This window comes from Shimia thalassica, from assembly GCF_001458215.1.
GTDB classification, from domain to species: Bacteria; Pseudomonadota; Alphaproteobacteria; order Rhodobacterales; family Rhodobacteraceae; genus Shimia; species Shimia thalassica.
This window is the reverse complement of record NZ_CYTW01000004.1, coordinates 173,015-230,685: the sequence shown is the minus strand read 5'-3', so window position 1 is coordinate 230,685 and position 57,671 is coordinate 173,015. Positions and strand designations below refer to the sequence as shown.

The following is a 57,671-nucleotide window of genomic DNA, read 5'->3' as shown; positions in this document are numbered from 1 at the left end:
TCGGGATCATAAAGCACAGTGCCCCCCACGCCGGTGATGATTTGATAAGCCCACCAATCATGAATGACCAACTTGCGGGCTTCTCGACAGGATACCTGTAGCAAATCAATCGCGGCGCGATTGATCGTCATCGTATTGCCGCCAGCGATGTTTTGAACCAAGGCGTGCTTGAAGCTTGGATCTTGGCGCAATTGGGAAAGCTTCTTGTCGTTGAGGTTTTTGTCACAAACCCATGTGCGACCACAAAAGAGAATAGGGGTGTCAGGCTCCGAAGCGCGTTCAATAGCCCGCAAGCTGCGCTCGGTCTTGTCGTCAAGCCACACATCATCCTGATCGGAAAAGGCGGCAAAATCTATCCAGTCCGGAACTTCGCAGACCAAGTGAAGGAAGTTACGCGCCGCCCCTTTGCAAGGCCCCTCGAGCAAGGAGATCTCCATGTCCGGATGCGTCGACATAAAGGCCTTCACAAGGTCCTGTGTCTTATCTTTTGAGCCATCATCGCTGATCAAAACAAGATCTGGCTTTATGCTTTGGCTGGCGATGCTGTCGAGTTGCTCCTGCAGATTTGTCGCGCCATTGTACGTCGCGAGCAAGATGGCTGTTCTCGGTGTGCCACAAGAAGCAGGAGTGGGTATTTGCATTCGATTTCCGCTATGGATTGCGCGCCTTAACTCTAGGCGGTTTTGGTTCAATACCCTTGTCTCTGCATAATCCTCAAGAACTGAATGTGTTGCTGTGAGTTTAATATTCCCGAATTTTCCAATCCAACCGCCAATAATGCGCGAATGCTTCGTGGTATTTACCGAACTTAGGCGGAATTCCACCAGTCCTGAACATGGCCTGGCAATGAGGTGATTAATAAATGGGCGAAATTCAACAGGTGCCAATGCTATGTCATTGAGTAGCATAGCAATGATCCCAACCGTCGAATAAGATGACCTCTAATATGATCGCTTTTGTGGGTTTGTTCGGTGTAGTGCCGAAATCGAACACCAAAACAATTTATGTGCGAAGAAAGGTTCACTTGCATGCATGAATATGCGAAGGAAAAAGCATTGGGCAAACGCCGTATTCTCAACGTGAGTAAGGACTAAAAATGAAAAAGGGTAATATCCTGATCTCTTCTGCCCGCTCAGGCACAAACTATTTTCTTTCCGTATTTGCCAAGTGCTTCACAGACGCTTTCGTTGTGAAAGAAATTTTTCGGCCCGCGGGCGATAGCTTCCCTCAGCTAGAAGAGCTTCTAGGTCTCAATAAAGATCAGGTCGTAGAGCTGGTTGGGTCCAACCCATTAGGCCTCTGGCAGCAGATAACTCAAAAATGTAGCGAACAAGAACGTGTCGCTTTGGCTAAGATTTTCTATTACCACGTTGATAGCGACAATGCCCTTTGGAGCCATTTTCACGACAATAACCGAGTGATCCATCTCATTCGCCGTAATCCGTTTGACGTTTTCCTGTCTCACAAAGTTGCGTCTCAAACAGGTAAGTGGCAGCAATTCGGCTCAAAAGGCGAGCCGGTGGAAGTCCAGCCTTTGGTAATCGATGCCGAAGAATTGCAGGCGTTCATCAGCAAGCAGTCCGCCTTTATTGACGCGACGCGCGCTCGTTTTGGGGATGCCGACTATCACGAAGTTTTCTATGAAGATCTGGCAGTTTCTGTCGACGAATGTGTAGCAGCAATTTCTAGCATCATGGACACGCCAGCTCCGAAAAGCGCAATCTCGATTGGGCTGAAAAAGCAAAAAGACAAGACCAACGCCGATCTCGTTTCCAACTACGATGACGTTGCCATTTTTGATAAAAATCAATTCTAATGGGGTCGCTTGAATGACTTTAAACTACCATATGGAAAGCAGCCATGTGGCTGAATATGACCTTTACACTTTGCCGGGTGTAGACTTTACCTTGCGTGGACCTCAGTGGCCCTTGCATGCGTCTACGCCAAGTATCAGTTTTCTTGGAGCGGCGCAGACATTCGGAGCTTTTTGCAAATACCCGTTTCCCAATCTTTTGGGCGAAATGTTGTCTGCTCGCGTACTGAATTTCGGTCGTGGCGGAGCCGGTCCTGGGTTCTACTCAAAGCAGCAAGCCGTTTTAGACTATGTTAATTCAACTGATTGTTGTGTAGTTCAGGTTATGTCTGCACGGTCATCTGTTGAGAACGCATACATGTCGACGGTGGAAGGGCTGACAAAAGTCGAGATGCTACAGGGGTCCAAAAAGGGGCAGATTATTCTTGGGCACGCCGCTTACAAAGACTTGGCCAATGAGCTGCCTCGTGAAGAGTTCCACGCTTTGGTTGCTGAGACTAGAGAAACCTTCATTAAGCAATTTGAGTTGCTTGCGTCTCAAATCACCGTGCCAAAAATTTTGGTTTATGTTGGACGTAACGCGCCGCTAAAAGACTTGGCGGTAGATGAGAAATGGCAAAACAATGAGTTGATCGGCCTTCATCCGCATATGATTTCAGAAAGCGTTGTCGCTCGTGTATCAGAGTTTTTTGATCAAACCATTCTGAGCTATGGCGCTCTTGGTTTTGACCAAAAAATGATGAACCGCTTCACTGGTGAAAACGTTTCAATCAAACGTTCGGAAACATACACTGTTACACGCCACAACGCATACATTTCTCCATATTTGCAGACGAAAACAGCGCTAAGTCTATATCGACCCATCAATGAGGTGCTGGCCAAACGCCGCTGACCTTAACTGGAGAGTTTTTCTTTTGACACGATTGATCATTCACGCTGGTACACACAAAACCGGGACAACATCTCTTCAAAGGTCAATGGCGGCCAATACGGAAATGATGGCTGCCAAAGGTGTATATTACCCTGTTTGTTGGGAGTATTTTTACAAAAACAGGCCGGAAGAGCAAAGCGTCAATGCTCATTTTGCACTTGCTCGCTGTATTGCTCAACAGAAAGACAATCAAAAGAAAAATCTCGACAAGTTTTTTACACATCTTAACAAAGTTGGCCGGGATTTTGATACTGTCATAATAAGTGCCGAATCCATCTATCGCCATTTTGATGAAACCGCTTCGGGAGATTTGCCTCTTCTTGAACGAAGAAGACTCTTCCTTGCGCGATTGGCAGAGTATTTTGCCGAATTTGACGCCGAAATCGCTTTACTGTTTAGGCGGCCAGATTTGTTTGCCGAGTCTCTTTATGGAGAAGTGATAGCCAATTCGGTCAGGTTTCAGACGTTTGATACGACTGTTCGAAACCAAAAGCAGATGTACAATTATCAGCTGCAGATTGATTTGTTTTCAAACTTTTTTCCTGTTTCGGCACTAAGTTTCGAGCAGGCTTGCAAAGAGGGATTGCTGTCTTACTTTTTTAGTCAGCTCGAAGTCCCAGTGTCATTGGATGAGCCTTCTGGTAACTTGAGAGCATCTCTAAACAAGCAAGCAGTTATGTGGCTTCAGCGGTCCAAAATGGATGCTGAAAGCATGCAAGATATTGAACGCAAAAGAAGATGGCTTTTTGCATTGCAAGATACGTCTGCCTATTTGTTTGGTGGTACAAAAAAGTTCTCTTTTTGGCAAAGCTCGGAACAACGAGATAGTTTCTTGAGAAATAGTCTTTCGACGCTGAAAAGCTTGGATTTTGAATTGCCGACGTCCGAAATCGGTGAAAGTTGCTTTTGGAATGATGAGTTACATGCGAAGGCCGAAGCAGCGTACAAAGGCTGGGTGAATGACAACTTGGGGTGGATTGAAGCAAGAGAGCTAAACAACATTGCTCCGTTCGACGATTTCCCCACACTTAGCTAAAGCGGCGCCAACAAAAATTTGATACGGTTGGCTCTCAGTCTAAATCTTTCCGCATGCGGGTTTTTGTCTGATTGTTTCTTGAATTGATCGGTGGAATCTCTTCCTGCCGACATAAAGTTGTCCCAGTTTCGTGTGTAAACACTGTTCCCAAAGTTGGACAATCAGATATTGCTAGGGTTCGCAGAAAAGTTAAGAATTATCGAATAGCCTAATTCTCAAAGTGTAATCTCAATTAACTTGTGCAACGCTTGAGGAAATTTGGGGTCAATATTCCGATCAGAAACTATGACTGGGCCAAAATAAAGGGCCAGCGGAATACAGGTGATAAATCAACAGTACTACGGCAAACTGAAACCACATACTGCAAACTTTTGACCGCCCAACAAAGGCGGCCAAAAGCAGAAAGATATTGTTAGTCTTCTATCTTAACCATAGGTTGGATAAAGAGAAATCCATCTGGACGTGGTCCGATCGACATTGAGCCGTGCGGCTGCCAGCCTTCGAGTATCGCTTCATTGATCAGGTCAACAAACTCTTCAGATTTACCGGTTCTTACAATCTTATATTCTGAAATGGTCAAACTTCTTCTCCGTTGGTGAGGTTAATTTTCTACACATTTGAACAAATTCTAGTACGCGACAACAGAAAAATTCAATAGAGGTTCAGAATAAGACATCCGAGAGGACTAAAAATTTCGGCTAGAGGTTCACGAAATCCTAGAAAGCTATCAAATTATAGGCAGTGAACAGGTCGTTATTCATACTCATTGAGGAGCATCCATGGATTGAATCCGCAGTTTTCAGTTTCTGAATAAGGGTGTTCTTTCAACTGATTCATCCGAGATGTCAGCCTCCGCACTTTGCGCACCATTTGAACAAAACTTGTCGAGTTCGTTTCTGGTTCGCGCACAAGATAGGTTGCGGACACACCTTTCGTTGCTTAGCCGGTCTGCTCAAAAATTGAACACTGCAGTAGTTCGACCTTTTCACTAAATCCGCCCAGGCCATCAATAAGAAATTCTTCGCTTAAGCCACACTATTTTTTGGGAACCAACTTTGACCTTCGGAGGTGAGTTTGTTCTAAGTGCTCAAAGTTCGGATCTATTTACCAAGTGCCCATTGTGCTGCGGCTACTTCTCCGTAGGTACCGACAGGTGAAATTTCTTACAGGGAAAATTATTCCACGATTGGAAGTCTGTTTTTCAAAGCAAAGTGCACGCTTGTCAAAATTGTGAAATTAGACGACTCATGCACCAAAGAGCGCCTCTTATTGAGTGAAACTGACCCATATCAGGAAGCAAAAGAGAACAATGTCCAAAGTTGTATTGCATATCGGCACCCACAAAACAGCGACCACAACAATTCAGGACACGTTTCACCAGAACGCGGGCTTGTTGGCTGAGCATGGTTTGGTTTACCCGCGGTTGGGGAATGTGACCGGGCATCATGGTCTTGTGATGGATTGGGGTTGGCTGCCGGAAGTTTATCGTCTTCCAAGTGGAAGTTTAGGGTCGTTGCAGCAACTCAATGACATGTATTCAGACCAAGATGTCACGCTGTTTTTGAGCAGTGAAGAATTCTCCAGAGGTGATCCCGCTGCACTTGTGGATTTTCAGGCCGTTCGTGAGGCCCTGTCTGGTTTTGATGAGATCGAGGTGCTCTGTACACTGCGTATTCAATGGCAGTTTTTGCAATCGGTGTATCTCGAAACATCGAAGATCAAGAACCCCCCGCGCCCCTCTGAATTTGCGCGGCAGGCCATGAAATCCGGTATCTGCGATGGGCTGTGGGTGGACTACACACGGCTTCTGGACCATCTGGAACAATCGTTTTCACCGGATGAGATCACATTTCTGGACTATGAAACGTGCCGCAGCGCCAAAGGGGGCATTATCGGGGCCTTTCTGGCGCATTTGAACGTGCCAATCGAGGTTGAGGATCTGGCGCCGGTCAATGGGGGGGCATCGAATGTCTCGCCTTTGTCGCTGGCAAGTTTTGCCGCAAATGTCCTTTCGGAACCGCATGTTGCGCCGGGGTGGCTTGTCACTTTGACCGGAGATGCCATCCGCAATCATTATGGCCAAGAAATCAAGCCATGTGTTTTCAGCAGCGAAGAATACAAGCGCCTGGAAACGCATTTTGAAACATTGAACGAGTCTTTGAGCCAAAGGCGAAATGGACATCAGGCCAGTTTCTCTCTGACAGCATCAGCAGAAAGCAGACCTGATGTGTTCCGAAACCACCTGAATTGGGATTTCTGGTTGCGCGCCGGCCGACGCCTTACAGCGGAGCTGGTTCAACTAAAGTAAGCGCGATTTCGAAGGTGTCGATTGAAGGCCTTGGCGGTCTCGCGTTGTGTGGACCTAGCTTACGATTGTATCGCGGCACGATGCGCGCTTAGCTCGAATATCAATGGGCACTGAAACTCCTGTTTCAGCCTCTCGAAGTACATACCAATCGGTGCTCTCCAAATAAGCGCGCGCTTCTGCGTTGGTTTGCATTTGCTTTTGTTGACTGGCCAAGGATTGGGTTTCTTCCTCGGAAATCAACAAGCTCATATCAATGTTCGACATTCGGAGTCTCCTCAATCGCGTCATAAGGGGGCAAAGGAACTTCGCCGTCCTGGGTGATAATTGTTGCTGGTGAAAGTGTTTCAGCCGGCGCAGAAGCGCCGTGCGGCAAAAGCAGCGTCAGACAAAGCTCTCCGTTTTGGCGCAGAACATCCGACACAATCCACTCAGTTTGAATAGCGTGACAGGGAAGTGTTGCGCCTTCCGGGATTTGTGAAAAATCGAAAGGTTCTTCGTTAATGAACAGCGTATCACCTTCTTGTGCCAAGTGGAGTTGCGCGTCACACCGTTGTGGGGAAAGTCGAATTTTCATGAGGTACCTCTCTTAAAACCAACGCCCAATCCAAAGCTTGTCGTTGTCAATTTTGGTGATCGTTCCAACGAAAGCCGCTGCGGGAATTGCGATTGCGGCATTGTCGTTTGTGCAAATCTGGGTGCCATCCGCCCAGCGAGTGTATGTGCCATTTGTGTTGCTGCCATTCTCGATGACGGCACCGGTTGGCAGGCCAGCATTTTCGGATGTGACACCGACAATATTGCCCGAATGACAAACTTCGACCCAATCAAACCAATCAAGGTTTTTTCGCCGAAAATAGAGCCTGTCAGCGCTGCATGAGCCGAGCAATTGAATTGTTCGATTGGTTGTGACGGGAAGGTTAAGACCTACAAACGCGGCACCCGTCGATGGAGAGTTGGTCGGAACGTCGCCTACTGATGCATTTCCAAAGAAGTGGACAACGTTTTCGGTCGTGTCGAGATCATCCGATGAGGACACGAGTATCGGCCGTCGCCCCAACCCAAATGCACCCGGTTTTAGCAGTTTTAGAGGATCTGCATCTAGACTGTCTGCCTGAACCGAATTGCCCTCGATGGGTACATCGACAGTCAGTTCCGTTGCGCTCAATCGCATCGTGATGTCTGTTGCTGGCGTCCACGAGATATGGTCTTGCGTGGCATCAATCTCCATGGACTGTCGCCAACTAGTACCGTCGGGACTGACCTTGATTGAGAAGTTGTGACTGCCACTTAGGCCCATTTCCGCATGGCCAACCCAGTTCGATTGGAACAGAAGTGCCGCTGTGTCGGATTGTTGGGCCTTGTTGATTTTGACCTGATGCCCCGCTCCGTCGTTCGTGAATAAGGTGCTGTCGCCCTGAACCGAAAGAGGATTTGTGGGGTCAACCGGTGTGCCCACGCCGAGCTGACCGATTTCTATCGATTCAACACTGTCTGGCAAGGGGCCGATGCTTACCCAGGAATCGTTCGACCAGACACGCAACTCCTGTTCTTCTTGTCCCCAGGTCCGCCAGCCGCTTTGAGGCGGCTGGAATCTCCAGTTGGTGCCGCTCCACACCGCAATTTCCAGGGCATGCCCTGCCCAAACGCCTTCTGGATCAAGGCCCAAAGCATAGGAATCACCCACCTCTGGCAAGGGCGGAGGTGCATTTTCCGAAAACCGAATGACGCTTGCCTGAGTCAAGGCATCGAGATGCAGCAGGGCCTCATTATGCGTGACGTGCTTTTGTGCTTGCGATGGCAGCAATAAAGGAAGCTGTAGACGTGGCGACGTATCTGGCATGGCGCCCTCCTGAATTATTTGAGATGCCACACTCATATTTCATCAGGTCTCAAGGTGTGGTTAGACCAACGTTCGGTCGGGGTCGGCCAAGGTGGCGAGATCTTAGAAACGCGACTTAACGTTGCCGGTGCTGCAGAAGGTCACATTATTGGATTGAGTGTCCCTGACGAAATTCGGTAAGGTGAAGCACAGAAATAGAACAAATTCAGGCTGGGCGTTTCATTGCCAACGATTGACGATCCATTGATATGGCACCCCGATTCTTCTGTACCTTCGGATTTTCATGGATTTGTTCCGTTCTATTTCTGGCTTATTGAAAAGTGCCGTCCCGAAACCTCTGTTCATCTTGGTCTGAAAACGGGGTTGGCATTTGCTGCGGCTTGTCAGGCGTCAAAGAAGCAAGAGATTGGTCAAAAATGTCTCGGGTTTTCCCAAAGTCCTCTTGAGATGGTCGAAGGTTTCAGCGCCGAAAACGGTTTTGAAAATGCTCAACTCTCGGTCGCGTCCCCCAAAGAGGCACTCGCAACGATTTCTGATCAATCGGTTGATCTGATCTGCATGAACCTAAGCGATTTGTCCGATATTGGCAGTAGCTTGCATCGCGAGTTTTCACGCGTGTTATCTCCGCGGGCGGTTGTTGTTTTTTATGGTACCGAGCAGAGCTTTCTTAATCCCGAAATTGCAGGAATGGTTGCGTCGCACCCCTGCCTGAAACTCAAACAAGTCACCGTGTTGCGCGCTTTCGCGTGGGGGAAAGAGGCAAATTCCGATTTTATTGCGTTGACCCGACCCAAAGCCGACCTTGGACATGAAGCAATGGAATTGATTGAAGGGTTTGACCAACCGGCGACAGAAGGTTTGCTGGGCGGTGTTGAACTGCCGGCATTCGAAATTCCCGTTCCCAGACACGATGATGCGCAAACGCGCAATGAAAGCAAAGACCTGCATATGGCCCATATGGCAGGCAGGCTGCGTCGACAGGATCAGGAATTGCGCTCGGTTGCCCAACACGTAACCGCTCTTACCGAAGAGCGTGATCGCCTGTTGGTTTCGCAAGAAACTCGGTTCAAAGAACTCGTAATTCTCACACGGTTGCTCGAAGAGATGCGTCTGGTTCAGGACGACCTTGAGCAAGCAGAATCAGATATGGCAACGCTCAAAACACAAAACGATGCAGCGACGGCAAAGGTTGAAAAAGCGGACCTTCGGATCAACGAGCTGCTCGGGTTTATCGCTGATCAAGAAAATACAATAACCCAGCTTGGCATGGAAAATGACCAGCTTCGGATGTTGGCCGACTCATCACAACGCAAGGTTTTGCAAGAACCCGACGAGTGAAATTTTCCCGGTTGGCGGGCGCAAAAAGCGACGGTAAATTCGAAGACTGCGCTGATTTCGCCCCACAGAAGCGGTGTTTCAGCGCTGTTATTTGCCTCAAAAAATGGTATCAAATCGGCAGCTTCGATCACATACAAAGAACCTTATAACACCATGGCACAAATTTCCTCAGACACACCTCAAGCGACCCAGCCCACGCAGTCCGACGAAACTTCGGTATCGCAACCCAGAAGCCCTGCCGAGTTGCAGGTTATGGTGCGTCGCGAGATCGTTTCGCTGAATGCCGCCGTCCAAGAACGTCTGAACGAGATTGAGCGGCTTGCACGTTTGTTGGGGCAGGGTGGGGAAACAGCCTCAAAATCCGACGCCCAAATCGCGGAAGAGGTCGAGGCCAAATTGGCGGCGCAAAAGCGTCGTCACGCCATGCAACTCAACCTTTTGCACAAAATTTATGCGGGGCAGCCTAACAAGGCCGAAGCCATGGGGGTTGCCGCCGCAGATCAACTTGAAACCGTGCGGAATTCGGACGGGTTCGATGCCAAATGGTATCTCGACACATACGCAGACGTCGCGGCAACGGACATGACGCCGGCCGAACATTATGTCTCTGTTGGAGCCTTTGAGGGCCGCGATCCGGGACCTGATTTCGATACGCTGGGCTATTATTCGGCCAATCCGGATGTTGCAGAGGCCGGATGGCCTGCTCTGCTGCACTATGTGCTTTTTGGAAAAGATGAAAACCGGCCAATTGGGTGACGCATCCTGTGAACTCACCATCAGAGTCCTTTGATCCACGCGACGATTTCGATCCAGTTTGGTACCTGCGCGCCTATCCGGATATTCGTGCAGCCGGGGTAGATCCATGGGTCCACTATAGCCAGTCAGGAAAGCGGGAAGGGCGTCGCGGAACGGCGGTTCACGCCATTGAGCTCGAGCATCTTCTATGGCGTGGATTTGAAGGTTTCGCCGAGCCGGAGCTTCTCAAGCTGTTAAAATCGGATGATCCGGTTGAATCTGCAACCGCAGCTTGGGTTCTTGGCCGCTGGGAAGCGGATAAGGAAAATTGGCCGCGCGTCGATCAATTGATGCGTGATTTCCTAAGAAGTGTAGAAGGCAGAAAGGTCATCCGCCACCCCGGGCCGATCCTTTTGGGCATTCATGCGAACCTGAAATGCGGCAACCTGAAAAACGCCCAAAGCGTTTTGCGCGCTGGGATTGGAAGTTTTGGCCACAAAGCGGACTTTGATCTTTGCCAGATGTTGATCCGCAAGGCATCGGGGGCTGACGACAGCAAAATCTCGGAATTGTTGTCCGAAGTCTTCCTGTCGGAAGGATTAACCGGTGTCGTTCTCGATAGTCATTCGCAGGGTGTATTGTTTGATCGGCTCACAGTTGCCGACCCTGCTCCGGTCCCTCTCAATGATCCCGCGCAGCCTTTGGTCAGCGTCATTGTGCCGGTGTTCAATGGTGCATCGGTCTTGAAAAAGGCTCTGTCAGGGTTGGTAGGGCAGACATGGGGGGCGCTGGAAATACTTGTTGTGGACGACGGGTCCACTGATGATACATTGGCTGTTGCCAATGCATGCGCCCAAAAAGACGATCGGATTCGCGTTATTGCATTGGGCACAAACCAAGGGGCATATGCCGCTCGCAATGTCGGCTTTGCAGAGGCGTCTGGCGCGTTTGTGACGGTTCATGACGCTGACGACTGGTCCCACCCCTCAAAGATCGAGTTGCAAGCCAAAGCGCTAATTTCCAATGTTACTGCAAAGGCGTCTGTGTCTCACTGGGTCCGCATGGACCAAGATCTCGAGATGGCGCGCTGGCGTATCGAGGACGGCTGGGTCTATAGGAACATTTCCTCCCTCATGGTTCGGTCCGAGTTGCGTGACTTTTTAGGGTATTGGGATCGTGTGCGTGTAAACGCGGATACCGAGTATTATGAGAGAATTTTGGCTGCCTTTGGGCCGGGCTCTATCCTTGAGGTGAAGCCGGGTCTGCCTTTGTCTTTTGGTCGCACAGAACAGGGGTCGTTAACGCGTCAAAGCGCAACCCATTTGCGCACCCAGTTTAAAGGGTTACGCCTTGATTACATGAATGAAGCGAAGGCTTGGCATAAACGTGGGCTGTCCGATGATACCCTGTTTATGTCTCAATTTCCGGCCAGACGCCCTTTTTCGGCTCCGGAAAGAATGTCAGTCGGCGACTTGTGCCCGCCCGAGACGTCGCTTGACATAATAAGGGCTTCATCAAAATTCGATGCAGATTGGTATCGAGCCACTTACCTTGACGTGTTTTTTTCGGATTTGGATCCGGCAAGGCATTACCTTGAAATCGGTGCCGCAGCTGAATTGGACCCTGGTCCCTTTTTCAGCACGAGTGCCTATCGCTATTCCTGTTCTCTAGAGCGAGACCAGAACCCCTTGCTGCATTGGGAGGCACATGGTCGCCAAAAAGACGCGCCTGCATTGATCAGGTTTCAGGGCGACCTCCCTGACTCCGATGCCGCGGCGGAAGCCCGTGTTTTGATTTTTGCCCACCATGCCGGCCCCATGTTGTTTGGCGCAGAGCGGAGTTTGCTCGACATGCTGAGGCATGCCATCAAGCAAGGAAAAGCTCCGATTGTTGTGCTTCCTGCGTTGCGTGACACGGATTACTTCAAAGAGCTGTTGAAATTGTCCCATGCGATTGAAGTTGTTCCAATGCCTTGGCGTCACGGGCTGCGAAAACCTCATCCTGACACGGTTCAGGTGATCCAAGACCTCATTCGGAAATATGAAGTCAATGATGTTCTGGTAAACACATTGGTGCTGGATGCTCCACTTGTCGCAGCGCGCAATGAGGGATGCACTTCAACAGTTTTTGTGCGTGAACTTCCTGCATTTGATGCCACGTTGTGCCGTAACTTGGGGATGAGCCAAGAACGTCTTTATGAAGAGTTGTTGCAACAAGCCGACCATTTTCTTGTCGCTTCAAAAATTGTTGCTGATTGGTTGGACTGCCCCGAGCGCACAGAGTTGCGACCCAATGCGGTCGATGAAGAGCTGTTTGATCTTCCCTTCACGCCAGCAGATCCACTGTATGTTGCGATGATCAGCAGCAACATTGCGAAAAAGGGATTGAAGGATTTTCTTCTTGTTGCCGAGCACGTGAAGAACGCCGGACATCACGTTGTGTTCCGGTTCATCGGTCCCCCCAGCCAAGATTTGCACAATCTTCAACCGTTTCCGGGCAACGTAGAATTCAGAAACTATTCCGCCACACCTGCAGCTGCTCTGAAGCAGGCAGATATCGTAGTGAGTTTGTCGAAGTTTACAGAGTCCTTTGGCCGGACTGTGTCGGAAGCCATGGCCGCAGGGCGACCGGTCATTTGCTACAATCGTGGAGCTCCCGCCGAAAGGGTGGAAACAGATGTAACGGGATTTGTGGTCGAGGCGGATGATCCCCTTGCCGTTGCAAATGCGATTGTTGCGCTAGACCTGGATAGAGCATTGCTCGCAAAAATGAGCGACAACGCGCGCGTAAAAGCTAGGCACATTCAAGAACTTTCTACACGTGTTAAAGTCGCTCCAGATACCGTTTGAATAATTGAATGAGTGGTGAAATTTAATTTCCATCAACCCAAAACAATCACCCTAAGTTCCTGAAGTAAAATAACCTATTGGTTTTCTATGTCGTCCATGCGCGCAGCTTTCAAAGGGCCTTCGGATGAAGATCAAAGGCTGTCATCAAGGTATTTTACTGGTTGCGAGGGATGTTTAGAGGTCGATAGTCCTCTGTTAACCTGTTAAAATGGACGCATAAATTCGATGTGCCTTAATGCATGGGTGGGAGCCCGAATATCTCAATGAATATTGCAGCGACAATTGAGCTAATCAAAAAGTCACCTTACTTTAATTCTGACTGGTATCTTTCCAAATATCCCGATGTTGAAATGCTGGGGCTTGATCCTGTGCTTCACTATCTCAGATATGGCGCATTACTGGGCCGCCAACCAAGTGCCGAATTTGATGCAGAATACTACCTCGAAACCTACAAAGATGTGGCTGATGCGGGTTTGAACCCGCTGGTTCACTTTCTGAGATACGGTTTGTTGGAAGGGCGGTTTCCTTCCGAAAAACATGCAACGGAAAGTGTAACGCCACCAAAGGTTGTCAGTGGTCCTAAAAAGCAGCAACAACGCGCCAATCTTCCGGTGCGAGACATCGAAGCCAAACTTTGGGGAGGTTTCTCCGATCTGGCGTTGCTAGATCTTCTGGCCGTACTGGACTCAGACTCCTATGATAAAGCCTCAAAGGCACACGCCGCGTTTGTGTTGGGGCGCTGGCATGCGCTGAATGAAGAGTGGGAAGCAGCGATTGCGTCGCTGCGCGAAATCAGAAGATACGACATTCGCATTTACCGAAGCAAAAAATGCAAAGTGCTTTTGGTTCAATGCCTGATCAAAGCGGGGGACTATAAGCCGGCTTCTGAAGTCATCGATTTCGCACTGAACAAAGGGCCCGATGGCGACTTTGCGCTTGCGCAGTGCAATATGCTCCATGCGCAAAAGGGCGAAGCCGCAGCCGCGGATCGTCTGGAAAGCATCAACCAGATTTACAGAGCTTTCGACTTGTCCGAGGTTTCGCTTGAAGCTCCGGACAGAGGGTTCGTATTTGATAATTTCAAATACGATCTACCCCCGCAGAAGACCGTAGAAGGGCCTCTGGTTTCGATTCTTATGCCTGTTTATAAAGCAGGCGAGTTTATTGACGTCGCTCTGAAATCATTGCTTTCGCAAACCTGGCACAACCTCGAAATTATTGCAGTGGACGATTGCAGCCCGGATGACAGCTGGGACCGCCTTTCGGCATGGGCTGCGCGCGACAACCGCTTGAAGATTTTCAAGAACCCTCGCAACCTTGGGGCCTATCCAACACGAAATCAGGCTCTTGAGCTATCTATGGGTCAGTACATCACGGTCCACGACAGTGATGACTGGTCACATCCCCAGATGATCGAGATGCAAATGAAAGAGTTGCTTGCCGATGATCGGTTAAAGGTAACTTGTTCGTCTATGGCTCGAGTCTATCCTGACATGGACTTTATCTTGCGACCACAGCGGGGCAATCTGGAATACGTGCACCGCAGCTATCCTTCCGTGATGTTGGCACGGTCCGACCTCGAGCGTTTGGGCCGTTGGGACGGCGTATCTGCAAACGCTGATGACGAGTTTGTGCAACGCGCCAGAGTCGCGTGGGGGCAGGACGCCGTCAAAGATATCATGCCAGCTGTGCCGTTTTCCTTCTTTCTGGTGCATGAGAATTCTCTCACCCAGCAAAAGGGCACAAATCTGAACAGTTTGACCTTTGGTATCCGGAAAGAGTACGCCCGTTCGGCCGCACATTGGCGGAAGAAACGCGCGGAACAAGATCTTCCTGAGCTGACGTTGGCACGGACAGACAACAAGACACCATTTCCAATTCCCATGGGCCTTGCCCCCAAGGATTGGGAAAAGAACACGCAATATGACATTGTCCTGATAACGGATATGAGCCTGCTGGGTGGGACACGCAGATGTAATGAATCCTACATTAAGGCAGCGGTTGATCTTGGACTGCGCGTCGGGCTTTTCCACTGGCCGCGATATGATTTGCGTCTGGCCGAAGTTGCTGATGAGTATCTCGAACTCGCTTACAACAAAAATGTGGATATCCTCGTTAGGGAAGACAAGGTCAGCTGTAAACATGTGCTGATCCACCATCCGCCCATTTTGAAATACCGGATTGATGCGGTGCCCGAGATCGAAACCCAGGGTGTTTCGATATTGATCAACCAATCTCCGATGCAGCTCTATAGCCAAGCCCCCTTCTACTATGATCCCGCCGAGGTCGAGACGCTCTGCAAAGAGCTGTTTGAAAAGACACCAACGTGGATTCCAATCGCGCCACGGGTGACCAGAATTCTTGAAGAGGTCGGCGGCTATGACCCCGTCCTGAAAGAGATCTGGTCGCCGCCGTTTCATGGGGCGCTACCGGATGAACCACCTGCTGTGCCCGCGGATCTGGGCGCGCAACGCCCTATCGTCTTGGGCCGGCATGCGCGCAATCACTGGACCAAATGGCCCGGCACACCCGAGGCCCTTCGGGACGCCTATTGTGCCGATCGCGCGAATATCTCGGTCAAGCTTTTGGGCGGTGCGGAAACACCAAAGAAAATGCTGGAAACCCTTCCTGATAACTGGGAAGTGCTCGAGTTTGACTCTGTGCAGGTGAAGGACTTTGTCGACGGTCTCGACTTCTTCCTGCACTATATCAACGAAGACTATATCGAGGAATTCGGGCGCAACATCATGGAAGCAATGGCGGCAAGTCGCGTTGTTATCCTGCCGCATAGTTTCCGTGACACTTTCGGAGATGCGGCTGTTTATTGTGAACCCAAAGGCGTTTCCGAGATGGTAGAAAGCCTGTGGTCGAACCCAGACCTTTACAAAGCACAGGTACAAAAAGGGTTCGATTTCGTTATCAAAAACTGTTCGCAAGAAGTTGTCAAAGACCGGCTGCAACGCATGATCACAAGTGCATAAAGCCAGCCAAACGCCAAAAAACAACCGGCGCGGAATAATCTGCGCCGGTGTCGGTTACCAGGGAATTTCGAATGGTCGCGCCTATGCCGTCAGGGCATCATCGCCTTGTTTGCACGATGCGTGAAAATCCCCCAAATCGCCAATGCTTGCTGTCTGTTAACCGGTAAAATGGTTTCAACAGACGTAAGCGGGTCTGTCGGCGCAGGTTCGGCAAGAGATTTGTACGGCTGAAACGTGATGCCGTATTTGGACTTCAAAATGCGAAGATCATCTGACGCGGCCATCTCGGCTTTGCGTGCGGCGCTTTCAAACAGGATGGGTTTTTGGGTGGCGCCAACCTGCTTGGAAATACGTTGGATCTGGCGCCAGAAATGCTGTGATTGCGGACTGTCATAGCTTACGCCTTTACCGATGGCCTTCGGGCTCTGACGGGCGATGTCCAACACAAACATGGCTTCTGCGGGCAGGGATTCATTTGTCTTTGGCTCATCGAAGGCTGACGGATCAATGTTCACCAAATCCGAAATCTGATGAAGAAAATCGCTCAGAATACCGCCGCCGATCAATTGATCCCTTTCAAAAGGACGCACAATCGACTGCGCGTTCAGCGCCTTTTCATACTGTTCAATCGAGTGGGCGAAATCAGGTTTGAACTGTTCGGGTGGAACAATCCCTCCAGCAGATTTCACGTGTTCCTGCATCCGGGAAAGATAATAGGCAGAGGGTTCTCTCACGTAGCTCACAACGCGAATGTCCTGAGACAAGCTGCGCAGGTACTTCCGCAACTCGCTCAACAAAGGTGCGCGCACATCGAAGGACTGAGAATTGGTAAGTTCCTCGCACGACAAGAGGACGTGCTTGCCAGGGTTCGCCGCAACAATCTGTTTGACGTCATTCAGCTTCTTTTTGATGGCTGAATTTATCTTAAGCTCGGGTGCGCCGGGTTTGGACAGAAAGGCTTTTAGATACCGTTGTTTGAAGTCAGAATCGACAATCGGATAAAGAAGACCTTTGTCCGAGAATGCGTCACGATTGTCCGAAAAGACACGTTGCAGGCTGGTTGTTGCCGTTTTGGGAAACCCGATGTGAAGGATGACGGTCATGCGCGGCCTCTTGGTCGTATTCTAATTTCGGTTTGGCGGCTAATGAGAGGTTAGCACACTTTCGGCAAAGTCTTGGAGTAGGTCTTCCTGATCGCAATCCTTTTTGACGCGCAGTGCGCACAATCCGTCAATGCGGGGACCAAAGTCAAAATACTTCATCAACGTCTCATGGGCCGTTCCATTTCTATGAAGGCCACGCAGAATGACAACGGATTCTGAAGGGCGTCCAAGCAAACTCAGGCGCATCGCAGTATGAAGACAGCATGAGAGCGCGAATGGGCCATTTACAAAGACCAGAGACGGGCTGGTGGCCCCTTTGGGGCGTACATGCCAAGGAAGGGTACAGTAGCGGGGCCAAGACGGGCAGGACTTGAGGTGGACCGGAAAACCGGCTTCGTCCACTTTGCCAATGTCTGCATGCAGGAACTGAACCTGCTCGCAATCTTCGGCTACCTTTTCAAGGTGTTGTTCCAAAAAGCGATCAATGCGGGATTTGTCGCTATCAACACTCGTGATGTGCTTGAAGCCAACTGCCTTGGCGATGCGGTAAGATCCGCCGCTGCCATATTCCAAATACCATTCTGGTTTGACGCTTTCGAGAATTTCGCGGAACCCAACGCGTTCTCGATCCGAAAAAGCGACTCGCCCGGAAAACTTTTCCTGCTTGCTGGCGATTTCATCGGCGATCACAGCCTGAACTGATTTGGGGTGTGTCACCTGATGCGCGGTAAAGCTGTCCGGCAATGTTTTGCTCAGGTCATCGCTGGCAAAAAGCTCGGCGTTTGATTTCTCCGAGCGCAAAAGATGATGTGCGACCGAGGTCAACGCGTCGCGATCGACCAAAGAGTGGCCCCCGACCCAATCCCCCATCGCACACACAACATTTGGCGTGATCTGGTTGATGCCGATCTTAAGCGGCTCCATCTTGGGATTGATCGCTTCACAGAACGGCAAGGCGTGATCCACAACGTGCTGGGTGTCCTCTAGGTTCTGCATATAGAAGACATAATTGCTGTTACCGCCGCCCTCATAAAGCTTGGTCAGATCAAATGCGCGTTCTTCTGAAAGCTTGGGGTTAAGCTGGGCAAAGCCTTTGACGCCAAAGCAAAACTTGGCGAAATTGTCGATACGTTCTTGTTTGAAAAAACGTTCGATACTGGTTTGCGGATTCCAAACAAGGGCAATCGACTCTGGCAATCGGTAGGTTGCGCGCAACGCCGTAAAACCGCCCTGGGATCCACCAAGCATGAGAATCCGTTTGTACCGTTTAATCTCGTCAATTTTGAGAAGGATTTGGTCAATGCGCGATGGCAGATCCAGAGCCGTATTGCCACAAAACCAACCCAAGACCATGCGATTGTGGCTGGCGAGGGTTGCGTCGCTGAAGAGAACGCGATCAACCGCCATGCCCAGATCAATATGAAGCCCTGAGAAAACCGGAAGCTTCAACCCGTTGACCAGCTCGGCCTTGATGGCGCCGTGGAAAAAAACAGCAAGGCGATCGCTCTCGGAATCCTGGTAGAAAAAGTCGATGATTTCGTCGCCATCGTGGATGCTGTGCAAGCCTGTTTCCAACGATGTGATCTTTAAAAAATCTTCGAAGCTTTGGTAGACTGTCGAACTGTCACCCCAAGACGACGTGTCTCGTCCGGTTCTGCGATTGGGTTGTTTATTCTGCAACATACTTGGATATTCTAAATCAAACACACAGTGTGTTCGACCGCCTCTTTGTGCGCATCGTAAAGGTTATCGAGCAACTTAGTGCCTGCGTATGGTGTCTAACAAAGCCCGCACAGGCTCAGTCATTCTCCAAGACCGGCTGTGGACCAACTCTTCAATCGACTTCTCAACGGAATTTAGCTTGTTTTTGGTCTTGTCCAGTTCCGCCGTTATACGCTCGTTTTTACTGCGCTCTTCTTCAAGCAATTTGGTCAGTAAATAGGTCTCACCAAAGCGCGTATTAAGCTTTTTCTCAGGAGCGTTAATCGAGTCGGTGGAGTCGGGCGTCGTATCAATAGGCGTTTGGGTCATTCTAAATAGAAACCTGTGGTCAGCGGCAAACATAATTCTGAGTGGTACTCAAAACTTGTACGTTTTTCATGGGGACTTTCAAGATATGTTGGTCAGTTTCAAAGCGTACTTGGCTTTAGAGGTAACACACGCATAGCTTGGATTATACAGGGTACGGCCAACCAAGAGCGGAATTCGACCAGTTTCAGCGCTGTTATTTGCCTCAAAAAATGGTATCAAATCGGCAGCTTCGATCACATACAAAGAACCTTATAACACCATGGCACAAATTTCCTCAGACACACCTCAAGCGACCCAGCCCACGCAGTCCGACGAAACTTCGGTATCGCAACCCAGAAGCCCTGCCGAGTTGCAGGTTATGGTGCGTCGCGAGATCGTTTCGCTGAATGCCGCCGTCCAAGAACGTCTGAACGAGATTGAGCGGCTTGCACGTTTGTTGGGGCAGGGTGGGGAAACAGCCTCAAAATCCGACGCCCAAATCGCGGAAGAGGTCGAGGCCAAATTGGCGGCGCAAAAGCGTCGTCATGCCATGCAACTCAGCCTTTTGCACAAAATCTATGCGGGACAGCCGAACAAGGCCGAAGCCATGGGTGTTGCCGCCGCAGATCAACTGGAAACCGTGCGGAACTCGGACGGGTTCGACGCCAAATGGTATCTCGAGACATACGCAGATGTCGCGGCAACAGACATGACGCCGGCCGAACATTATGTCTCTGTTGGGGCTTTTGAGGGCCGCGATCCGGGACCTGATTTCGATACGCTGGGTTATTATGCGGCGAATCCGGATGTTGCAGAGGCCGGATGGCCGGCTTTGCTGCACTATGTGCTTTTTGGAAAAGCCGAAGGTCGCGCCTTTACCTAAGGCGCGAAGCCTCGGTACGGCCCGCTTATGTCAGACGACAAAAGGCCGTACGTCTGCCCATAACCTTGGGCATCGAACGCTGGCAGGGCTGCACCGAAAATCGGTTGTTTTGCAAAGAGAAGCATTAGGCCGCAAAATCTGCGGCAATCCCCTTCTATTAGTCTTTGAAAACCCTTGGGTCGAGCTGTGTCAAAAACTCGTCGGCGTAGGCCTTGCTGGGCAGGGACAACAGCTTCTTCAATTGCTCTTCACCACCACCCTCAAAAATCTTGGCGATATTTGCCGTAGTTCGTGCATGGTATTGCGAACCCGTCGCAGATGCCACTTGATCGGCCATCCGCTTTCTCGCTGCATTTGAAAACAGCTTCAGCAGTTTGTAGTGGCGGATGGGCAGCACCATATCAGTGTCCCAAATTTCGGACCCCGGGTTTGGCGTGTCATCGGTGTAATGCAGGGTATGGAACCCTTGGTTGATATGACGGTGTGCACGGAACTGCGTAAGCGGGATTTTCCGCAAGGAATCCATTGTGCCAAAGCCGTGATATCGGGTGTCCAAAAGCCAGGATAGCCGCGTGAACGGACCAAAGCCCCACTTGATAGGACCTGACTTGAGATACTCGGTTCCTACGGGTTCTTCGCAGAAGATGTGATGGTCCAGAACTTTCTGGAAATCAGTTTCGGCTTTATCAAGCTCTTCGGTGGAAACGTCCGGACGGGGCACCAGATCGATCAACAGCGCCGGCATTGTATCTGTTCCGGTATCCAGCAGTTCTTGGGCCAGATCGCTAAAGGTGTCAAAACGCTTGGGCAGGTCCATGAACTCGTCAGCGTCCACGGCAAGGGTCCATTGACCCTCGTTCAGGTAGCCTTTCATCAAGGCTTCCATCCACATGCCTTTTGAAGTCAGGAAGTTACCGACCTTGGGCGTAAACACATGCACGTCCGGATGAGGCAGCGTTTCCCCAATGGGGATGTCGGACCCGTCATCGACAATGAAGAAATGCGCAATCCCCAAAGATTTATAGTGCTCGTAGAATTGCGGAAGGAACATGTCGTCATTTTTCATACAGGTGAAAATGCACACATCCGTGTCAGAAATATTGAGATCTTCCGGCTTGGCATAGCCGGTGCTTTTGAAGATCGTTCCCAGAATTTTCTCTTTTGGAACCGTGTCGATGATGATGTGACGCGCCTTAACGACCTCATTCAGATACTCGTTGCGCATTTGTGAGTTGCGCGCGTTTTTCAAAAAGCACGACGCTTGATTGAAGCCCGTCATCGCATTCAATGACAGATCTTCTTGCACATAGGTGTCGCCCTTTGGATTAAGGGGATCTACGTGCCGTGCCATTTCCAGTTCAACGACCGGATTGTTCAGTTTGGCTTTCTCAAAGAAGGCAAGAGAACGTTGCGAGTTAAAGCCGTGGTTGTCGGTCTTGATCCGCAACAGTGATGCGTTGGGATAATTGCAAAGAACCGAAAGCAACAAATCCATTTCATCGTACTGGCGCGGCATGAACAATTCATCATATCCGATCTTTTGATAGATCGACATAGGCATGCTGACCCGGCCGCTGCTGCCATCTCCCCAGTTGCCCGAGAAATGGTGAAACACGAAATCTTCGCCAAAGGATTCGACGACTTCAAGCAACTGATCGGTTTCTTCCCGAGTCACAAAGTTGTCGCCATCCAGCGAGGAGAAACAAGTTCCGACGGCATAGTGCTTGTGGCGGTTTTTGGCTTTCCCAAAATGCCAACCATCCATGGAAGATTCGATTACCATGCGCAGGTAGCCGCTTTCCAAATCACTGGCGAAGTTCTCACGCACCCAATTGTGTGTTTCTGTATCCTCATCAAGGAATACCAACACAAATTCGAGCTTGTCTTCGTGGACCCGGTTTTCATCCAGATTTGCACGAAGCGTTCCCCGCACGTCGTCTGGGCGATTCATAAGCGGAGTGCAGTAGGAAATGATTGGCTGTCGGCTGAGAGCGGTCATCAGCTCTTTGTCACGATTGAGCTGTGTCAGTTCGGGGTTCACGCCCCGCCCCAGAAAATGCCCAAAGGCTTTGTAGTGTTCTTCTGGCGAGAGGCCGACAATTTCCGCATCCAAGTAGGTTTCATTGTACCATTCAGGGTCAAACCCCCGCGAGTTTTCGATGATATCGAATGCCTTCAAACTCTTCATGGTACTCATATGCCTTTGTAGATTCGTCGGAGTAGAGTTTCTAAACGATGCTTAATCAAAGCGCCGCCCGAAAGAAAAATTAAACTAGTTAACCTTCAAAAATTTATTCAGTGGTTCAGAAGCGGCTTGTTTGTCGTCACCACTTGTAATTTCCCAGAAAAAGACGCGCTCGGGGCCGGCGCGGCGCAGCGAGCCGAACAGGGCCTCTACTGCAAGCTTGTTTTCCTTGGTGTCCGCTACAACAAGCTTGGCTGTTGGAAAGGCCAGAAGCCATCCATCCAGAAATGTTTGCATGTCTTTTTCGCGGATGGTCGAATTTCGGCACAGCATAACCGAATGCTGATTAGATCCCGCTTGGGGGAAAACAATGTTGGCAAGCGAAGTGCAGATAGACTGGATCATGCTTTCTTGCTGAATGCGTTCTGCGCCGAACCATGCATGGTCAGGTAAAGTGGGCTCACCAATCTGGACCAAAGACGTGATTTGGGGCTGTTCGGTCATGTCTGCAATTGAAGACGCCAACTGCTCCAAAAAGTTTGAGCCGGGTTCGTTTACAGAGAATCCGCCATTTTCCGAACCCGCATCCTCAACTGCATCAACAGAGAAATCTGCAGGTACGACCATAATGACCTTATTGGCCGATGCAGATTGCGTGGCTCCGAGCCAGTCACCTACTGTTTGTTCTTGTTTGAAAGAGAGCATTATAACTGACCCCTGCTATGCCCGATTGAACTTGTCGCTTAGCAAGTTTTCCATTTTCGAAAGATTGAAAGGTTCGTCCAGAAAGTCGAAAAGCGGTTCAAGATTTTCTACATCCTTCACATAGCTGCCATATCGCAAGCTAAAGAAGGTTTCCGGATCTTTAGCGACATAGTCAAAAGCTGCGTTTTCAAACTCTTTCAGCTGTCTGTTAACCAGACCGTCGTTCTTCTTGGCCCAAGGGCCCCGATTAATGACATCAGAACGTCGGCGAATGTTGAATACGAATTTCGCGTTGGGAAAAAACAATCTGGCGAAAGAAATTTGACGGTTCAAATCATCTTCGTCGCCAACATAACAAATCTCGCGAAACCCTAGGACACGGTCATTTTCTTGGGGGGACAGGATGTTTTTCACAAACCCGTCAGCCAACGACAACCCAAGCGGTGCCAGCGTCATGGCAGCGTTTTGGCTGTTGGTTGATCCCTGACTGTGGAGTTCGTTTGCCGCGTCTTCCCAAATCTTTGCAATATGTTGAAGTGCGCCGCCGTTTTGGCCGTGAATGCGGTATCCACTTATTGAATTTAAAATCTCTTGAAGAAGCAAATCTCCGGAACGTGCATAAGTGATGACAAATACAAAGCCCTTACTTGGGCTGGAGAGAGATTTGAAATAGGGCGCCGGTGTATTGGTCGTTTCGGATTGTAGTGGGCTATTCATTTCAGCGGTGTCTTTCAGTCTGCATGCTCACCAGGAGATCACGCCTTGTGATGTTCCGGTTCCGTAGGGCGCATATTTGCCTGTTCAGACGCTCTTAGCGCAACAGCAAGGCGATCTCGATCAGTTAGCAAATTGGTCAGAAGGCGCATGTGCTGTGAATTGAAATGCGACACGCCATTTTGGACCTCTGTCGGAGCTTTTACGTCGCTTTGATGCTCGGCGAGGTTCGCGTTTTGCTCTTTGAGTTCAGCAATCGTAGCCTTGGCCTCGGACAGTTCTTTTTCTACAGCAGAGAGTGACTCCATGAGGACTTTCGTCACTGGTGCTTCTTTTGGGAGTTCCAACTGGTCCATTTTTTCAGTTAAGCGCGCGATTTCATTAAGCAAAGCGTGATTGACGCGCTCTTTATAACTGACGGCATCGCTCAGCCGTTTGGCTGTGGCGGATTGAGTTGCAAGCTTTGACTTGATGGCTTCAACTTCTGCGCTTGCCCCAGCGTTCTTGGCGGCATCGGCGATGCTTTGATTGGCTTTTTCAAGGGCTGCTTGAAGTGAAAGGACCTCTGCGTCGTTTTTGGAAATAATATCGTTTTGCAAAAGAATTTGTTCTTGCAGCAACGCCAGTTCCAAGAACCTTTGCTTGGCTTCGCGTTTTCCCATGGTCCTCTCCGTGTTCTTACTTTGACACGTTAATCATGCCGGTTTGTTTTATGCAAATAGCGCTCAAACTAACTACTGCAGAAGTGTGTAAATGAAACAACGCTGATCGTCATGTTTCAATTTCAATGTTGCAGGATTGGCATATCTTTCAAGCCCGGAATTTGATACCGGACACCGTCCAAATGGGCGACTTCAGAGTAATTGTTAACCAGATCGGCATTGCTGATCTGTTTGATCGGCGCGTATTTCGAAGAGATTGCTTGCGAAACCGAACCGTTAACGCCGATGGGGTCTTCCTCCTTGAGGCGACGCGCACATGTTCCGTCTGACAGGGTGATGTCTTCGAAGCAGAACTCGTGATAGTCGGCGTCCTTAAAATACTCGCGACACCATTGGATCTCGTTCTCGCGCTCGCGAATGTATTTTTCGGCTTCTTTGGTCGACACATCCAGGCTGCGCTCTGGAATCTCGATCCGCGCTTCATTTTTGTGGCGCTGCCAGCGGCCAAGATCCATCGCAATTTTGCGAGACAAGTAGGCGCTAAACAAATTGCTGCGGTACAGGTGATAAATCTCGGCGGTTTCTGCTAGTTCGGCCCACAATTCAGACTCGCGCGGTTGATGGTAATAATAAACCAAGGCGATCAAATTTGGTGACTTCTCTGTATCCTTCAGCCGCTTCCAAAGCTCTACGGGTTGTTCTGCGGCCATTCTCTTAATGTCTGCAGGCTCTACCTTGAGAAGATCAGACAACACTTTGATGTTGTCGCCCTGGCGTCGAAAAATCTCGCCCAGAACCAGATCATTGGGGTGAAGCTGCGAATAAATGTCTAAAAAATACTTGGCTCCAAACCGAGCCGACGAAAACAAAATACGAGGTTTTTCCATGATAGTGCCTCAAATCAGAATGTGGCGGAAATTTGTCCAATATCTACTACGCTGTTAACGAAACGGAGGATTTTCCTCAAGTGAACATTCGGTATCAAAATACATTCAATAAGAAAGAATTAAGCATTCTGTGTTGGTGCTGCCGCATTTGCAAAAGATGCGCTTTCTAGGCCATTTGGCGCCAAAAAAGGGGAAAAACCGCTGGTTTTCGTCAGAATTGGGCGATCTTACTGCTCCTTTTAAGGGGCGTTTGGGGTAATTCCCGAAGTTGTGGTTCTTGGATAAAAGGTATAAAAATCAGAGTATTATGATTTTTGAGATAACTTCTGCGTGTTTGGTGAAAAATTTAGTTATTTAGGTGATTGCCAGCAGGCTAAGCGTGCTGCCCATCGAATGGGCGTGAAAAGCACGTGTAAGCACCGAGCCAATTTCGCGAAGTTGATTCGAAATGGCTCGGGCTCTTTTTGACGACTGAAACGCCCGGTTAGCTTGTTCCGAACAGATCCCGTGTGAAGACCTTGTCAGACACATCCTTGATGATGTCATCAATTCTGTTGGCGATAATCAGGTCAACATCGGACTTGAACGCTTCGATATCGCGCTCAACACGCGAGTTATAAAAATCTTCGGCGTCCAGCTGGGGTTCATAGACAACAACCTCGATGCCTTTAGCCTTGATCCGCTTCATAATGCCCTGAATGGAACTGTCTCGAAAGTTGTCAGATCCGGTTTTCATGGTCAGGCGGTAAATGCCAACTTTGGTTGGCTGACGGGCAATAATCGTGTCTGCGATAAAATCTTTGCGGGTGATGTTTGCCGCAACAATCGCGCTAACCATGTTTTGAGGAACCTGGTCATAGTTTGCCAACAACTGTTTGGTGTCTTTGGGCAGGCAATAACCACCGTATCCAAACGACGGGTTGTTGTAGTGGCTGCCGATACGTGGATCGAGGGACACGCCTTCGATGACTTGCCGTGGATCAAGATCGTGGGCCAGCGCATAGCTGTCCAACTCATTGAAGTACGCCACACGCATGGCCAGATACGTGTTGGCAAAGAGCTTGATGGCTTCTGCTTCGGAAGAGTTCGTCAGAAGAACCGAAACGTTGTCGGACTTTGCGCCTTGCTTGAGCAGCTCTGTAAAAATCCGAGCGCGCTCGGATTGCTCGCCCGCGATAATGCGAGAGGGGTAAAGGTTGTCATAGAGCGCCTTACCTTCGCGCAGGAACTCTGGGCTAAAGATGACATTTTTGGTGCCAAGCTTTTCAGGCAGAGATGCGGTGTATCCCACAGGAATGGTCGACTTGATGACGATTGTCGCGTCCGGGTTCATCTCGGTGACTTGGCGGATGACGGCCTCAACGCTGGACGTATCGAAGAAATTCGTCTGAGCATCGTAGTTCGTTGGAGTCGACACAATAATGTAGTCGGCATTCGCAAACGCGGTTTCCGGATCATTCGTTGGAATGAGGTTCAGGTCCACTTCGCTCAGGTATTCCTGAACTTCTTTGTCTTCAATCGGGGACCGACGTTCCTTCAGGGCTGCAATGCGCCCTTCGTCAATGTCATAGGCAAAAACTTTGTTATTCTGAGCGAGCAGGATTGCGTTGGAAAGGCCGACATAGCCCATACCCGCAACTGCAATAGTGTATTCACGCATCGGAATCCTTTCAAAAACTACTTTGTTTTCGTAGTCATCTTTGGGGTTTTAGATTTTGGCAGCAAATCCTTCAGGTACTTGCCATAGTCATTCTTGGCAAACCTGTTTGCATGCTGTTCAAGTTCTTCATCTGTAATCCAGCCTTGCTGGTATGCAATTTCTTCAGGCGATCCGGTTTGCAGGCCTTGGCGTTTTTCCAGAGTGCGCACGAAGTTGCCTGCATCAAGCAGGCTTCCGTGTGTTCCGGTATCCAGCCAGGCGTAACCGCGCCCCATACGTTCGACGGAAAGCTGCCCCTCGTGCAGGTACATTTCAAGCAAAGTCGTGATTTCCAACTCGCCACGTTCCGAGGGTTGCACTTTTTTTGCGCGCTCTGGCGCGGTTCCATCCAGAAAGTAAAGTCCGGTCACGGCAAAGTTTGACGGGGGGACTTCGGGCTTTTCGATGATCGAGATCGCCTGTCCGTTGCTGTCAAAATCAACAACGCCATAGCGTTCTGGATCGGCGACCCTGTAGCCGAATACCGTGCCGCCTTCGGCCTTCTTGTCGGCGCTGCCCAGCAATTGCGGCAGACCGTGCCCAAAGAAGATGTTGTCGCCCAATACCAACGCAGAGGGCGCGCCATCCAGAAAGTCTTCGGCCAGAATATAGGCCTGAGCAAGGCCATCAGGGTTCGGCTGCACAATATACGTCAGCGACATGCCCCACTGGCTTCCGTCGCCAAGTGTCCGCTTGAACTGTTCCTGATCCTGCGGCGTGGTGATGATGGCCACTTCGCGAATACCCGCCAGCATCAGCACACTGATCGGGTAATAGATCATGGGTTTGTCATAGATCGGCAGCAATTGCTTGGAAACACCGATGGTAATTGGATACAGGCGCGTGCCTGATCCGCCTGCGAGGATAATACCTTTGCGTTGGGTCATGGCTTTTTTGCTCCAAGATCTTCAAGTATTTCCGCCAGCCCTTCACGCCAGTCGGACCGCTTGATGCCAAAAGTGCTTTCCGTCGTGGTGTTGTCCATGCGGGAGTTCAGCGGGCGTTTGGCAGGTGTCGGATAATCGCTGCTGGGGATGTCTGCGACGTCGCAATCCGTGCCGCTTTGGACAAAGATCTCGCGTGCAAAATCGGCCCAGCTGACATCGGGACCGCCCGAGAAGTGATATGTGCCGGTCTTTGCCGGGTCGTCGATCAGTTGTTGCGCGACAGATAGGCAGGCATCTGCGATGGCCGCTGCACAGGTGGGCCCGCCGATCTGGTCGGCCACAATGGTCAGCTTGTCCCGGTCAGCCCCAAGGCGCAGCATTGTCTTGACGAAGTTGTTGCCGTGCGACGAGACCACCCATGAGGTGCGCAAAATCGCATGCGTCCCGCCCGCAGCGCGCACGCCTTCTTCGCCGACCAGTTTGGTCCGCCCATAGGCCCCGAGTGGGGCTGTGGCGTAGTCGGTCGGGAAGGCGTCTTCGCCTTCTCCGTCAAAGACGTAATCCGTCGAGATGTGCACGAAGGGCAGGCCACGTTCTGCCGCCGCCCGCGCCAGCGCGCCAGGCGTGGTGCCGTTGATGGCCAGAGCAAGGTCTTCCTGTTCTTCGGCTTTGTCGACCGCGGTATAGGCCACGGCATTGATGACGGCATCTGCGTCTGTTGCCGCGACAAATGCGGCACAGGCTTCGGGGTCTTCAAAGTTCGCCTCGTCCAACCCGCGAATTTCCAATTCGACATCACCGGCGCGCCGCTGAAGTTCCTGACCGACCTGGCCGATTTCCCCGAATACCAGAACCTTCATGCCTTCACTCCCAACCGTGTCCCGACACCATGACGTTCCTGAAGCGGACGCCACCAGTCTTCGTTTTCCAGATACCATTGAACAGTTTGCTTCAGCCCCTCTTCAACCGTAACCGACGGGCGCCAGCCCAGTTCGGTCCGGATGCGGGTCGGATCAATGGCATATCGTGCGTCGTGGCCCGGGCGATCCGTCACAAAGGTGATCTGATCGGCGTATACGCCCTCGGCCTTTGGGCGCAGGCCGTCCAGAATGCCACAAAGCGTCTGGACCAGTTCAAGATTGGTGCGTTCGTTTTCGCCGCCAATGTTGTACGAGCGACCCAGTTCACCCTTTTCCATCACAAGCAAAAGAGCATCAGCGTGATCTTCAACATAGAGCCAGTCGCGGATGTTGGACCCGTCGCCATAAATCGGCAGCTCTTTTCCAGCGAGCGCATTCAGGATGATCACCGGGATCAGTTTCTCCGGAAAGTGATAGGGACCATAGTTGTTTGAGCAATTGGTCAGAACAACAGGCAACCCGTAAGTCTCGTTCCAGGCGCGCACCAGATGATCCGAACTCGCCTTCGAGGCCGAATACGGAGAGCGGGGATCATAGGGTGTCTCTTCGGTGAACATCACCTCGGGATCGTTGGGAAGCGATCCGTAAACCTCGTCGGTCGAGATATGATGAAAGCGGAAGCTCTCGGGTTTGCCGTTCTGCACCCAATAGCTGCGCGCGGCTTCCAGCATATTGTATGTGCCGGTGATATTGGTTTCGATAAAGTCGCCCGGACCATCAATCGAGCGGTCCACATGGCTTTCCGCAGCAAGGTGCATCACCACATCTGGCTTGTGCGTTTCAAACACACGATCCAGCGCGGCGCGATCGCGAATGTCGGCCTTTTCAAAGGCGTAGTTCGGGCTGTCGGACACATCCGCCACATTTTCGAGACACGCCGCATAGGTCAGTGCGTCAAGGTTGACCACCTCATGCCCGCGCGACATCGCCAGACGGACGACAGCGGACCCGATGAAGCCGGCACCGCCGGTCACAAGCAGTTTCATGTTTTATCCTTCGTAGACAAACGGGCTGTCAAAATCTTTCAGGAACGGAGCGGCTGTGTCTTTGTCAGACAAGACCGCTGCAACGTCGCCCATATTCCAGTCAATCGCGATATCAGGGTCATCAAACCGGACCGCCCCGTCGCATTCAGGAGAGTAATAATCCGAACATTTGTAAATGATCTCGGTGTCTGGTTCGCGCGTGACAAATCCGTGCAGGAAACCGGCCGGAATCAAAAGCTGTTTGCCGTTTTCAAAGCTCAACTCTTCGCCGATCCAGCGGCCGAACGTCGGGCTGCCTTTGCGAATATCGACAGCCACGTCGAACAGGCTGCCCTTGCCGCAACGCACCAATTTGGCCTGTGCATGTGGCGGCGATTGAAAGTGCAAACCACGAACCGTGCCGACTTCGCGGGACAAAGAATGGTTGTCTTGAACAAAATCAATGTCGACGCCGTTTTCGACCATGCGCTGGCGGTTCCAGCTTTCGCTAAAAAAGCCGCGGTGGTCTCCAAAACGAGCCGGGGTAATCAGCAGAACGCCCGGCAGAGCAGTACTTTCGACAGTCACGATGAATCTCACATTTAAAAATAGTGTTTCTGCGTCTGCATAGCAATCGAGGGCAGGCAAGTCACCCTGCAAATTGGAAGCAGGTCATAACCCGCTCGGGTGTGTGGCACATACGCTTTCCAACATTTAGGATCGTGTCGAAAAAGCCATTATCGACTGTGCCCGATGCTATTCTTTGGGCTTTTTGCGCAGATGGTTCGGCGTGACGCCGTGCGCCTGTCGAAACGCCTTGGACATTGACGTCGTGCTTGAAAAACCGCAGGCGATCGCAATTTCAAGCAGCGAAATGCGTGTCTCAACGACCAGAGATCGCGCCCGTTTCAGTCGGATCTTTTTGTATGTCTTTGCGGGCGAACTGTTGAGCCGGATTTTAAACAACCGCTCAAGCTGTCGCGTGGAAATCCCGACCTGATCTGCAAGCTCTCCGATGGGGAGGGGTTCTTCAATGGTATCTTCCATCAATTGGATGGCACGCTTTAGCGGCCCTTCGAGAAAGGTGTTGCCTTGTGCATGGCCTTTGGGCTGCTCACGGTGAAACCCTCTGACACTGTCCAGCATCAGCAGGCTGGCCATGTCTGCCTTTTCGTGGGGCGTCATAAAGTCGGCAACCAGATTGAACATAAGGTCAAGCGTATGACCCCTGCCGGCACAGGTGAGAATGTTGTTTCCATACTCCGCGAGCTTGGTAGACAAACCGGAAAAATCGTCGATTTCATTCAGGATCGGTATGTCACGCCAATGCGTTGTTGCAGGCAGGGCAGCCTGACGGGTTGTTTTGACAAATTCGGTGGCTGCATCTGAGAGCATGACAACGGGGCGTTTGTGCCGTTGCATTGCCCGGACCCGTCTCATCCAGGCGTTGCTGTTGCACTCGTCGCCACCCACGATGATCATGCAGTCTTTTAGGAAATCCCCTTCGATAATCGGCTCTGCCCGCACAAGAAAATTACCATTCGCGACAAGGCCGGGAGTGTCCGAGCAAATCGTCCAGTTGAACCGCACCTTCGTCTGCACGTCATTTGCAGTATCAAGGACAGCCGCAATCGCCGACAGTTCAAGCTTTGAAAATTTGGGTTGAACAAAAATTTCGAAATTCAGCACATCCGGACCACCATCGCGCGCTGCCTTGGCAGCGGGCAAAATGCCCTGTTTGTCGGATTTGGCGTCCACGTCGGACGAGTCTGAATGCGTCATTGTTCGAATTTCACAGGTCCTTGGGCCCATCAAAGCGCAAGGAGCAGGCGCCTTCGGTGGCTCTTAATAAGCGGCAGAGGAGCATGGCTGCGTCTCAATAAAACAAGGTAAGGCCAACTGCGAGACCTCCACCTGCCGCAATCAAAGTTCCTCAGGGCGCTGGCAAAACTTTTACCATCGCAGATGCCAGTTTTACCACCAATTCGTCAATCTGTGTCTCTTCGATGATGAATGGTGGCGCCAGCAGGACGTGATCACCATGTCTGCCATCACGTGTTCCGGCCATGGGGTAACAAATCAGCCCTTCTTCAAAAGCGGCTTTCTTAAGCTTGCCCGCAATGCCAAGCGCGGGATCAAACGGCTTTTTGCTATCGCGATCTTCGACTATTTCGATGCCTCGGAACAATCCCCGCCCGCGAATGTCGCCGACGTGCGCATGTTGACCAAATGCTGCCTCCAACGCTGATTGCAGCTTTTCCCCCATGGTCTGGGCGCGCGCCGGAAGGTCTCGGCCTATCAACTCCTGTACAACAGCAAGAGCGGCGGCCGTCGCCACCGGATGACCAAGATAGGTGTGTCCGTGTTGGAAAAAACCCGATCCTGTTTCAATGGCACTGTAGATCTTGTCGGTGCAAAGCATTGCGCCAATCGGCTGATACCCCGCACCAAGACCTTTGGCGATGCACAAGATGTCAGGCGCAATTCCGTCATGATCACAGGCAAACAGATGCCCCGTGCGGCCCATGCCGCACATCACCTCGTCAAGGATAAGCAACACGCCGTATTGGTCGCAAATTTCGCGGATACGTTTGTAATACCCTTCAACGGCCGTCACAGCCCCAAGTGTCGCGCCAACCACAGGTTCGGACATAAATGCCATGACTGCTTCGGGCCCAACGCGCAGAATTTCAGTTTCCAGTTCGTTCGCAACGCGTTGCCCATAGTCAAAACTGCTCTCGTCGTCCGCGCGACCAGTGTATTCATAACAGGGCGCAATGTGGCTCATCTCGACCAGAAGCGGTGCAAATTGCGCACGTCGCCATTCGTTGCCGCCAGCAGACAGGGCACCAAGAGTGTTGCCGTGATAGCTTTGTTTGCGGGCAATCACGTGGCGCCGTTCGGGTTGGCCGATCTCGAGATAATACTGGCGGGCCAGTTTGATTGCGCTTTCCGTTGCCTCCGAGCCACCAGAAACAAAATACACCCGATCCAGATCACCCGGCGCGTGTTGGATCAGCAGATCCGCCAGTTGTTCAGCCGGTTCTGACGTCATGAATCCGCTGTGGGCAAAAGCGATCTTTGCGACTTGTTCCTGTACGGCGGCTATGACGGCCTGATCGGAATGCCCCAAACATGAAACAGCCGCATCGCCACAATCCAGATAACGCTTGCCGTCCGAGTCAATCAAATAGCATCCGTCCCCACCAGTGGCTGTGGGCAGGGTCGCTTTGGTATGGCGTGGAAATACGTGGCTCATGACGTGCCTCTTTGCAGCTGTTGGACAAGGGCCGATACCGATGCGGCGTTGTCTTTCCATGGTGTGCCCGATGCATTTGTCAGGCTGTTTTCAAATCCGACCCGTATGTCTCCGCCAAGTGTTGCGGCGCGAGTCAGGCAGGCGTGTTCATCTGGTCCGAAGGCGCAAATCATCCAAGGGGATGTCGGGAGACCACCGGCCAAAAACGGGTCAAGGTCGGCAGGTGTGGATCGTTGCCCCGTTGCATAGCGCCCCAATACAAACAGGCGGTCGCTCTGGGCCTGCCGCACTGTCCCGTTTGCCTGCCAGTGATCCAGCAGGGCGGCGTCTTTTGCATCATAGAGAATATGCTGCACTCGCGTACCTTGCTCCGCACACAGACCAAAAACATGGTCCGCCAGTTCCGGCGAGCGGTCGATCTCGCGCACCGAAATGGACGCCCAGGCCGGCTTGACGTGTTTGAGGCAGTCAAGTTGGGAAGCAACATCAAAAACACCTGCCGCTTCTGTGGTGATTTGAAGATCCAGCTCGGGCACAGCGTCTTCGAGGGCTGCCAGAGTTTCCAAATAACGCCCCCCGTCCAGCGAATGCTGTCCGTCTGCGTCGCGGACATGCAAATGAAGGCCATTTGCACCAGCCAACTGGCACGCCGTTGCAGTCTCGACAATTTCCTTTGTGGTTACGGGCAGGGCGATATGATCGTCGTGCCCACGCCGCGCGCCATTCGGTGCGACAAGGATATATGGTTGCGTCATTTGCTAGGCCTTCATTCGCAACCCGTCGGGATCAAACAGAGGCCCGAGGGTTATTGTTGCATCAAAAAGTTTACGCGCAATATCGACCTGAACACGAGCGCCATCTTCCAAGGTATCTTGAATGTGGCCCAAGGCAATCGGCTTGCCCACACGATATCCAAAGGCGCAGGAACTGGTCTGGCCAACGATTTTGCCATTCCGATAAATCGGTTCGTGTCCTAACGGCACGGCGCTTTCATCATCCAGTTTAAGCGAAACGATATGAGACACGCCACCATCTGCCCTGCGTTTGGCAAGGGCCTCTGCCCCGATAAATCCGCCCTTTTTTCGTGTCGCGAAATCAAGACCGGTTTCTACGGGCGAGACGTCGCTGTCCAGCTCATGACCCATCGCGCAGAACCCTTTTTCGATCCGCATAGAACTTTGGGCGAACAGGCCCGCCGGCTTTGCACCAGCCGCGATCAGCGCCGCATAGACGGCTGATGCATTTTCGGCCTTCATCGTGATCTCCCAGCCAGCTTCTCCGACATAGGAGAGCCGCGCTGCACGCACATGTTTTCCTGCAATATGCGCCGGTCCAACCTTGAAATACCCAAGCGTGTTCAGCTCTGGCGCACCGCACTCGGTCACAATCCTTGCCGCCTCGGGGCCCATAAGTCCAAGAACGGCATAGTCTTCTGTGCTGTCTGTGAGGGTGACGTCGAAACCTTCGGAATGGCTTTGGAACCAGCTCAGATCGCGTTTGATGGCATTTGTTCCCACAAACAGACGATAGTGATCTGTGGCAATGCGTTGTGCGGTGATGTCGGACTCGAAAGTGCCGCGTTCATTCAGAACGGACGTATAGATCACTGATCCGGGGGCGCGGCCCATAAAGCCCGCACAGGTTTTGAGCAAAAACGCCTCGGCGTCTGGGCCTTGTACTTCGATCTTGCCAAATGAAGAGGCATCAAAGATCGCGGCGCTTGCATGCGCTGCGGTGACTTCGTCGCGGACCTGCTCAAACCAGTCGGGCTGGGCAAATGTCATCGCGGGTTCGGCTGTTTTTCCAAAGTACAATGGGCGTTCCCAACCATAGAACTGCCCCATATGCGCGCCTGCGGCCTTATACTCGGCCTCTAATGGAAGGGCACGCAGGTTGCGGGCAGTGGACAACTGTTTCCCCGGAAAGGCGATGTCATAGTGGGTGCCAAGGATTTCCGGTGCACGTGCCATCAAGTGGTCGATGTTGTTGAAAACGGGTGCAAAACGTTTGGCATCAGCCTCGGTAAGATCATAGGCCGTGCGTCCCTCGACGATACAATGCGCCAGATTCATGCCTGCGCCACCGCCAGACGCGATCCCGACCGAATTCATACCACACCCAAGGAACAAGCCTTTGGTTTCGGCGGTTTCCCCCAGCATGAAAGTACCATCCGGTGTAAAGCTCTCCGGGCCGTTCAGAAGCATTTTCACCTCTGCGGTTTCAAGCGCGGGCAAGCGATGCAATGCATTCATCATCATCGGCTCGAAATGATCCCAATCTTCGCCCAGAAGGCCAAACTCAAAACTTTCGTCAAGAACTCCGGGCGCGATTGGCTTGCCCATTGGTTCGAAACAGCCGACCAGAAGACCGCCAGAATCGTCGCGAATATAAAGATGGTTGTCATGATCAGAGAGCGTCGGGGTGTTTCCAACGATGCCATCAATCGGTTTGGTGAGCAGATAAAAGTGTTCACACGCAAGCGCAGGCACCTCTGCGCCCGCCATGGCCCCCAATTCGCGGGACCAAAGACCTGTGCACAACGCAATCGAGTCGCACATCACGGTGCCCTGCGTGGTTTCCACCCCTTTTACCCGACCGTTTTCAGTCAGGATGCCAGTCACGCCTGTGTCTTCGAAAATCTTGGCGCCCAAACGTTTGGCGGCCTTTACGAGTGCTGCACAAACATCGGAAGGGGACACGCGTCCGTCATCCGGAGACCAGACAGCCCCCAGAACATCATCAGCGTTCATGAGCGGCCAGCGTTCTTTGGCTTCTTCTGCGGATACGGACGAAGCGTCAATTCCATAGGCATGCGCCAATGCTTCTTGGCGCTTTACGTGAATCAAACGGTCTGGATTTGTCGCAATCGACAAAGACCCTTTTTGAATCCAGCCAACATTTTGGCCGGTTTCTTCTTCAAGCTGCGAATAGAGGTCGACCGAATACTGGATCATCCGCGTGAGGTTTTGCGAATGACGCAGCGCACGGACCTGAGCGGCCGAGTGCCAGGTTGTACCACTTGTAAGCTTGTTGCGTTCCAGAAGGATCGCGTCCGTCACGCCCATCTTGGCAAGGTGATAAAGAGTTGAGCAGCCCATGATGCCGCCGCCGATGACGACGACCGAAGCATGAGAGGGAAGAGGGGTAGCCATTATGTTGTTCCTGAATTCCAAAACCAGAGGTAATGCCTCGGGCAAAACTTGCCAAAACCCTTGTAAAAATTACGCATCTAGTCAATGTTTTGAAAAAATAACAAATGTTTTCAATACTTGCCGCCAGAACGAGGAGCGATTCGCGATGGATCCCACTCTGAAAAACAAAACGATTACAAAGCTTAAAGAGGATCTTGCAGGGTTTTCGCCACGTCTTCGTATTGTGGCGAAATACATCGTGGACCACTCGTCTGACTTTGGGTTGGACTCAATTCGCGAAACGGCACGCAAGGCGGGGGTGAGCACGTATACGTTGGTGCGGATGGCGGAAAAGCTCGGTTTCGAAGGCTATGATGAGTTGCGCGAACCCTTCCGTCATGCACTTGTTTCTGCGGCCGCCGTGGTCGATCAACCGGACTGGGTCGGAAATCTTCGAGAGAGCGGCGAATTCGGACAAGTGCAGGCAGACGCTGGGATGAATACCGTAGCAATCGTACAGCGTTCGCTTGAACGCCAAACACCAGAGCAAATGGAACGAGTGGCCGGCATGTTGCTTGAGGCGAACAATGTTTATCTCTCGGCCGTGAGGGCCAGTTATGCGTTGGCCTATTACCTGCACTATGTTGGACGTATGGCCTTGCCTTCATTGCAACTTATCCCGCGCCACATGAACAGCGCTATTGATGAGCTAAACTATGCAGGAGAGGGAGATGTGATGATCGCGATCACCTTCAGCCCCTATTCCCGAGAGACGATTGAAGCCTGCAAGTTTGCCCGAGATAAAGGCGTAAAGCTGATCATGATCTCTGACAGCGACATAATATCAAAGGATTTCCGGGCTGAAGAAACGCTCATTGCGTCAACCGTATCAACGCACCATTTCGGCTGCTACACTGGTGCAATGGCAGTGATCGAGAACCTGTTGGCGCTGCTGGTGAAGCAGGGTGGTGACGCAGCAATGCGACGAATCAAATCCTACGAAGACCTACGTAAAGACAACAACGCATACTGGATCGCCCAAAAAAAACATTAGTTTTAGGGTGACAATAAAAAAATCTTAGGCAATCTGCTGAGATCACTTTGCGCGACTTGGCGCACAACTATAAACCAAGAAACACAAAACTGGGAGTGTTTAACATGTTGAATAAACAAAAGGTTCTGGGCCTCGTCGCTGCAGCGACCATGGGCTTCGCTGGCGCTGCGTCAGCCGCAGATCAGACGTTTGTGACCATCGGTACCGGCGGCGTGACCGGCGTTTACTATCCAACCGGCGGTGCGATTTGCCGTCTGGTCAACAAGAACCGCAAAGAGCACGGCATTCGCTGTTCGGTCGAGTCGACAGGCGGATCAGTTTACAACACCCGCACCATTCGTCAGGGCGAGCTGGACTTCGGCATCGTTCAATCCGACGTTCAGGCTGCTGCAGTCGCGGGCACTGGTAAATTCGCGGATGATGGCGCGTTCCCTGAGCTACGTGCTTTGTTCTCGGTCCACCCAGAGCCAATGCACCTGATGGCACGTTCCGATGCTGGCATCGCGACGACAGCTGATCTCAAAGGCAAGCGCGTCAACATTGCGAACCCTGGTTCGGGTACGCGCGTTCTGGCGGAAACACTGATGAAGTACGAAGGTCTGACCACCGACGACTTCTCTCTGGCGGCCGAGCTGAAATCGTCCGAGCAGTCTGCTGCTCTTTGCGACGGCAAGATTGAAGCAACCATTTGGGCTGCGGGTCTGCCAAACGGCTCCAGCCAAGAAGCAACATCGTCTTGCGACGTAACGATTATTCCTCTGACTGGCGCTGGCATCGACAAGCTTCTGGCTGAAAACTCGGCCTATGCTGCAGCAACCATTCCGGGCGGCATGTACCCCAACAATGCGGACGACATTCCATCATGGGGTCCAAAAGCAACCTTCGTAACTTCTGCAAATACATCTGACGAAGTGGCCTATGCTGTTGTTTCGGCTGTGTTCGACAACTTTGATGCGTTCAAGAAGCTGCACCCGGCCTTTGGTCGCCTGCAAGAAAGCGAAATGATCGTCGACGGTCTGACTGCTGATCTGCACCCTGGTGCGCTGAAGTACTACAAGGAACGCGGCTGGAAATAATCGCGTGACCACGTAACAAAACTGACTTCCGGCGTCCAAAAGCGATGCCGGAAGTTTTTTTCATTAGTACCACCGGGACGGGAAACGAGGGCGACAATGTCAGAAGAACAAAAAACTGCGCCACAAGATAATAATCTGGACGATTTTATCGCCGACAGCGACACAGGCGGGCGTTTGCCCCGTGGCGCATTTGGCAAAGCAGCTTTGTGGTATATTCCACTTATCTGGTCGATTTATCAGCTTTGGATCGCATCGCCGCTGCCCTTTATGCTGGGCGTTGGGGTTTGGAACGATACGCAAACACGCGCGATTCACCTTGGATTTGCGGTTCTGTTGGCGTTTATCGCCTTTCCCGGTCTGAAATCGAGCCCGCGCCACCACATTCCCATTGGAACATGGGTCATGGCGATTGTTGGCGCCTTGGCCTCGTCCTATCTGTTTTATGCCTATGAAGGCGTTGCCGCACGTTCGGGCGCGCCAAACACAACCGATGTTGTTGTAGCCGTGATCGGTATTGTCTTGCTGCTGGAAGCCGCCCGTCGTTCTCTCGGGTTCCCGCTTATGGGTGTGGCGCTGTTCTTCCTGGCCTATGTTTTCTTCGGTTCATGGTCCGGTTTGCCGGAAGTGGTGCAATGGAAAGGCGCGTCGCTCAACAAGGCGATGAGCCATATGTGGCTGACCACAGAAGGCGTATTTGGCGTCGCTCTGGGTGTGTCGTCCGGCTTTGTGTTCCTGTTTGTGCTGTTTGGTGCGCTGCTTAATCAGGCGGGCGCGGGGAACTACTTTTTGCAACTTGCCTTTGCCGCCCTTGGCCATCTTCGCGGTGGCCCTGCAAAAGCCGCTGTGATTGCATCGGCGGCGACGGGCCTGATCTCGGGGTCGTCCATCGCCAACGTCGTGACCACTGGCACATTTACAATTCCGTTGATGAAAAAGGTGGGTTTTCCCGCGACCAAGGCGGGCGCCATCGAGGTGTCATCCTCTATCAACGGGGTGTTGACCCCGCCCGTGATGGGCGCCGTTGCGTTCCTTATGACGGAATATGTGGGCATCTCTTATGTCGAGGTTGTCAAAACCGCGATTGTGCCAGCGGCAATTTCTTATGTTGCTCTGGTTTATATTGTGCACCTTGAAGCGCTCAAGATGGGTATGACCGGCACAAGCCGTATGCACCCTGTCAAATTCATGCTGGGTGCGATCTTTATCATCGCGACATCTATCGTTGTGGCCGGTGGCGCGCTTTATGTGACCGGTCTGGTCGTGGATATGTTCCAAAGCGTTCTTGGCGCTGGTGCGGTCTGGGCGATGGTAGCTCTTATGGCGGTGCTTTACGTTGTCGCCGTTCGCTTTGCTGCTCAAAGGCCTGATCTCGAAATGAGCATCGAAAGCATGGAGCACCTTCCCCCCACACGGGAAATCTTCAAAACCGGTATCCACTATATCCTGCCGATCCTTTTGTTGATGTACCTGCTGATGATCGAGCGCAAATCACCCGGTTTGTCGGCCTTTTGGTCGACCATCGCGATGCTGGTAATCCTTGCCACCCAGAACCCCCTGAAGGCGTTCTTCCGCGGTGAAAGCGATACGATGGCCCAGCTGAAGCATGGTTTCTCGGAAATTGCCGAGGGGTTGATCATCGGTGCGCGCAACATGATTGGTCTGGCCGCAGCGATGGGTGTTGCCGGTATCATCGTGGGTGCCGTTACATTGACCGGTATTGGTCAGGTCATGGCCGAATTTGTCGAGTTCCTTTCAGGTGGAAACCTGCTTGCGATGCTGTTCTTCGTGGCCGTGATTTCGATCATTCTGGGCATGGGGCTACCAACAACCGCGAACTATATCGTTGTGTCATCCCTGATGGCGGGTGTGGTCGTGGAACTTGGCGCGCAATCCGGCCTTATCGTGCCCTTGGTTGCGGTACACATGTTCGTCTTCTACTTCGGGATTATGGCGGACGTGACGCCCCCGGTGGGGCTTGCCAGTTTTGCCGCTGCCGCGATCTCAAAAGGCGACCCGCTGCGCACCGGCTTTCAGGCGTTCTTCTACTCGATCCGGACCGCGCTGTTGCCGTTCCTGTTCATCTTCAACACCGATCTGTTGTTGATTGACGTCGGACCGTATCAAGCCGTGTTCGTCTTTATCATCGCCCTAATCGCGATGCTGCTCTTTGCAGCGGGTACGATGAACTACTTCATGGTGCGTTCAAAGCTGTGGGAGAGCGCTGCGCTGCTGGTCGTTGCTTTCACGCTGTTCCAGCCGGGTTACTTCCTGAACAAGCTTCAGGCAGAGTTTGAAAGCCGCCCTGGTACCGAAATCTTTGCCTTGGCCGAAGCCGCAGAGTCAGACGCGTCGATACGTGTGCGCCTGATGGGCGAAAGCATCGAGGGTGACATGGTTGATGCCCGCTACTTGTTGCCTCTTGGAGAAGCAGGCGCCAGCGGAGCAGACCGTCTCTATTCCGGGGCTGGGATCGAGTTGCGCGAAGAAGACGGAAAGCTGTTCATCGACAATCTGAACTTTGGTGGACCGGCAGAACAGTTGGGCATCGATTTTGATTGGGAAGTCGTCGAAATGGATGTCGCAGTGGACCGGATGCCCAAAGAGGTGTTCTACTTGCCGGCCTTCCTGCTTCTGGCGGTGGTGTACCTCTTGCAGATGCGCCGCAAACGTAAAGAAGAATCCGAAGGAGTACCGGCATGAAACATATTCTTTGTGCAATTGACCTGACTCACCTCGAATCAGAGGGCAAGCTGCTTCAAACGGCTGCTGATCTGGCCAAATTCTACGGGGCTTCTTTGTCTGTTGTGACCGTTGTGCCGGACTATGGCATGTCCATTGTCGGCTCGTATTTCAAAGAAGGGACGATGAAATCAGCGGTCGAAACAGCCAACACGCAACTGCATGATTTTGTGAAGAAAACCCTGCCGGAACAGGATCATGTGCAACACATCGTCGAGGTGGGCACCGCATATGAAATGATTCTTGATGCGATCAAGCGATCCAATGCGGACCTTGTCGTTATGGGGGCGCACAAACCCAACCTGATGGACAAGCTTCAGGGGCCGAATTCGGCGCGCGTTTCACGATATGCGCCGTGCTCTGTATTGGTCGTGCGGCCGGTTTAGGACTGAACACTATCGGTGCGGGCGCCTTAGGGGCCCGCGCCGGTAACGACGAGGGAATGCCCGTCTGGCAGAAGCAAGAACCTGATCCTCAATTCCCCCATTGTCGGGGCGGACAATTTCAGTGTTAGAGGATCAGCCGAATTAAGAGCTTGTCGCCGCAAGTGAAAAACGCAAGAATTTATCAGTTTTCGATTAACATTTACGAGCCTTCAAACGCCCAATGAACCAATCTCTCGTCAACATACCGATACCGAATTGGTACAACATCGAGATCTCGTCCCAATGCAATCTAAAGTGTCCCTACTGCCCCACGGGACGCGGGGAAATTCCGGTGAGCGGACGGGGATATCTCAGCCGCGAAGACTTCCACATTATTCTGGAGAAAATCCGGCCGCATGCGCAAATGGTTCAGTTGTTCAACTGGGGTGAGCCGTTCATGAACAAGGACGTGTTCTATTTCATCGAATCTCTGGCATCTGCCGGCATATCCTCTCAAATCAGCAGCAATCTTAGTGTCCGCCTCTTCGACGAAGAGACGCTTGAACGCCTCGTAAACTCCGGACTGGAATCTTTGCTGGCGTCGATCGACGGGATTACTCAGAAATCATATGAAGCGTACCGCCGTAACGGTGATGTTTCAAAAGCCTTGGCCAATTTGCGTAACATCCAGCTCACAAAAGAGCGGCTGAATTCGCAAACACCCCATCTGATATGGGGATTCCACCTCAATCGCTTTAACGAGCACGAAGTTGATGCCGCTCGAGAGTTCGCAAACGAAATCGGAATCGATATCTGGTTCAAGGAACTTTCTTGCCCGGAGGATTTCCAATCTACGCTCATCCGTAAAATACCTGAAATCCTCTTGCCGCCAGCAAACCTGCACAAGCTTTGGCGAGGTCGGCAAAATGCCCATCTGCCCAGTTTCGAACTTGATCCAAGATTGCCAAAGACCTGCAACGTCTGTCGAATGCCATTCGAGATTTTGGTTATCGGCACGGACGGCAGCGTTTTTCCCTGCACGGGAGTGGTGGGGTCGGATTTCGTGGTGGGCAATCTTGTCACGGATTCGCTTGAAGACATCTGGCATCGCGCGATGAAAGAGAACCGCGAGCAATTGACCTCTGTCTCGGTCGCACGACCCTGGTCCCAGTGCTATAAATGCAAACATTTTCCGCGCGAAGCCGCAACAATCAAAACCGAAGAACCGGTGCGGACCTGACTTCACCTAGTCATGATTGATCCCTGCGGGCAAACTTTGAGCGCGTTTAGCGAAAGCCTTCATCTCTGCCTTGATCTCAGGATTGTCGGGTGGGCGTTCACGCCGGACGGTCTTGTGATCGAAACCAACGAGCTTGCACACCCGACACTGCGAGATGTCGTGATCCCGCATCGCCCTGAGCGCCGCATCCTGCCGTTTGGCTGTTGTCGTTAGTTCTCTCCCAGCAATTACTTCAGCACCACATTATCCAGCATCGTGTCCGTCGGTAGCCATTGGATTTTGGCTTTCAGGTCGTCCAGCGCCTTCAGCTTTACAGCGTCGGACACTTCGATACCCCGATAGTTGGATATGAACTTGTAGAACCCGCCTTGGCTGAGACCATGTTTGCGGCTGAACTCTGCTGTTGGCATACTTGCTTCCTGTTCTTGGAAGATCCCAATAATTTGAGCTTCGCTAAAGCGGCTTTTCTCACTCCTTTGCGCCTTCAAAAGGTTGAGAAAACGCTACACAGAACGAGGGAAGTTTCCGGGGGCAAGTCAATTGAGACTGAAGATATGCATCTGTTCGTGAAATATGATGCCCCAAACAAACCGCAGGCGAACCTGCTGAGCGTTGTCTTGTCGTATGGGGGCTTGAGCTTAGGCCATCAGGTCAAACACATCCCGACCGATCTGCAGGTTGATCGAACTCTGTCCGCCACCGTCGACGAGTGCCCACATGATCTGGCCGGTGGGGCGATAGATCACGAATGCCTCTTCCACATCGTCGTCGCCGGACCGTTCACCTGACGCGTTGGCGGTGTGGGTGGTGTTGATCTGGAACTGGCTTTCCGTTGCTGATCCGATGCCGAAATAGAGAATGTCTCCCTCCGAGGCATCATAATCTTGAATCCAGTCGGACCCGTGGTCCGCGATGCCGATGTGGAAGAACCGATCAGCCCCGGCGCCGCCATTCAAAAGGTCATGCCCAAAGCCCCCATTCACAAAGTCATCGCCATCACTGCCAAAGATTTGGTCTGCAAACGCAGACCCCGTTAGCGTGTCATTGCCGGTTCCACCGATTACCGTATCTGCTCCGAAGCCGCCCGCAATCGTATCGTTGCCAGCATCTCCGCGCAGCTCGTCGTTGCCATAACCACCGTTGACGCTGTCGTTGCCGTCGCCCGCATAAACAACATCACGTAAGTCATTGGACGAGGTGCCGCCAATCAATGTGTCATTGCCCGCGCCGCCGACCAATGTATCTGTGCCGTCACCGCCATTCAAACTGTCTGCCCCGTCAAAGCCACGCAAGGTGTCATTGCCGTCAAGGCCAGTCAGGGTGTCATCGCCTGCTGCTCCGTTCAACCTGTCTGCCCCCGCCGTTCCAGTCAGATTCAATGCTCCTGACAAGACCGATACAGAGCTTGGGCTTGTGACTGTTTCGGCCGTCCCTTGTTGGTCAGTGTAAAGCACGCGTGCCGAAATTTGTGACCCGACATCCAGATCGACAAGCGAATAAGACGTGCTCGTCGCGCCAGCGATAACACTGCCATCCCGCAGCCACTGATAATTGAAGGTACCAAGGCCATCTGCATCTTGGATCGTACTGGCATCAAGCATCAGGTCGCTTCCCGATACAGCCGTTCCCGAGATGACAACGCTACCCGTTGGCGCGTCGTTCCGGTTCTGCACCGAAGGCGTCGCAGGGCTAACAACTTGCTCGGGCGCACCTTGCTGGTCGGTATAAGACACCCGAAGGCTGATTTCGGTGCCGACATCTACTTGGTCCAACCGATAGCTGGGGCCGGTTTCGCCACCTATCGCAGCGCCATCCCGCAACCACTGAAGATTCAACGTTCCAAGACCGTCCGCGTCCGCAAGGGCCGAGGTGTCCGCCGTCAGAACCTCGTCTTCGGTCGCGGTGCCAATGATCGAGACGCCCCCCGTGGGGGCATCGTTCACGTTGATGAGATCCCAATCAAACGTACTCACGACCTCGGCCCCGGCAGAGTCACGTGCCGTGATTTCAATAGACAGTGGCGTTCCTGTGGTAAGCTGCGACCCTGTCAGCACACCGGTTGTGCTGTTCAGAGTTACTCCGGCAGGCAGTCCGGTCGCAAAGTATGTAAGCGGGTCGCCATCAGGGTCAGAGAAATATTGGCTGAGATCCAATGTAATACTGCCTTCATTGGTTGCCAAGGTAAGTGGCAATGACGAGGTCGGGGCAGAATTCGGGGCAGACATGCCAAGAACGGTCCGGAAAAGCGCGTCTCCCTCAACCGTGCGATCCCTGAACTCAAACAGTTCGACATTGCGAACCGTGTCCAGTCCGAGAGCCGAAAAAATGACGATCCCATCTTCGTAAGACAGGGTCACCGACGCGTAATCGACGTCAAAGACGGCGACATCGATCCCCACCCCTCCGTCAATCGTGTCGTTGCCCTCGGCACCGATCAAGCTGTCGTCGCCACTGCCGCCAAGCATCTCATCCCGGCCCAGTCCACCATCCAGCGTGTCGTTTCCGGAATCTCCCAGAAGTACGTCATTGCCTAGATTGCCCAGTACGCTGTCGTCACCGGCACGCGCTTCGACCCTGTCGTCTCCATCAAGAATGTCGATCACATCGGCATTGGCTGTTCCAAGATAGGTGTCGTCGCTGTTGGTGGGTGTCGGGCTAAATGTTCCCAAAACCACCGCTTGCGTATAGGTCAGCGAACCGTCAGTGAATTCGATCAATTCCACATCATCGTGAATGACGTCAGCACCGTCGCTGCTTGTGACCAGAACGGAGGTTCCGGACGCAACAAATGTTGCCTCGGCAAGGGTTGCGTTGATGATCGCGAGGTCGGCCCCATCGCCACCATGAAGCGTATCGTCGCCTGTTCCCCCGACCAGCGTATCAAGACCTTCGTCGCCGCCGCCCCAGAGCACATCGTTGCCAGACCCGCCAAGCAGCATGTCATTGCTGGTGCCACCATCAAGGCTGTCGTTGCCCGCGCCGCCATCCAGCGTATCATTGCCATCATCAACAAACCAATCGGGGTCTGTGAACGCATCACCCGGATTGCGGTAAGTCTGGTTGTTTGACGGCCGCTGTCCTGTGACGTCATAGTTCAGCTTGTCGCCCTGACCTCCCATTATTTTGTCATCGCCATCATAGCCGAACAGGTTATCCGAGAGGTAGGATCCCGTCAGCGTGTCATCGCCGCTGAACAAATGCGTCCGGTAATAGTCCCAATCGGCATTCAGCATATCCTGAAGCGGCAGCGCGAAACTTTGCAGCCAAATGCGGTTTGTGTTTCCACCCGTTGGGTCCAATCTAAACGAGTTCGCAGTGCCCTGATCACCCGCTCCTTGATTGTCAAAACCACTGCCTTGGTATTCGGCATGGCCACCGCCATTCAGATACTCGACGCCGAAATGATGAGAATTTCTGTCATTCTGACCCTGCGGGCTTGGCCCGATAAGCTGGAATATCTCACTCCCTCTTTCAGGCGAGTTATCAATGGCATAGCCACCTTCGTAATATCCGCCCGAGCCCATTTGAACGTTCTGCGGAGGGATCACGGTATCGCGCAAATCTCCGATCGAGATGGTCTGATCTGTGAAGGTAAGGAATTCGATGCTCTCAACATGATTGATACCGCTGGCATCGGTGACAAACACAACGCCGGGTGTATCAAAATCAAACGTGGACGCTGCTAATGTAGTGTCAAAGACGGCCGTGTCGTCCCCATCGCCACCGATCAGCGTGTCATCGCCTGAACCACCAATCAGCGTGTCGTTTCCAGCCGCGCCATCCAGGACGTTGTCGCCGCTGTTACCGGTCAGGGTGTTGGCGCTGTCATTGCCGGTCCCGTCCAGATTACCGGAGCCGGTCAGAGTCAGATCCTCAACATTCTCGCCCAGCACATGGCTGACGCTGGCTTGCACCTGATCAAAACCTTCACCGGCCCGTTCCACCGCCGCATCGCCCGCATCACCTACAAGATAGATGTCGTTTCCGAGGCCGCCGAACAACAAGTCCGTTCCGGCGCCGCCATCCAGCGTGTCATTGCCCAAACCACCGTCCAGACGATCATTGCCAGCCTCGCCCAACAGTATGTCGCTACCGGTGCCGCCAACCAGAATGTCATTGCTTTCACGACCCACGATGCGGTCGTTGCCACCAAGACCCGCCAGAATGTCAGACTGCGGTGTCCCGGTTAGAGTATCGCTGCCGCTTGCTCCGGTAGTCACCCCAGCCAACATCGCCGCAAGACCTGCAAATGTCAGGGTCTGGTCAGTGAACTCCACAAATTCGATGGTGTTCGAAATCAGATCGTTGCCCTCGGAAGAGGTCACAACCAAACCGTCTGTGCCCTGCGTCACGGTCACCCCGGCGCTAGATACATTAAACACAGCCGTATCAACACCGGCCTCACCAAACAGGGAATCGTTGCCTGCCCCACCCATCAGACGGTTGTTCCCGTGGCTGCCGGTAAGCACATTGTTCAGCGCGTTGCCGATGCCGGCCACATCCTGCGCGCCAGTCAGAACGAGGTTCTCAACAAAATCAGGCAATGCAAAATCAACGTTAGATTGAACCTCGTCAGTGCCTTCACCTGAAAGTTCAACCACCACATCATCGCTGTTGTCTGTGATGTAGGTGTCATCGCCAGCGCCGCCGATCAATAGATCCCGGTTGGCCCCGCCATCAAGCCTGTCATTTCCGTCACCGCCATCCAGAAGGTCGACACCTTCTTCGCCGCGCAATGTATCGTTACCGTCTCCGCCAAATAGCCCGTCGTTGCCCTCACGGCCTTCGATCACATCGTGCTGGGCAAAACCGGACAAAGTGTCGTCGAATGTCGTCCCGATGATCGTGTCATTACCGGGCCCAGCCAAGGCCTCGACTTCAAAGTAGACAAGGACCTGATCGTTGAACTCGATCAGCTCGATGTCATCGGCGACAAAATCTACACCTTCGGACGATGTGATCTGAAGACCTCCGGCCGCGCGGGCCACAGAGATTTCGGAGCTATCAACGTTGAAAACCGCAAAATCTATGCCGACGCCGCCGTGCAACTCATCGTTGCCCATGCCGCCAAGCATCGCATCGACGCCGGAACCACCCATTAGGGTATCATCCCCGCCGCCGCCGTGCAGGTTATTGTTGCCAAGGTCGCCGACCAGATGGTCTGCGTGGTCAGAGCCTCTGACGTTTTCTATCGCAGTCAGAACATCGCCTTCGGCATCACCATTCAGGCCTATTCCGGCATTCAGATCCACAACAACTGCAGAAGCGGATCCCGCATAGTCTGCGTCGTCGATTCCTTCGCCGCCATCCAGATTATCAGCGCCAGCACCGCCAGCCAGCGTGTCATCGCCTGTACCGCCCAGCAAGGTGTCGTCGCCCATACCACTAGACAGGCTGTCAGCCCCCCAAACACCGCTCAAGACATTGTCGCCTGAATCTCCGACAATCTCATCGCCAAAGCTGGACCCGACAACATCTTCAATCGCGACGAAACGCGCCATGTCTGTGCGGGTCCCGCCCGAAAGGTCATCGCCGCCAAGGTGGAAGGCATTTACGGAGGCCGCTGTCAGATCGACTGAGACGGCATAGTTGAAGGACGCAAAGTTGGCTGTATCGCGATCTTCGCCACCGTCCCAAACGTCAAAGCCACCTGTGTAGGCAAAAAGATCATTGCCCGCGAGCCCGAATATCAGATCATCGCCCAAACCACCGTTGAACAGGTTAGACCCTGCGTTGCCAGTCAATGAATCGTTGTGAGACGTCCCGATAGCATTCTCGAAATCCATATCCGGCGTATAGGTGACAGTCCTTTGAATGCCTTGTTCCCAGCTGGACGTGTCACCTGTAAACGCAGCAGCGCCTGAAACTCCGAGATCAACCCGAACCGCGCTGCCGAACAGCGAGTAGTCCAGCGTATCTGCACCATCTTCGCCATGCACCGTGTCGACACCCGACAAATACATGATCAGATCATCCCCAAATCCAGCAAAGATCAGATCGTCGCCCGCACGGCCTTCGAGAATATTGTCTGCTGCATCGCCGGTCAGTGTATCGTTGTGATCACTGCCGAGCAGGCGTTCGACATTGATCACGACGTCATCGCCGCCACCTGTCGTCAGGTTGACGTCAACTCCGCTTGTTGCCGAAGAGTAATCCAGAGTGTCGGTGCCATCGCCGCCGTCAATTGAGTCTGGTCCGTCATCAATCCGGGTAATGAAGCGGTCATTTCCGTCTTCGCCATAAAGAACATCCCCATCAGTCAGCGGCGTACCCGAGGTGCCACCATCCAAAGTGTCGTTTCCGACACCACCTGATAAGGTGTTCGCCACTTGATCGCCAATCAACAGATCATCATAATCCGTGCCCCAAACACCTTCGATGCCTGACAGTTGCGCGATTGTTCTGAAAGGGCCTGTTACGGCGGTAAAGGAATCCGCAGTTTGTGCTTCATTCGGATTGGTCAGATCGACAAGAACGGCAAAGCCGAATTCTTCGAAGCTGAGTTTGTCGACGCCATCACCACCGAAATAGGCATCCGATCCACCAATATAGCCGAATGTGTTGTCGCCAGCATTGCCAGCCATGGTGTCGTTGCCAAGGCCGCCGATGATAATCTCGATGTCGATCAGCGTGTCGGCACCAATTTCGGTTCCGTTGACTTGCCCGATGGGCAGTGACAGATCGACCGAAACACCGTTGGTCGTAGTGGCATACGAGACAATGTCGATGCCGTCGCCACCATTGAATGTATCGTTGCCAAGACCGCTGCTGTTCTCTGCTGTAGAGGAGGGCAAAGGACCTGCGATGAACTGATCGTTGCCTGCGCCGCCTTCGGCGGAATCATTCCCGTCGCCCCCCGAAAGGGTATCGTTGCCTTCCCCACCGATCAGGGTGTCATTACCAGCCTGTCCCAACAACAGGTCGTCGCCGACGAAACCGTCCAGTGTATCGTTGCCTGCGCCACCAAAGAAGACATTGTCGCTGATATTGCCGCGCACATTGTCTGCCATGGCTGTCGCAATGACATTTTCAAAGCCTTCGATCTCGTCTTGGTGGCCATGGGTGTCTGTCGCGATCTCGGCATCTTCAATATGCATCGAGACCATTACGCCCGATGTCCCGGACTCTCGGCTATAGTCCAAGGTGTCGATTCCAGCCCCACCGATCAGGGTGTCTGCGCCAGCGTGCCCGGTCAGAATGTCCGCGCCGGCACTGCCGTTCATAATCCCTGCGTTGGCGTTTCCGGAAAGATCATCATCAAATAACGACCCGATAAAGCTCTCGATACCAGTCATATTGACCAGAACCCGTTCGGCGCCTTCGCTTGGGTCAAGTGTCACCCCGTCGCGAGTGACAACCGTTGCACTGTCCGCCGCCAGATCCATGCGAACTGCAAAGGCGAAAGCCTCGAAGCTGGCGGTGTCGACATCGCTTCCGCCGAACCATTCGTCGAGCCCGCCGGAATACGCGAACAAATCCCCTCCGTTTCCGCCATAAGCAGTGTCATTACCCGCACCGTCGTCGATAATGTCGTCGCCATCTCCCGCCGCAAGACGATCATCACCAGAACCGCCAACCAGAAGATCGTCTCCGTCCCCACCATTGACCGTGTCTGCATCTGCGCCACCGAATATGATGTCACTGCCTAAGCCGCCAACGAGGTTGTCCGATCCTGCATCCCCGATCAGAACATCGTTGCCGTCATTGCCATCCAGCGTGTCATCACCAACACCGCCGTCCAGGGTATTGTCGTAGACATCGCCGACCAGAGTGTCGTTGTGTGTCGATCCGGTGATTTCTTCGATCGAAACAAGAATATCGCCTTGAGCGTGGCCGCCTTGGCTTTGGAATGTCTCAAGGTTGATGCTTACACCCGCATCGGACCCCGAATAGTCAACACCATCTGTCCCGGCTCCGCCGTCATACAGATCTACATCAGCGCTGGACTCAAAGTAGTCGTCGCCGCCAAATCCGCGGTATGTGTCGCGAAACTCTGTACCTGCCGACAGGTTGTCATCTTCATCCGTCCCCAGATAAGTCTGCCCAACCACAACCGAGCCGGTTGTCGTGGCTCCCAAACTTGTGAAATCACGGGTAAACAGCCCGTCGGTCGCTTCGAATACGAAGTTGAGCCCAACAGCCGTATTTGAGGCAAAGTAATCCACGACCCGCAGAGAGTTTGCCCCCTGCGTCATCAGCAAATCAGAAGAGTCAGAACTGAAAGAGAAATCGACCAGCGCATTGGCCGTGAACACCAATCGGCTGCTGCCAAAGTTCTCGCCAAATATGACATCGTTTCCGAAATTGGCACCGAACACATAGACGTCTGACCCTTCGCCACCGGACAGGAAATCATTGCCTGAACCACTGATCAGTGCATCGTTTCCTTCGCCGCCAAACAGGATGCCCTGTGCATCGCCTGCCAACAGAACGTCTCTGCCCGAGCCGCCCAGCAATTGGGTCTTTTCAATGTTCTGGAAGCTGACAGAGTTTTCGCCGTGGCTCAGCCTTGCAAAGGCGTAAGGCAAACCAAACAGGGATGCAAAGTCTGCAAACGAAGGCGAGCCATTGACCATCGACAGGTTTGGACCGACCGTTGCTCCATTGGCGTCATGCAAGGACAGCGACATTCCCTGATCCGCAATCGAAAGCAGCAGCGTATCAGCGGAACCAGCCCCACCATCCAGTGTATCGTTGCCACCCGTATGGACAAAAAAGTCGTTTCCACCGTCACCCATGAAATGGTCATCGCCCAACCCACCAGCAAGATAATCGTCGCCCGCACCGCCCTGTGCATAGTCATTCAGATGACCGCCTTGAACAGTATCATCTCCGCTTCCTAGAAGGGCAAAAAATCTCTCGAAATCAGCAATCTGCGTTCCTTGTCCGATATCGTAGGCTGCGCCAGACTCATAAGTTGCGTCCAAGGTCAAATCTACGGTGGCACTGCGCAAATCTGCCAGGAAGAGATCGCCGTCGCGATAACCTTCGCCTCCAACATATCCATCGCCGTTCTGATACACGACGAGGTCGTCATGATCGTTCGACCCGGCAATATCCACGGCTTCCATATGAAGGTATTCCACGTCAGGCGATGTGGTCGATTCAAGATTGCTATTGAGTTTGGTATGGTATTGCCATGTTGCAGCAGTCTGCGAATTGAGGGCCATTTGCAGCAGCTCTTCGTTAGAGCTGGTGGTGAGGGCCATTCCATAGCGGCTTTGGATGATAAAGTCGCCATTTTCGTCTTTGATCGCCGCGCGCAGGGGGCCCGTACCGCCCATAATGAACAATTGATCGCGTTCAATTTCGACCTGAATCAGTTCCCCGTTCAAATAGCTGTTCGCGGCGTTTGTACCGCCGTCGATATAATCAACGCCATCGCTGAAATAGCTGAAGGTGTCGCTGCCGATACCGCCGAGCAACACATCGTTTCCGCCGCCCCCGTACAACAGATCATTTCCACCGCCGCCGTGCAGCGTATCGTTGAATCTGCTGCCTGTCAGCGTATCGAATGTTTCGGACCCATAGATCAGCGCCTTGTCAAAGCCGTCGATGTAAATCTCGTTGTTAAGCCAGTACCCGTCGCTGCCACCAATCGTGCGCACGTCACGCACTTCGAACGTAAGCCCGATCTCTTGTCCACGGAAATCACCAATAAAGAGATCTTGATCGCTCGCGGCATTGCCAGCGTTGTAATGTGTTCCCCCTTGATACAGCACCGCATCGCTTGAATAGATATCACCCGTGAAATTGACGCGCTCAACATCGGTGTAGGTCACAGATTCTGATCCAAAGCTCGCCACGGTCTGGGTTGCGCTTGCAATGGTATCGAAGAATGCAGTGACCTCTTGATCGGTCTCACCGGCGGACACGGAATTGACCAGTGTTGGCCCTAATTGATTGCCCAGCGAGTCATACAGCGCGATGGCTTGCCCAGCACCCCTGCCGCCATAACTGATGTTCAGTGTGTCGATGCCCTCGCCGCCATCAACCAGATCATTTCCGTCGCTCGCCCAAGTGAAAAAATCGTTGCCGAGGCCACCCAGCAACGTATCATTTGCCTGATCCACACCGCCGTAGAGATAGTCATCACCGTCAAAACCGTTGATGTAATCGTCGTGCTCTCCACCGATGATGACATCAAAATCACGGGTGCCCGTGACGTGCAGCCGGTCAATGTTTGTAATCGAGGTTGCACCAAAGAAAGATGTTTCGTTGGCCAAGGAAATCGAAACGCCGTCACCCGTCTGACCCAGCGTCTGAAAGCTGCTCCACGAGCTGAAATCGGCAAGGAACGTGTCCGTTCCACCGACACCACCATCATAGCGGGCGCCCCCCATGTAAACCAACAGATCGTCACCGGCCCCTGAGGTCGCCGCAATCGCGTTGCCCGAAGCATCTATGCGAACATCTGGAATGATGCTGACCTGTTCAACATCCTGAGTAAAGCGAATGGCTCCCTGATGGTGACTGCCATTGATCATGAGTGTGTGCGCTTCAAGCGACCCGAATGTGGACTGCGTCGCGCCCACCCCATTTGCTTGCCAGTAATCGCCTCGGGTGGAATCAAGGTTTTGCAACAGCTGTGCCAATTGGCTGTGTGTCGACAGTGAGCCAATCCCGTTTCCGCCGAAAACATAGCTGCTTCCGTCCAACGAGATATCGTAGCGCAGGCCTTGATTTCCAGCTTCGACAAACAGCTGATCGGTGCCCAGACCGCCGATGATGTGATCGGTAAAGGTTGAATAGTGCGGTGACGCCAAACTTGACATCTGCACGATGGCCACATCATCGCCAGCCCCAAGATCAACAAGATCATCGTCCACATCAACATACGCCGAAAACAGTGTGTTGTCGGCATGGGGAATATTGTCGACCAGCCGCACGACATCATCGCCGGCACCGGTAAAGAAAATATCACTGAAGGTGCCGCCGACCAGATAGTCGTCACCGCTTCCCGTGCGCAAGGCAAGGGCTTCGACATTTCGCAGGGTTATGCGGTTTTCCGCGATATCCACTGCAATCGGATTGCCGTTCGCATCGTATCTGATGTCGCCTTCAGGTGTCAGATCGTACTTATCGATCGTGATGCCGCCAGTGGTGCCGCTGTCATTGTCGTGTTCGAACAGGACGGACTCGGCAAGATTGGCGATGATCGGCGTTGTGAAATGCGAAAGATCCGCGAGGAACAGGTCTTCGACGAATATGTCAAACAGTTGGGTGCCGGACCTGTCGTAATAGTCATTGGCACCCCCATCAAAGAACTCGCCACCACGCGTATCGATCGACGTCGTATCGTAATGATAGACCATGACATCGCCGCCGATACCGCCAAGCACATTGGTTATGCCATCTGTTGTCAGGGTCCTGTCCGTTCCCCATGTGTTATAGGTGTATTCTATTCCGGCGGCCGAAGAGAGCGCATTCAAAACATCAAGCTTGTTTGTGATCGAGCCGAAGATGCCAAGGTTGGCCGCATTAGAAAGATTTACTTCAAGTCGACCGTACGGATTGAGAACGGGATCTGTTCCCGCAGCGCCGCCCTGGACAGAAAGCGACGTAGGCGTGGCCACCGTGATGCGGCTGCCATCATGCTTGATAACCACAGTCTTGTCAGAGGCGCCGTTCCACAGATAGTGGACGACGTTCAGGTTTTCGCCACTGGCAGAAAAATCGCGCGTTGCTGATCCGTCAGGGAAACTTGTCGGCAATTGATGCTGGAAATTGTAGGCATAGGCGTTGTCCAGCGCGGATTGCAACGTGTTGTACAGCGCAGACAACTGTTGGTTCTGTGCTTCGAAAAACGCATATGCCGTGGCTTCGGCTGTCGGAAGCGTAGGGTCCCAGCCATCTGGCACAATGTCTGACGAGACGTAGAAGACTTCGTAGGTGTCTGTCTGCGTTCCAAAAACGCTGCCATCCACTTCAAAGGCGGGCGGCGTGTAAATATCGAGACTGCCGACGATCCGGTCTTCAACTTTTTCTGGCCACTCCAGAGGAATAAGGGGACCCCAGCTGAGTGTCAGCTTTTCATAATCTTTGTATTTGAATGACCCTTGTAAAAGGTCAATTCCAAAGCTTAGGGCAAGTCCCAAACCGACCGTATGTTTGAACATCGCCGATTCAATATTGTATTCGGCGGTGATGGTTGCGGTGCCATAGCTTGAATCCACCTGAGGCGCGAGCAACCGAATAAGATCGTCTCCGAGGGCTCCGACAACAGTTTCATCATCCCCTTCAAAATCAGGTGTACCGTTATCTGATGTCAGCATCACCGAGATATTGGGCGGGCCTTCGGTTTCGTGGTAATTTGGGATTTCAAACCCCAGAAATTCAGTTGTACTCACCGGCGTCATCCGAGAAAAATCACGGATATCCAGCCGGACGCTTTCTGTTACATGCAGCGCCGCTTTGGCAAACACATCAACAAAAGTCAGTTTGGCTGTGAAATCTCCTATCGTCTTGTCGAACTCTTTGAAAATTGAGTTCTCGAGCAACAAACCTGCGGCATAAACCGGCGTACCGGGGGCCGCTTTCGTGAGTATCTCGGTTAACATTTGATCCAGATCAGCGCTGAGACTTAAGAAGTCTTTGTCTGCAACGCCACGGCCTCCGACGACGCCAGTCTCTGTGGCTTTGCCCGTCGTATCTGCCCCAACCGGAAGTCCAAGCGCGATGGTGAAAAGCTCTTTACCCTCCTCGCCTCCAAAGGGTTTGGAATACTGCGGGATCGCCGGAGACACGCTAATCAGTGTGACCGACTGAGCGCCGGTCGAAAAACCAAACCCATCTTTGTTTTCGTACCCAATGAATTTGTCGTCACCAAAAGGGTTCCAAATCTCGAAACCAACTTCGATGTCCCGTATTCCGCCGGACAACTCGTAGATAAAGTCAAGTCCAGCGCTGAGTTCGTTTTGCGTTGGCTTGTCAGGATCTCCAGTTGGCTTCGACCCCAGCTTGAAACCATACGACTGAATCTCGGCGGTCACGATTTCATAATTGCTAAAATCAAACTCCATGTACTCGGGAGTGTTCACATCCGCACTGACTTCGATTGCGTTTGGAAGCACGACCTCAACATTGATATTGTAGGTTGCCCCCCAACTGCCGGCATTGCCCACATCCATCCATGCCTGCAATCCGAACCGGATGTCGTAATAGACCTCTGCGGATGCCAGGCTGATGTCGATCGGCCAAACTCTTTCACCACCGGTGTCATAAATCATGGCGTCGCCAGAGGTGAGGCGCAGAAGTTCTGCGTCACCGGGTTTCCAGACAGATTGTCCAGAAGTCGTAAACGTCAAAGACGTGTCCTGAATAGTCATAACAACGCCCCTAAATACAAAAAAATTTGGATATGGTTCAGCGTAGAACCAGAAAATTCAACCTGTCAACACTCTGAAATTCTTGGGAAAGTCTTCACTGAAAGCATAGGTGCTATTAAAATGCACTTTTTACAAATGCTTACAGATTAATTTCTGACATAACGGATAGGATGCCTAGAGGTGTTTTCGAAGTACTTTTTTGCAGTACCCGACAGGAGCGTTTGATCGCGATTCGCACTTTGAATGACTTGGGACCCGGAAAACTCAGCACCTCAGTTATTGACTGGCATGCCCCTTAAGGCTCCCTTATTCATAACGATAGTTTGCGGGTTTGGATTTCATATTCCCCGGTTTCGTTTTGGGCAAACGCGTTGAAAGCGGAGCCCTCAAATTGCTCAAGTGCTTGTCTCGCTTTACCGGCCGGTTGGTTTCCCGAGGATGGGTGCGGTCTAACATTGTTGTGGTTGTATCGTCAGAGGGCCAGTTTCCTGCGCGCTTCGTCCAAGCTGTCAAGCCACTCTTCGTTTAACAACGCATCTCGCAAGCTACCGTCGAATGACACGTTATTTGGCGGAGAATGCACAGACGACCTGCGCGATTTCATTGGCGGGACGGGCGATGACACGCGCCCCGTTCGGTCTTTGGAGGCCTGGTTTTTGGAGGCGACGGAGACAATTTCGTCAATGGCAGCGCAAGCGCACATCGTTTCCTTCACATCGGAAATGCAGATCATGGCTCAGATCGATCTCAGGACTAAAACGCTGCAGAAATTGATGTTCTGTACTTCGGATCCGCTAGGTCAACCGCCAGACAGTTCCAAGTAAACACTGCGCATACCGCGACCACTGCTGGTGGACGGTCCAGTCATGATAATGTAGGAGAGGCGTTTGTGATTTATCGTCCGACAGGTCAGATCATGTGGGTGGTGGTGGATGGGGCAAGCCAGAACTCGATCAAGTTGCAGATTGGCGCTGATGTATTCGACTTGATGGCCCAACTCCCGGTCAAGAAACAAAAGGCAAAGGTCCCTACGCTATTTTTTGGTGGGCGATTTCCATACAGGGCATTGTAGCGGGGACTTATTTCCCGCTCTTCATCGTAACTAGGGATGGAAATTTTCATCTAGTTTAAGCGCCTAGGCTTGCTAATAAGATCGGGAAAACCGAGCTTATTAGCAATAAACGTAGTGCGGGCAGGATCATGAAAGTCTGCATCGCCAACTTTTGGGCGCCAAAACTATGAATGGCCGACTTGCCGCGAGCGTGGAACAGTTGTGACCATGAATGCAGTCTACGCCCAGAACTATTGGAAGACGAATGGCAGAGCGGGTTAAGTCTCCCCCCGCTTGATCAATGCCTCCACTGCGGCAGGAAGGAAGCCGACTAGGGCGACTGCTTCGCGCTGGGTTAACTTGATGACTATCGTCACAGAAATTGTGGGCGATGTTTGGGTTCACAAGGATGGGAATGCACTTTTGTGGAAGATCTCACGCAACCAACCACCCTCCTTTGAAAGGAAAATGAAGCTGCCAAGAACGGATATGCGCCAATCAAGTATGGAACGCGGGCAGATAAGATTGCTTACCAGCAAGTTCCGGAACTCTTTGATGCTACTAACGCAGCCGAAAGGATGGCCAGACGGTTGAGCGTTTAGTGAAGACAAAGGACCTCGGGTTCCCATCAGCGGCTCTTCAGGACTACATCGCCGGGCTTATGGGTTCTCAGGAATTTTGCTGCGAGCTGACAGGGCTCCGCTGGAAATGGACGAAGTTAATGGCGATCCTGCGATGTTCGCTTCCTTGGATCACATCGACAGCAGCGGGGACGACGAGTCCGGCAATCTTCAAGTGGTTTGCCGCTTCGCAAACTTCTGGAAAGGCGCTGAGGGTTTTTGATGATGCGAAAGGGGCGGTGCAATTCTTGTGGTCGGCTTTGACTTGAAACGCTCAAGCAAAAATGGTTCCGATGTGACAGGTGAAGAGTTGCTGCAACTACTCCTGTCTCGCAAGCTTTCACGGCCCCGTTTGGC

At 52.2% G+C, this 57,671-nt stretch carries 37 protein-coding genes and 2 pseudogenes (1 of these 39 cut by a window edge); 14 read left to right on the top strand and 25 right to left on the bottom strand.

Annotated features, from left to right (window positions below; all coding sequences use genetic code 11):
* Nucleotides 1-908 carry the 5' portion of a glycosyltransferase family 2 protein gene (locus PH7735_RS16155; RefSeq protein WP_233488334.1) on the bottom strand. Its footprint begins 313 nt before the window's first position, so the window shows 908 of its 1,221 coding nt (coding positions 1-908); its start codon is at nt 906-908; its stop codon lies off the left edge, out of view.
* Nucleotides 909-1,096: 188 nt separating this feature from the next.
* On the opposite strand from PH7735_RS16155, the gene PH7735_RS16150 reads away from it, so the two are divergent.
* Genes PH7735_RS16150 through PH7735_RS16140 form a run of 3 tightly spaced genes read left to right on the top strand, consistent with a single transcriptional unit; the run spans nt 1,097 to nt 3,780 of the window.
* Nucleotides 1,097-1,816 (top strand): sulfotransferase family protein, encoded by a 720-nt coding sequence (locus tag PH7735_RS16150; protein ID WP_058312455.1) that lies wholly within the window; start codon nt 1,097-1,099, stop codon nt 1,814-1,816.
* 13 nt (nt 1,817-1,829) lie between these two features.
* A complete protein-coding gene (locus tag PH7735_RS20620) occupies nt 1,830-2,705 on the top strand; it encodes a DUF6473 family protein (protein WP_145865355.1) in 876 nt (291 codons plus the stop codon).
* Nucleotides 2,706-2,727: 22 nt separating this feature from the next.
* Nucleotides 2,728-3,780 carry a hypothetical protein gene (locus PH7735_RS16140; protein WP_145865354.1) on the top strand — a complete coding sequence of 351 codons (1,053 nt, stop codon included), beginning with the start codon at nt 2,728-2,730 and terminating at the stop codon, nt 3,778-3,780.
* 412 nt (nt 3,781-4,192) lie between these two features.
* Here the strand turns inward: PH7735_RS16140 and PH7735_RS20400 are convergent, their stop codons facing one another.
* Nucleotides 4,193-4,360 carry a DUF1737 domain-containing protein gene (locus PH7735_RS20400; RefSeq protein WP_082645287.1) on the bottom strand — a complete coding sequence of 56 codons (168 nt, stop codon included), beginning with the start codon at nt 4,358-4,360 and terminating at the stop codon, nt 4,193-4,195.
* A gap of 729 nt (nt 4,361-5,089) precedes the next feature.
* Here PH7735_RS20400 and PH7735_RS16135 point away from each other — a divergent pair.
* Nucleotides 5,090-6,088, top strand: coding sequence for a hypothetical protein (locus tag PH7735_RS16135; RefSeq protein WP_058312452.1), 999 nt, complete (start codon nt 5,090-5,092; stop codon nt 6,086-6,088).
* Nucleotides 6,089-6,142: 54 nt separating this feature from the next.
* On the opposite strand, the gene PH7735_RS16130 is transcribed toward PH7735_RS16135, so the two are convergent.
* The 3 genes from PH7735_RS16130 to PH7735_RS16120 are packed head-to-tail and all read right to left on the bottom strand — an operon-like array spanning nt 6,143 to nt 7,928.
* Entirely contained in the window at nt 6,143-6,352 is a 210-nt protein-coding gene (locus tag PH7735_RS16130) for a hypothetical protein (RefSeq protein ID WP_058312451.1), read from the bottom strand.
* On the bottom strand, nt 6,339-6,662 hold the full coding sequence (locus tag PH7735_RS16125; RefSeq protein ID WP_058312450.1) for a hypothetical protein: 324 nt from the start codon (nt 6,660-6,662) through the stop codon (nt 6,339-6,341). Before PH7735_RS16125 ends, PH7735_RS16130 begins: the two co-directional genes overlap by 14 nt.
* A gap of 12 nt (nt 6,663-6,674) precedes the next feature.
* Complete coding sequence (locus PH7735_RS16120) at nt 6,675-7,928, bottom strand: DUF2793 domain-containing protein (protein WP_058312449.1); 1,254 nt, start codon at nt 7,926-7,928, stop codon at nt 6,675-6,677.
* A 222-nt stretch (nt 7,929-8,150) separates the two neighbouring features.
* Between PH7735_RS16120 and PH7735_RS16115 the strand changes: the two genes are divergently transcribed.
* The 4 genes from PH7735_RS16115 (at nt 8,151) to PH7735_RS16100 (ending at nt 15,831) form a co-directional block, all read left to right on the top strand.
* Nucleotides 8,151-9,266: a hypothetical protein gene (locus tag PH7735_RS16115; RefSeq protein WP_058312448.1), complete on the top strand. Its 1,116-nt coding sequence runs from the start codon at nt 8,151-8,153 to the stop codon at nt 9,264-9,266.
* Between the two features lie 153 nt (nt 9,267-9,419).
* Complete coding sequence (locus PH7735_RS16110; protein ID WP_058312447.1) at nt 9,420-10,022, top strand: hypothetical protein; 603 nt, start codon at nt 9,420-9,422, stop codon at nt 10,020-10,022.
* An 8-nt stretch (nt 10,023-10,030) separates the two neighbouring features.
* Nucleotides 10,031-12,850, top strand: a complete 2,820-nt coding sequence (locus tag PH7735_RS16105; protein WP_145865353.1) for a glycosyltransferase — start codon at nt 10,031-10,033, stop codon at nt 12,848-12,850.
* A 263-nt stretch (nt 12,851-13,113) separates the two neighbouring features.
* Complete coding sequence (locus tag PH7735_RS16100; protein WP_058312445.1) at nt 13,114-15,831, top strand: glycosyltransferase; 2,718 nt, start codon at nt 13,114-13,116, stop codon at nt 15,829-15,831.
* An 89-nt stretch (nt 15,832-15,920) separates the two neighbouring features.
* On the opposite strand, the gene PH7735_RS16095 is transcribed toward PH7735_RS16100, so the two are convergent.
* The 3 genes from PH7735_RS16095 to PH7735_RS16085 form a co-directional block, all read right to left on the bottom strand.
* On the bottom strand, nt 15,921-16,934 hold the full coding sequence (locus PH7735_RS16095) for a hypothetical protein (RefSeq protein ID WP_058312444.1): 1,014 nt from the start codon (nt 16,932-16,934) through the stop codon (nt 15,921-15,923).
* 39 nt (nt 16,935-16,973) lie between these two features.
* On the bottom strand, nt 16,974-18,617 hold the full coding sequence (locus tag PH7735_RS16090) for a hypothetical protein (RefSeq protein WP_058312443.1): 1,644 nt from the start codon (nt 18,615-18,617) through the stop codon (nt 16,974-16,976).
* A gap of 75 nt (nt 18,618-18,692) precedes the next feature.
* The gene (locus PH7735_RS16085) at nt 18,693-18,965 is read right to left on the bottom strand and encodes a hypothetical protein (RefSeq protein ID WP_145865352.1); all 273 of its coding nucleotides are present in this window, start codon (nt 18,963-18,965) and stop codon (nt 18,693-18,695) included.
* Nucleotides 18,966-19,224: 259 nt separating this feature from the next.
* On the opposite strand from PH7735_RS16085, the gene PH7735_RS16080 reads away from it, so the two are divergent.
* The gene (locus PH7735_RS16080; RefSeq protein WP_058312441.1) at nt 19,225-19,827 is read left to right on the top strand and encodes a hypothetical protein; all 603 of its coding nucleotides are present in this window, start codon (nt 19,225-19,227) and stop codon (nt 19,825-19,827) included.
* 157 nt (nt 19,828-19,984) lie between these two features.
* Here PH7735_RS16080 and PH7735_RS16075 read toward each other — a convergent pair whose 3' ends face one another.
* The 14 genes from PH7735_RS16075 to PH7735_RS16010 all read right to left on the bottom strand — a co-directional run bounded on the left by PH7735_RS16075 (nt 19,985) and on the right by PH7735_RS16010 (nt 35,862).
* Complete coding sequence (locus tag PH7735_RS16075) at nt 19,985-22,015, bottom strand: glycosyltransferase family 2 protein (RefSeq protein WP_158503255.1); 2,031 nt, start codon at nt 22,013-22,015, stop codon at nt 19,985-19,987.
* 84 nt (nt 22,016-22,099) lie between these two features.
* The gene (locus tag PH7735_RS16070) at nt 22,100-22,717 is read right to left on the bottom strand and encodes a hypothetical protein (protein ID WP_058312439.1); all 618 of its coding nucleotides are present in this window, start codon (nt 22,715-22,717) and stop codon (nt 22,100-22,102) included.
* A 15-nt stretch (nt 22,718-22,732) separates the two neighbouring features.
* Nucleotides 22,733-23,434, bottom strand: coding sequence for a sulfotransferase family protein (locus PH7735_RS16065; protein WP_058312438.1), 702 nt, complete (start codon nt 23,432-23,434; stop codon nt 22,733-22,735).
* Between the two features lie 38 nt (nt 23,435-23,472).
* Nucleotides 23,473-24,093, bottom strand: coding sequence for a hypothetical protein (locus tag PH7735_RS16060; protein WP_058312437.1), 621 nt, complete (start codon nt 24,091-24,093; stop codon nt 23,473-23,475).
* A 122-nt stretch (nt 24,094-24,215) separates the two neighbouring features.
* Nucleotides 24,216-24,803: a hypothetical protein gene (locus PH7735_RS16055; RefSeq protein ID WP_145865351.1), complete on the bottom strand. Its 588-nt coding sequence runs from the start codon at nt 24,801-24,803 to the stop codon at nt 24,216-24,218.
* A 661-nt stretch (nt 24,804-25,464) separates the two neighbouring features.
* Nucleotides 25,465-26,640 (bottom strand): nucleotide sugar dehydrogenase, encoded by a 1,176-nt coding sequence (locus PH7735_RS16050; protein WP_058312435.1) that lies wholly within the window; start codon nt 26,638-26,640, stop codon nt 25,465-25,467.
* A gap of 17 nt (nt 26,641-26,657) precedes the next feature.
* Nucleotides 26,658-27,566 (bottom strand): glucose-1-phosphate thymidylyltransferase RfbA, encoded by a 909-nt coding sequence (rfbA, locus tag PH7735_RS16045; RefSeq protein WP_058312434.1) that lies wholly within the window; start codon nt 27,564-27,566, stop codon nt 26,658-26,660.
* Nucleotides 27,563-28,426, bottom strand: a complete 864-nt coding sequence (rfbD, locus tag PH7735_RS16040; protein ID WP_058312433.1) for a dTDP-4-dehydrorhamnose reductase — start codon at nt 28,424-28,426, stop codon at nt 27,563-27,565. The genes rfbA and rfbD overlap by 4 nt, the downstream gene beginning before the upstream one ends.
* Nucleotides 28,423-29,472, bottom strand: coding sequence for a dTDP-glucose 4,6-dehydratase (gene rfbB, locus PH7735_RS16035; RefSeq protein WP_058312432.1), 1,050 nt, complete (start codon nt 29,470-29,472; stop codon nt 28,423-28,425). Before rfbB ends, rfbD begins: the two co-directional genes overlap by 4 nt.
* A gap of 3 nt (nt 29,473-29,475) precedes the next feature.
* Nucleotides 29,476-30,039 carry a dTDP-4-dehydrorhamnose 3,5-epimerase gene (gene rfbC / locus PH7735_RS16030; protein WP_058312591.1) on the bottom strand — a complete coding sequence of 188 codons (564 nt, stop codon included), beginning with the start codon at nt 30,037-30,039 and terminating at the stop codon, nt 29,476-29,478.
* A 168-nt stretch (nt 30,040-30,207) separates the two neighbouring features.
* The gene (locus PH7735_RS16025) at nt 30,208-31,233 is read right to left on the bottom strand and encodes a GlxA family transcriptional regulator (RefSeq protein ID WP_058312431.1); all 1,026 of its coding nucleotides are present in this window, start codon (nt 31,231-31,233) and stop codon (nt 30,208-30,210) included.
* 151 nt (nt 31,234-31,384) lie between these two features.
* Nucleotides 31,385-32,710: an aspartate aminotransferase family protein gene (locus tag PH7735_RS16020; RefSeq protein ID WP_058312430.1), complete on the bottom strand. Its 1,326-nt coding sequence runs from the start codon at nt 32,708-32,710 to the stop codon at nt 31,385-31,387.
* Entirely contained in the window at nt 32,707-33,465 is a 759-nt protein-coding gene (locus PH7735_RS16015; protein ID WP_058312429.1) for a beta-keto acid cleavage family enzyme, read from the bottom strand. Before PH7735_RS16015 ends, PH7735_RS16020 begins: the two co-directional genes overlap by 4 nt.
* 3 nt (nt 33,466-33,468) lie before the next feature.
* Complete coding sequence (locus PH7735_RS16010; protein ID WP_058312428.1) at nt 33,469-35,862, bottom strand: GcvT family protein; 2,394 nt, start codon at nt 35,860-35,862, stop codon at nt 33,469-33,471.
* Between the two features lie 145 nt (nt 35,863-36,007).
* Here PH7735_RS16010 and PH7735_RS16005 point away from each other — a divergent pair, with 145 nt between their 5' ends.
* The 5 genes from PH7735_RS16005 (at nt 36,008) to PH7735_RS15985 (ending at nt 42,315) form a co-directional block, all read left to right on the top strand.
* A complete protein-coding gene (locus PH7735_RS16005; RefSeq protein WP_058312427.1) occupies nt 36,008-36,895 on the top strand; it encodes a MurR/RpiR family transcriptional regulator in 888 nt (295 codons plus the stop codon).
* A gap of 104 nt (nt 36,896-36,999) precedes the next feature.
* A complete protein-coding gene (locus PH7735_RS16000) occupies nt 37,000-37,971 on the top strand; it encodes a TAXI family TRAP transporter solute-binding subunit (protein WP_058312590.1) in 972 nt (323 codons plus the stop codon).
* A 96-nt stretch (nt 37,972-38,067) separates the two neighbouring features.
* Nucleotides 38,068-40,671: a TRAP transporter permease gene (locus PH7735_RS15995; protein WP_058312426.1), complete on the top strand. Its 2,604-nt coding sequence runs from the start codon at nt 38,068-38,070 to the stop codon at nt 40,669-40,671.
* Entirely contained in the window at nt 40,668-41,096 is a 429-nt protein-coding gene (locus tag PH7735_RS15990; RefSeq protein WP_058312425.1) for a universal stress protein, read from the top strand. Before PH7735_RS15995 ends, PH7735_RS15990 begins: the two co-directional genes overlap by 4 nt.
* A gap of 220 nt (nt 41,097-41,316) precedes the next feature.
* Entirely contained in the window at nt 41,317-42,315 is a 999-nt protein-coding gene (locus PH7735_RS15985) for a radical SAM/SPASM domain-containing protein (protein ID WP_082645282.1), read from the top strand.
* Nucleotides 42,316-42,363: 48 nt separating this feature from the next.
* On the opposite strand, the pseudogene PH7735_RS20395 reads toward PH7735_RS15985, so the two are convergent.
* The 3 genes and pseudogenes from PH7735_RS20395 to PH7735_RS20370 all read right to left on the bottom strand — a co-directional run.
* Nucleotides 42,364-42,803 (bottom strand): annotated as a pseudogene (locus PH7735_RS20395) (transposase); the annotation flags it as partial.
* Nucleotides 42,804-42,953: 150 nt separating this feature from the next.
* Nucleotides 42,954-55,643, bottom strand: coding sequence for a calcium-binding protein (locus tag PH7735_RS20615; RefSeq protein ID WP_058312421.1), 12,690 nt, complete (start codon nt 55,641-55,643; stop codon nt 42,954-42,956).
* A 310-nt stretch (nt 55,644-55,953) separates the two neighbouring features.
* A pseudogene (locus PH7735_RS20370) lies at nt 55,954-56,202 on the bottom strand (integrase core domain-containing protein); the annotation flags it as partial.
* Between the last annotated feature and the right edge of the window lie 1,469 nt (nt 56,203-57,671).

What these genes read in the sequence shown, in the direction of transcription:
- PH7735_RS16150 (WP_058312455.1), top strand. Translation starts at nt 1,097, where the DNA reads ATGAAAAAGGGTAATATCCTGATCTCTTCTGCCCGCTCAGGCACAAAC.
- PH7735_RS20620 (WP_145865355.1), top strand. Translation starts at nt 1,830, where the DNA reads ATGACTTTAAACTACCATATGGAAAGCAGCCATGTGGCTGAATATGAC.
- PH7735_RS16135 (WP_058312452.1), top strand. Translation starts at nt 5,090, where the DNA reads ATGTCCAAAGTTGTATTGCATATCGGCACCCACAAAACAGCGACCACA.
- PH7735_RS16130 (WP_058312451.1), bottom strand. Translation starts at nt 6,352, where the DNA reads ATGTCGAACATTGATATGAGCTTGTTGATTTCCGAGGAAGAAACCCAA.
- PH7735_RS16125 (WP_058312450.1), bottom strand. Translation starts at nt 6,662, where the DNA reads ATGAAAATTCGACTTTCCCCACAACGGTGTGACGCGCAACTCCACTTG.
- PH7735_RS16120 (WP_058312449.1), bottom strand. Translation starts at nt 7,928, where the DNA reads ATGCCAGATACGTCGCCACGTCTACAGCTTCCTTTATTGCTGCCATCG.
- PH7735_RS16110 (WP_058312447.1), top strand. Translation starts at nt 9,420, where the DNA reads ATGGCACAAATTTCCTCAGACACACCTCAAGCGACCCAGCCCACGCAG.
- PH7735_RS16100 (WP_058312445.1), top strand. Translation starts at nt 13,114, where the DNA reads ATGAATATTGCAGCGACAATTGAGCTAATCAAAAAGTCACCTTACTTT.
- PH7735_RS16095 (WP_058312444.1), bottom strand. Translation starts at nt 16,934, where the DNA reads ATGACCGTCATCCTTCACATCGGGTTTCCCAAAACGGCAACAACCAGC.
- PH7735_RS16090 (WP_058312443.1), bottom strand. Translation starts at nt 18,617, where the DNA reads ATGTTGCAGAATAAACAACCCAATCGCAGAACCGGACGAGACACGTCG.
- PH7735_RS16085 (WP_145865352.1), bottom strand. Translation starts at nt 18,965, where the DNA reads ATGACCCAAACGCCTATTGATACGACGCCCGACTCCACCGACTCGATT.
- PH7735_RS16080 (WP_058312441.1), top strand. Translation starts at nt 19,225, where the DNA reads ATGGCACAAATTTCCTCAGACACACCTCAAGCGACCCAGCCCACGCAG.
- PH7735_RS16075 (WP_158503255.1), bottom strand. Translation starts at nt 22,015, where the DNA reads ATGAAGAGTTTGAAGGCATTCGATATCATCGAAAACTCGCGGGGGTTT.
- PH7735_RS16070 (WP_058312439.1), bottom strand. Translation starts at nt 22,717, where the DNA reads ATGCTCTCTTTCAAACAAGAACAAACAGTAGGTGACTGGCTCGGAGCC.
- PH7735_RS16065 (WP_058312438.1), bottom strand. Translation starts at nt 23,434, where the DNA reads ATGAATAGCCCACTACAATCCGAAACGACCAATACACCGGCGCCCTAT.
- PH7735_RS16060 (WP_058312437.1), bottom strand. Translation starts at nt 24,093, where the DNA reads ATGGGAAAACGCGAAGCCAAGCAAAGGTTCTTGGAACTGGCGTTGCTG.
- PH7735_RS16055 (WP_145865351.1), bottom strand. Translation starts at nt 24,803, where the DNA reads ATGGCCGCAGAACAACCCGTAGAGCTTTGGAAGCGGCTGAAGGATACA.
- PH7735_RS16050 (WP_058312435.1), bottom strand. Translation starts at nt 26,640, where the DNA reads ATGCGTGAATACACTATTGCAGTTGCGGGTATGGGCTATGTCGGCCTT.
- rfbA (WP_058312434.1), bottom strand. Translation starts at nt 27,566, where the DNA reads ATGACCCAACGCAAAGGTATTATCCTCGCAGGCGGATCAGGCACGCGC.
- rfbD (WP_058312433.1), bottom strand. Translation starts at nt 28,426, where the DNA reads ATGAAGGTTCTGGTATTCGGGGAAATCGGCCAGGTCGGTCAGGAACTT.
- rfbB (WP_058312432.1), bottom strand. Translation starts at nt 29,472, where the DNA reads ATGAAACTGCTTGTGACCGGCGGTGCCGGCTTCATCGGGTCCGCTGTC.
- PH7735_RS16025 (WP_058312431.1), bottom strand. Translation starts at nt 31,233, where the DNA reads ATGACGCATTCAGACTCGTCCGACGTGGACGCCAAATCCGACAAACAG.
- PH7735_RS16020 (WP_058312430.1), bottom strand. Translation starts at nt 32,710, where the DNA reads ATGAGCCACGTATTTCCACGCCATACCAAAGCGACCCTGCCCACAGCC.
- PH7735_RS16015 (WP_058312429.1), bottom strand. Translation starts at nt 33,465, where the DNA reads ATGACGCAACCATATATCCTTGTCGCACCGAATGGCGCGCGGCGTGGG.
- PH7735_RS16010 (WP_058312428.1), bottom strand. Translation starts at nt 35,862, where the DNA reads ATGGCTACCCCTCTTCCCTCTCATGCTTCGGTCGTCGTCATCGGCGGC.
- PH7735_RS16005 (WP_058312427.1), top strand. Translation starts at nt 36,008, where the DNA reads ATGGATCCCACTCTGAAAAACAAAACGATTACAAAGCTTAAAGAGGAT.
- PH7735_RS16000 (WP_058312590.1), top strand. Translation starts at nt 37,000, where the DNA reads ATGTTGAATAAACAAAAGGTTCTGGGCCTCGTCGCTGCAGCGACCATG.
- PH7735_RS15995 (WP_058312426.1), top strand. Translation starts at nt 38,068, where the DNA reads ATGTCAGAAGAACAAAAAACTGCGCCACAAGATAATAATCTGGACGAT.
- PH7735_RS15990 (WP_058312425.1), top strand. Translation starts at nt 40,668, where the DNA reads ATGAAACATATTCTTTGTGCAATTGACCTGACTCACCTCGAATCAGAG.
- PH7735_RS15985 (WP_082645282.1), top strand. Translation starts at nt 41,317, where the DNA reads ATGAACCAATCTCTCGTCAACATACCGATACCGAATTGGTACAACATC.
- PH7735_RS20615 (WP_058312421.1), bottom strand. Translation starts at nt 55,643, where the DNA reads ATGACTATTCAGGACACGTCTTTGACGTTTACGACTTCTGGACAATCT.